This is a genomic window from Streptomyces sp. bgisy159, from assembly GCF_057707805.1.
The window spans coordinates 1-57228 of the sequence record NZ_JBYIQX010000009.1 but is presented as its reverse complement, the minus strand read 5'-3'; the positions used below and the strand labels follow the sequence as shown (position 1 = coordinate 57228).

48 protein-coding genes and 2 pseudogenes (1 of these 50 only partly in view) are annotated in these 57228 nt (G+C 72.3%); 21 read left to right on the top strand and 29 right to left on the bottom strand.

What is annotated here, in order from left to right:
• A protein-coding gene (locus tag AC3ET3_RS11760; RefSeq protein WP_435612071.1) for an LPXTG cell wall anchor domain-containing protein crosses the window boundary here: on the top strand, positions 1–30 show its final stretch. It extends 714 nt beyond the left edge of the window; 30 of the gene's 744 nt are visible here — the last part of the coding sequence; the start codon falls outside the window, past its left edge; it ends in the stop codon at positions 28–30.
• 87 nt (positions 31–117) lie between these two features.
• Here the strand turns inward: AC3ET3_RS11760 and ppc are convergent, their stop codons facing one another.
• Complete coding sequence (ppc, locus tag AC3ET3_RS11755; protein WP_435612070.1) at positions 118–2850, bottom strand: phosphoenolpyruvate carboxylase; 2733 nt, start codon at positions 2848–2850, stop codon at positions 118–120.
• A 289-nt stretch (positions 2851–3139) separates the two neighbouring features.
• Here ppc and AC3ET3_RS11750 point away from each other — a divergent pair, with 289 nt between their 5' ends.
• Complete coding sequence (locus AC3ET3_RS11750; protein WP_432135514.1) at positions 3140–4150, top strand: acyl-CoA desaturase; 1011 nt, start codon at positions 3140–3142, stop codon at positions 4148–4150.
• Positions 4147–4824 carry a TetR/AcrR family transcriptional regulator gene (locus AC3ET3_RS11745; protein ID WP_432135515.1) on the top strand — a complete coding sequence of 226 codons (678 nt, stop codon included), beginning with the start codon at positions 4147–4149 and terminating at the stop codon, positions 4822–4824. The genes AC3ET3_RS11750 and AC3ET3_RS11745 overlap by 4 nt, the downstream gene beginning before the upstream one ends.
• A 66-nt stretch (positions 4825–4890) precedes the next feature.
• On the opposite strand, the gene AC3ET3_RS11740 is transcribed toward AC3ET3_RS11745, so the two are convergent.
• From AC3ET3_RS11740 to AC3ET3_RS11730, 3 genes are all read right to left on the bottom strand, one after another.
• A complete protein-coding gene (locus AC3ET3_RS11740) occupies positions 4891–5064 on the bottom strand; it encodes a CsbD family protein (protein ID WP_435612069.1) in 174 nt (57 codons plus the stop codon).
• 99 nt (positions 5065–5163) lie between these two features.
• Positions 5164–5535 (bottom strand): VOC family protein, encoded by a 372-nt coding sequence (locus AC3ET3_RS11735; protein WP_435612068.1) that lies wholly within the window; start codon positions 5533–5535, stop codon positions 5164–5166.
• Positions 5532–6353 (bottom strand): trans-aconitate 2-methyltransferase, encoded by an 822-nt coding sequence (locus AC3ET3_RS11730; RefSeq protein WP_432135518.1) that lies wholly within the window; start codon positions 6351–6353, stop codon positions 5532–5534. The genes AC3ET3_RS11735 and AC3ET3_RS11730 overlap by 4 nt, the downstream gene beginning before the upstream one ends.
• 86 nt (positions 6354–6439) lie before the next feature.
• On the opposite strand from AC3ET3_RS11730, the gene tamR reads away from it, so the two are divergent.
• Positions 6440–6937 carry a MarR family transcriptional regulator TamR gene (gene tamR, locus AC3ET3_RS11725; protein WP_432135519.1) on the top strand — a complete coding sequence of 166 codons (498 nt, stop codon included), beginning with the start codon at positions 6440–6442 and terminating at the stop codon, positions 6935–6937.
• Between the two features lie 130 nt (positions 6938–7067).
• Here tamR and AC3ET3_RS11720 read toward each other — a convergent pair whose 3' ends face one another.
• Positions 7068–7841, bottom strand: coding sequence for a LuxR C-terminal-related transcriptional regulator (locus tag AC3ET3_RS11720; RefSeq protein WP_432135520.1), 774 nt, complete (start codon positions 7839–7841; stop codon positions 7068–7070).
• A gap of 265 nt (positions 7842–8106) precedes the next feature.
• Here AC3ET3_RS11720 and AC3ET3_RS11715 point away from each other — a divergent pair.
• A pseudogene (locus AC3ET3_RS11715) lies at positions 8107–8553 on the top strand (GNAT family N-acetyltransferase); the annotation flags it as partial.
• A 22-nt stretch (positions 8554–8575) separates the two neighbouring features.
• On the opposite strand, the gene galK reads toward AC3ET3_RS11715, so the two are convergent.
• Genes galK through galT form a run of 3 tightly spaced genes read right to left on the bottom strand, consistent with a single transcriptional unit; the run spans position 8576 to position 11747 of the window.
• A complete protein-coding gene (gene galK / locus AC3ET3_RS11710; RefSeq protein ID WP_432135521.1) occupies positions 8576–9727 on the bottom strand; it encodes a galactokinase in 1152 nt (383 codons plus the stop codon).
• Positions 9727–10689, bottom strand: coding sequence for a UDP-glucose 4-epimerase GalE (galE, locus tag AC3ET3_RS11705; protein WP_435612067.1), 963 nt, complete (start codon positions 10687–10689; stop codon positions 9727–9729). Before galE ends, galK begins: the two co-directional genes overlap by 1 nt.
• Positions 10689–11747: a galactose-1-phosphate uridylyltransferase gene (gene galT / locus AC3ET3_RS11700; RefSeq protein WP_432135523.1), complete on the bottom strand. Its 1059-nt coding sequence runs from the start codon at positions 11745–11747 to the stop codon at positions 10689–10691. Before galT ends, galE begins: the two co-directional genes overlap by 1 nt.
• Before the next feature lie 122 nt (positions 11748–11869).
• On the opposite strand from galT, the gene AC3ET3_RS11695 reads away from it, so the two are divergent.
• Together AC3ET3_RS11695 and AC3ET3_RS11690 are read left to right on the top strand one after the other, a co-directional pair.
• Positions 11870–13558 carry a sodium:solute symporter family protein gene (locus AC3ET3_RS11695; RefSeq protein WP_432135524.1) on the top strand — a complete coding sequence of 563 codons (1689 nt, stop codon included), beginning with the start codon at positions 11870–11872 and terminating at the stop codon, positions 13556–13558.
• 193 nt (positions 13559–13751) lie between these two features.
• Positions 13752–14123 carry a hypothetical protein gene (locus AC3ET3_RS11690; RefSeq protein ID WP_432156940.1) on the top strand — a complete coding sequence of 124 codons (372 nt, stop codon included), beginning with the start codon at positions 13752–13754 and terminating at the stop codon, positions 14121–14123.
• Between the two features lie 266 nt (positions 14124–14389).
• On the opposite strand, the gene AC3ET3_RS11685 is transcribed toward AC3ET3_RS11690, so the two are convergent.
• The 10 genes from AC3ET3_RS11685 to rsmI form a co-directional block, all read right to left on the bottom strand.
• On the bottom strand, positions 14390–15085 hold the full coding sequence (locus tag AC3ET3_RS11685) for a helix-turn-helix transcriptional regulator (RefSeq protein ID WP_432135526.1): 696 nt from the start codon (positions 15083–15085) through the stop codon (positions 14390–14392).
• A gap of 302 nt (positions 15086–15387) precedes the next feature.
• Positions 15388–17355 carry an outer membrane protein assembly factor BamB family protein gene (locus tag AC3ET3_RS11680; RefSeq protein WP_432135527.1) on the bottom strand — a complete coding sequence of 656 codons (1968 nt, stop codon included), beginning with the start codon at positions 17353–17355 and terminating at the stop codon, positions 15388–15390.
• Between the two features lie 129 nt (positions 17356–17484).
• Positions 17485–19353: an outer membrane protein assembly factor BamB family protein gene (locus AC3ET3_RS11675; protein ID WP_432135528.1), complete on the bottom strand. Its 1869-nt coding sequence runs from the start codon at positions 19351–19353 to the stop codon at positions 17485–17487.
• A gap of 528 nt (positions 19354–19881) precedes the next feature.
• The gene (locus AC3ET3_RS11670) at positions 19882–21693 is read right to left on the bottom strand and encodes an ABC-F family ATP-binding cassette domain-containing protein (RefSeq protein WP_435612066.1); all 1812 of its coding nucleotides are present in this window, start codon (positions 21691–21693) and stop codon (positions 19882–19884) included.
• 128 nt (positions 21694–21821) lie between these two features.
• Entirely contained in the window at positions 21822–22715 is an 894-nt protein-coding gene (locus tag AC3ET3_RS11665; RefSeq protein ID WP_435612065.1) for a 4-(cytidine 5'-diphospho)-2-C-methyl-D-erythritol kinase, read from the bottom strand.
• Entirely contained in the window at positions 22712–23581 is an 870-nt protein-coding gene (gene rsmA, locus AC3ET3_RS11660; RefSeq protein ID WP_435612064.1) for a 16S rRNA (adenine(1518)-N(6)/adenine(1519)-N(6))-dimethyltransferase RsmA, read from the bottom strand. Before rsmA ends, AC3ET3_RS11665 begins: the two co-directional genes overlap by 4 nt.
• Before the next feature lie 148 nt (positions 23582–23729).
• Entirely contained in the window at positions 23730–25208 is a 1479-nt protein-coding gene (locus AC3ET3_RS11655) for a resuscitation-promoting factor (protein ID WP_432156973.1), read from the bottom strand.
• Positions 25209–25533: 325 nt separating this feature from the next.
• On the bottom strand, positions 25534–26412 hold the full coding sequence (locus tag AC3ET3_RS11650; protein WP_432135533.1) for a TatD family hydrolase: 879 nt from the start codon (positions 26410–26412) through the stop codon (positions 25534–25536).
• Positions 26413–26500: 88 nt separating this feature from the next.
• Positions 26501–26914 carry a hypothetical protein gene (locus tag AC3ET3_RS11645; protein WP_432135534.1) on the bottom strand — a complete coding sequence of 138 codons (414 nt, stop codon included), beginning with the start codon at positions 26912–26914 and terminating at the stop codon, positions 26501–26503.
• A gap of 378 nt (positions 26915–27292) precedes the next feature.
• A complete protein-coding gene (rsmI, locus tag AC3ET3_RS11640; protein WP_432135535.1) occupies positions 27293–28162 on the bottom strand; it encodes a 16S rRNA (cytidine(1402)-2'-O)-methyltransferase in 870 nt (289 codons plus the stop codon).
• A 62-nt stretch (positions 28163–28224) separates the two neighbouring features.
• Between rsmI and AC3ET3_RS11635 the strand changes: the two genes are divergently transcribed.
• The 3 genes from AC3ET3_RS11635 to AC3ET3_RS11625 all read left to right on the top strand — a co-directional run bounded on the left by AC3ET3_RS11635 (position 28225) and on the right by AC3ET3_RS11625 (position 33654).
• A complete protein-coding gene (locus AC3ET3_RS11635) occupies positions 28225–29982 on the top strand; it encodes a dolichyl-phosphate-mannose--protein mannosyltransferase (RefSeq protein WP_435612063.1) in 1758 nt (585 codons plus the stop codon).
• A 182-nt stretch (positions 29983–30164) separates the two neighbouring features.
• The gene (locus tag AC3ET3_RS11630) at positions 30165–31796 is read left to right on the top strand and encodes a penicillin-binding transpeptidase domain-containing protein (protein WP_435612062.1); all 1632 of its coding nucleotides are present in this window, start codon (positions 30165–30167) and stop codon (positions 31794–31796) included.
• A gap of 184 nt (positions 31797–31980) precedes the next feature.
• On the top strand, positions 31981–33654 hold the full coding sequence (locus AC3ET3_RS11625) for a penicillin-binding transpeptidase domain-containing protein (protein WP_435612061.1): 1674 nt from the start codon (positions 31981–31983) through the stop codon (positions 33652–33654).
• Positions 33655–33771: 117 nt separating this feature from the next.
• Here AC3ET3_RS11625 and AC3ET3_RS11620 read toward each other — a convergent pair whose 3' ends face one another.
• Positions 33772–34122: an SsgA family sporulation/cell division regulator gene (locus tag AC3ET3_RS11620; RefSeq protein WP_432135539.1), complete on the bottom strand. Its 351-nt coding sequence runs from the start codon at positions 34120–34122 to the stop codon at positions 33772–33774.
• Positions 34123–34263: 141 nt separating this feature from the next.
• On the opposite strand from AC3ET3_RS11620, the gene AC3ET3_RS11615 reads away from it, so the two are divergent.
• The 4 genes from AC3ET3_RS11615 to AC3ET3_RS11600 all read left to right on the top strand — a co-directional run bounded on the left by AC3ET3_RS11615 (position 34264) and on the right by AC3ET3_RS11600 (position 38176).
• Positions 34264–35340 carry an energy-coupling factor ABC transporter permease gene (locus AC3ET3_RS11615; protein WP_432156945.1) on the top strand — a complete coding sequence of 359 codons (1077 nt, stop codon included), beginning with the start codon at positions 34264–34266 and terminating at the stop codon, positions 35338–35340.
• Between the two features lies 1 nt (position 35341).
• On the top strand, positions 35342–36103 hold the full coding sequence (gene cbiQ, locus AC3ET3_RS11610; RefSeq protein ID WP_432135541.1) for a cobalt ECF transporter T component CbiQ: 762 nt from the start codon (positions 35342–35344) through the stop codon (positions 36101–36103).
• On the top strand, positions 36091–36888 hold the full coding sequence (locus tag AC3ET3_RS11605) for an energy-coupling factor ABC transporter ATP-binding protein (protein WP_432135542.1): 798 nt from the start codon (positions 36091–36093) through the stop codon (positions 36886–36888). Before cbiQ ends, AC3ET3_RS11605 begins: the two co-directional genes overlap by 13 nt.
• A gap of 121 nt (positions 36889–37009) precedes the next feature.
• Positions 37010–38176, top strand: coding sequence for a serine hydrolase domain-containing protein (locus AC3ET3_RS11600; protein ID WP_435612060.1), 1167 nt, complete (start codon positions 37010–37012; stop codon positions 38174–38176).
• A 291-nt stretch (positions 38177–38467) separates the two neighbouring features.
• On the opposite strand, the gene AC3ET3_RS11595 is transcribed toward AC3ET3_RS11600, so the two are convergent.
• On the bottom strand, positions 38468–38743 hold the full coding sequence (locus AC3ET3_RS11595) for a DUF1876 domain-containing protein (protein ID WP_432135544.1): 276 nt from the start codon (positions 38741–38743) through the stop codon (positions 38468–38470).
• 112 nt (positions 38744–38855) lie between these two features.
• Here AC3ET3_RS11595 and AC3ET3_RS11590 point away from each other — a divergent pair, with 112 nt between their 5' ends.
• Both AC3ET3_RS11590 and AC3ET3_RS11585 read left to right on the top strand, forming a co-directional pair.
• Entirely contained in the window at positions 38856–39869 is a 1014-nt protein-coding gene (locus AC3ET3_RS11590) for a permease (RefSeq protein ID WP_435612059.1), read from the top strand.
• Entirely contained in the window at positions 39866–40696 is an 831-nt protein-coding gene (locus AC3ET3_RS11585; protein WP_435612058.1) for a TIGR03943 family putative permease subunit, read from the top strand. Before AC3ET3_RS11590 ends, AC3ET3_RS11585 begins: the two co-directional genes overlap by 4 nt.
• Positions 40697–40742: 46 nt before the next feature.
• On the opposite strand, the gene AC3ET3_RS11580 is transcribed toward AC3ET3_RS11585, so the two are convergent.
• The 4 genes from AC3ET3_RS11580 to AC3ET3_RS11565 all read right to left on the bottom strand — a co-directional run bounded on the left by AC3ET3_RS11580 (position 40743) and on the right by AC3ET3_RS11565 (position 45385).
• Positions 40743–41588, bottom strand: coding sequence for an EamA family transporter (locus tag AC3ET3_RS11580; protein ID WP_435612057.1), 846 nt, complete (start codon positions 41586–41588; stop codon positions 40743–40745).
• Positions 41585–42076, bottom strand: coding sequence for a YbaK/EbsC family protein (locus tag AC3ET3_RS11575; RefSeq protein WP_432156948.1), 492 nt, complete (start codon positions 42074–42076; stop codon positions 41585–41587). Before AC3ET3_RS11575 ends, AC3ET3_RS11580 begins: the two co-directional genes overlap by 4 nt.
• Positions 42077–42452: 376 nt before the next feature.
• Entirely contained in the window at positions 42453–44669 is a 2217-nt protein-coding gene (locus tag AC3ET3_RS11570) for an MMPL family transporter (RefSeq protein ID WP_432135549.1), read from the bottom strand.
• 116 nt (positions 44670–44785) lie between these two features.
• Positions 44786–45385 carry a TetR/AcrR family transcriptional regulator gene (locus AC3ET3_RS11565; protein WP_432135550.1) on the bottom strand — a complete coding sequence of 200 codons (600 nt, stop codon included), beginning with the start codon at positions 45383–45385 and terminating at the stop codon, positions 44786–44788.
• A gap of 189 nt (positions 45386–45574) precedes the next feature.
• Between AC3ET3_RS11565 and AC3ET3_RS11560 the strand changes: the two genes are divergently transcribed.
• Positions 45575–49162 (top strand): S41 family peptidase, encoded by a 3588-nt coding sequence (locus AC3ET3_RS11560; RefSeq protein WP_435612056.1) that lies wholly within the window; start codon positions 45575–45577, stop codon positions 49160–49162.
• A gap of 339 nt (positions 49163–49501) precedes the next feature.
• Here AC3ET3_RS11560 and AC3ET3_RS11555 read toward each other — a convergent pair whose 3' ends face one another.
• The 4 genes and pseudogenes from AC3ET3_RS11555 to AC3ET3_RS11540 all read right to left on the bottom strand — a co-directional run.
• A complete protein-coding gene (locus AC3ET3_RS11555) occupies positions 49502–49753 on the bottom strand; it encodes a hypothetical protein (protein ID WP_435612055.1) in 252 nt (83 codons plus the stop codon).
• A gap of 175 nt (positions 49754–49928) precedes the next feature.
• Positions 49929–50816: an SDR family oxidoreductase gene (locus tag AC3ET3_RS11550; RefSeq protein ID WP_432156952.1), complete on the bottom strand. Its 888-nt coding sequence runs from the start codon at positions 50814–50816 to the stop codon at positions 49929–49931.
• Positions 50813–51763, bottom strand: coding sequence for an alpha/beta fold hydrolase (locus AC3ET3_RS11545; protein WP_432156953.1), 951 nt, complete (start codon positions 51761–51763; stop codon positions 50813–50815). The genes AC3ET3_RS11550 and AC3ET3_RS11545 overlap by 4 nt, the downstream gene beginning before the upstream one ends.
• Before the next feature lie 329 nt (positions 51764–52092).
• Positions 52093–53637, bottom strand: a pseudogene (locus AC3ET3_RS11540) (flavin-containing monooxygenase); the annotation flags it as partial.
• Between the two features lie 132 nt (positions 53638–53769).
• On the opposite strand from AC3ET3_RS11540, the gene AC3ET3_RS11535 reads away from it, so the two are divergent.
• Positions 53770–54414, top strand: a complete 645-nt coding sequence (locus AC3ET3_RS11535) for a MerR family transcriptional regulator (protein WP_432156954.1) — start codon at positions 53770–53772, stop codon at positions 54412–54414.
• Between the two features lie 82 nt (positions 54415–54496).
• The gene (locus AC3ET3_RS11530; RefSeq protein ID WP_432156955.1) at positions 54497–54811 is read left to right on the top strand and encodes a hypothetical protein; all 315 of its coding nucleotides are present in this window, start codon (positions 54497–54499) and stop codon (positions 54809–54811) included.
• Positions 54812–54984: 173 nt separating this feature from the next.
• Here AC3ET3_RS11530 and AC3ET3_RS11525 read toward each other — a convergent pair whose 3' ends face one another.
• Positions 54985–55788, bottom strand: a complete 804-nt coding sequence (locus AC3ET3_RS11525; protein WP_435612054.1) for an exodeoxyribonuclease III — start codon at positions 55786–55788, stop codon at positions 54985–54987.
• 80 nt (positions 55789–55868) lie between these two features.
• Here AC3ET3_RS11525 and AC3ET3_RS11520 point away from each other — a divergent pair, with 80 nt between their 5' ends.
• Together AC3ET3_RS11520 and AC3ET3_RS11515 are read left to right on the top strand one after the other, a co-directional pair.
• Complete coding sequence (locus tag AC3ET3_RS11520) at positions 55869–56345, top strand: GNAT family N-acetyltransferase (RefSeq protein WP_432135558.1); 477 nt, start codon at positions 55869–55871, stop codon at positions 56343–56345.
• Between the two features lie 136 nt (positions 56346–56481).
• Positions 56482–57111, top strand: coding sequence for a DUF6875 domain-containing protein (locus AC3ET3_RS11515; RefSeq protein WP_435612053.1), 630 nt, complete (start codon positions 56482–56484; stop codon positions 57109–57111).
• The last annotated feature ends 117 nt before the right edge of the window (positions 57112–57228 follow it).

The following is a 57228-nucleotide window of genomic DNA, read 5'->3' as shown; positions in this document are numbered from 1 at the left end:
TTCCGCCGCCGCAAGGCCCAGCAGGGCTGACGCGGCCGCCGTGCAGGCGTGAAAGAGGGGGGTGCCCCCGAGTCCGTACGGGCTCGGGGGCGCCCCCCTTTTTTCTGCCGGGCGGGATCAGCCGGTGTTGCGCAGGCCCGCCGCGACGCCGTTGACGGTCAGCAGGAGCGCCCGGGAGAGCAGCGGGTCGGGTTCCGTGCCGGCGGCCACCGCGTCGCGCTGGCGCTTGAGCAGGGTCACCTGGAGGTAGGAGATCGGGTCCAGGTAGGCGTCGCGGATGGCGAACGTCTGCTTCAGCACGGGCTGGCGGTCCAGGAGGCCCTGCTCGCCGGTGATCTTCAGTACCTCGGCAACGGTGAGCTCGTGTTCGGCCCGGATGGTGTCGAAGACGTGCTTGAGCTCGTCGGGGACGAGGGTGTCGACGTAGTGCTGGGCGATGCGCAGGTCGGTCTTGGCGAGGGTCATCTCGACGTTGGAGACGAAGTTGCGGAAGAAGTGCCACTGCTCGTGCATCTCTTCCAGCACGGCGTCGAGACCGGCCTCGCGCAGCGCCTTCAGGCCGGAGCCGACGCCGAACCAGCCGGGGACGATCTGCCGGGACTGGGTCCAGCCGAACACCCACGGGATGGCGCGCAGGCCGTCGAGCGAGACGCCGGAGCCGGGGCGGCGGGAGGGTCGGGAGCCGAGGTGCAGGTCGGCGAGCTGGTCGACGGGGGTGGAGGCGAGGAAGTAGGTCGGCAGGTCGGGGTCCTCGACCAGGCGGCGGTAGGCGGCGTGGGCGGCGTCGGAGACGACGTCCATGGCCGCGTCCCAGCGGGCGAGTGCCTCGTCGGACTGGCGGGGCGCGGTGTGCAGGGCGGAGGCCTGCAGCGTGGCCGCGACCGTCAACTCCAGGTTCTCCCGGGCGAGTGACGGGATGAGGTACTTGTCGGAGATCACCTCACCCTGTTCGGTGACCTTGATCTCGCCCTCCAGGGTGCCCCAGGGCTGGGCGAGGATGGCGTCGTGGGAGGGGCCGCCGCCGCGGCCGACGGTGCCGCCGCGGCCGTGGAACAGGCGCAGGCGCACCCCGTAGCGGTGGGCGACGTCCCGCAGCCGGCGCTGGGCGCGGTGGATCTCCCACTGGCTGGTGGTGATGCCGCCGAACTTGGAGGAGTCGGAGTAGCCGAGCATGACCTCCTGGACGTCGCCGCGCAGCGCCACGAGGCGGCGGTACGACGGGTCGGAGAGCATGTCCTCCAGGATCGTGTCGGCGGCCTTGAGTTCGTCGGTGGTCTCCAGGAGGGGCACGATGCCGATCTTGGCCCAGCCGGCGTGGAGGTCGATCAGGCCGGCCTCGCGGGCGAGGACGACCGCGGCGAACACGTCGTCCGCGCCCTGACACATCGAAATGATGTACGACTCGATGACCTCGGGGCCGAAGACCTCCAGCGCGCGCCGGACGGTCTGGAAGACGCCGAGGGTCTTCTCGCCGGCCGCGTCCACGGGGGCCGGGCTGGGGGCGAGGGGTCTGCGGGAGCGCAGTTCCTTGGCGAGCAGCCGGGCGCGGTAGTCGCGCGGCATGTCGGCGTAGCGCCAGGACTCCTCGCCGAGGCGGTCGAAGAGCTGGCCGAGGGCGTGGTGGTGGGCGTCGGCGTGCTCGCGGACGTCCATGGTGGCCAGCTGCAGGCCGAACGCGGACAGGGTGCGGATGGTGCGGTTCATGCGGCCCTCGGCGATGAGGCCGCCGCGGTGGGCCCTGAGGGAGGTCTGGATCAGGGTGAGGTCGTGGAGCAGCTCGGTGGTGCCGAGGTAGTCGCGGCCCGGCTCGTGCGGGGTGCCCTTGGCGAGGCGCTGCTTGGTGTTCTCCAGCTTCTGCCGGACGCAGGTGGCCTTGAGCCGGTAGGGCTCCTCGGCGTTGAGCCGCTTGTAGCGGGGGCTGATGCCGGGGAGGTTGTCGAGGTCGGCCCGCAGCGACTCCAGCAGCTCCTCGGTGGCGCCGGTGTAGCGGATGGAGTTGGACAGGAAGCCGCGCAGCTCGTCGATCATCTCCAGGGCGTCGTTGATGCCGTGCTCGTGCTGGAGGATGAGGACGTCCCAGGTCACCTGGGGGGTGACGTTGGGGTTGCCGTCGCGGTCGCCGCCGATCCAGGTGCCGAAGGTGAGCGGGCGGGCGTCGTCGGGGAGGGTGAAGCCGACGCGTTCCAGCTCGGCGGTGAGGTCCTCCAGGACGTCGCCGACGGCGTTCGCGTGCAGTTCGTCGAGGTAGTAGATGGCGTTGCGGGCCTCGTCGGCGGGCTCGGGGCGGACGACGCGCAGTTCGTCGGTCTGCCACACGAGGTCGATGTTCTCGGCCAGCCGGGTGTCGTGGCGGCGCCGGTCGGAGTCGATGACCGGGGTCTCCAGGAGGGCGGCGATGCGGCGGAGCTTGTTGAGGACCGAGCGGCGGGCGGCCTCGGTGGGGTGCGCGGTGAAGACGGGGCGCACGTTGAGGTGGCGGACGGTCTCGCGGACGTGCTCGGTGTCGGCGTCCTTGAGCCGGTCGGCCGTACGGGAGAGGAGGCCGCCCTCGGCGGCGCGGCGGGCGCGCAGCTCGCGGCCGCGGTGGACCTGCTCGGTGACGTTGGCGAGGTGGAAGTAGGTGGAGAAGGCGCGGACCAGCTTGGCCGCGGTCTCCAGTTCGGTGCCGCGCAGCAGCTCGGCGGCGGCGTCGCCGTCCTCGCGGGTGAGGCGGCGGACCTTCTCGACCAGTTCCAGGAGCTCGGGACCCTCCTGCCGGACGAGGGTCTCCCCCAGGAGGTCACCCAGTCGGCGGATGTCGGCGCGCAGCTCTGCACTGGTCGTCATGGTCTGGTCGTCGGCACTGCTCACAGGTGCGGCTCCTTGCAGTGTTGAAGCTCATCTGGGAGGGGACCCGGACGGTGACCTCGCGGCGGGCGCCGCATTACGGGCAGGACATCCGGGAAGGAAACAGAGCGGACCGCGCTGTCCGACCGACACCAGGATAGGTGGCGGCTCGGACGCGCGGTCGGACGGGCTCTTGCCGCGGGGCAACGCACTGCGATACTTACGATGCCGTAGGTTACGGAACCGTAGGAAGTACGGGCGGTTCCGCCCGTTCGGCACCTGTCTCTACCCTCGAACCCCACAGGGGACGCCCATGACCACGAGTTCCGATGTGATCGATGACGCCCCGGAGGCGGCCGACGGCTCTCCAGCGGCTCCCGCCACGCTCGGCGGTGAGCAGAAGCGTTCGATCGAGCAGATCGCCCTTCTGCTCTTCATCACCGTTCCGTTCCTCGCGCTGCTGGCCGCCGTGCCGCTGGCGTGGGGCTGGGGGGTGAGCTGGCTGGACCTCGGCCTGCTGGTCTTCTTCTACTACCTCGGCTGCCACGGCATCACGATCGGTTTCCACCGCTACTTCACCCACGGTTCGTTCAAGGCCAAGCGGCCCCTGCGGATCGCGCTGGCGATCATGGGGTCGATGGCGGTGGAGGGACCCCTGGTGCGCTGGGTGGCCGACCACCGCAGGCACCACAAGTTCTCCGACGCGGAGGGCGACCCGCACTCGCCGTGGAAGTACGGCGAGACCATCCCGGCCCTGCTGAAGGGGCTGTGGTGGGCGCACATCGCCTGGATGTTCGACGAGGAGCAGACGCCGCAGGACAAGTTCGCGCCGGATCTGGTCAAGGACGGCGCGATCCGGGCCGTCTCCCGCCAGTTCGTGCTGTGGACGGCGGTGTCGCTGCTGCTGCCGCCGCTGATCGGCGGGCTGGTGACGATGTCCTGGTGGGGCGCGTTCACCGCGTTCTTCTGGGGTTCGATGGTGCGCGTGGCGCTGCTGCACCACGTCACCTGGTCGATCAACTCGATCTGTCACGCGGTCGGCAAGCGGCCGTTCAAGTCGCGGGACCGTTCGGGCAACGTGTGGTGGCTGGCCGTGCTGTCGTGCGGCGAGTCCTGGCACAACCTGCACCACGCCGACCCGACGTCCGCGCGCCACGGTGTGGAGCGGGGCCAGCTGGACTCCTCGGCGCGGCTGATCCGCTGGTTCGAGCGGCTGGGCTGGGCGTACGACGTGCGCTGGCCGTCACGCTCGCGTATCGATTCGCGCCGGACCGGCGGTGAGGACGGCTCCCGGCGCGGGAAGGTCGGCGCCGAAGCGGCATGATGGACGCCGTGGCGACCGATCCCAGCAGCACCCCGAGCAACGAGAAGCCGCGGCGTGCGCGCCGTACCCGGATGACCGGTGCGGAGCGGCGCCAGCAGCTGCTGGAGATCGGGCGCACCCTCTTCGCGGCGAAGGGTTTCGAGGGCACGTCGGTGGAGGAGATCGCGGCGAAGGCCGGGGTGTCCAAGCCGGTGGTGTACGAGCACTTCGGCGGCAAGGAGGGCCTGTACGCGGTCGTCGTGGACCGCGAGATGCGGCGGCTGCTGGACATGGTGACCGGTTCACTGACCGCCGGCCACCCGCGTGAGCTGCTCGAACAGGCGGCGTTCGCGCTGCTGGACTACATCGAGGAGTACACGGACGGGTTCCGCATCCTGGTGCGTGACTCGCCGATCCCCCAGTCGACGGGCTCCTTCGCCTCGCTGATCTCCGACATCGCCACCCAGGTGGAGGACATCCTCGGCAAGGAGTTCAAGAGCCGCGGCTTCGACCCGAAGCTGGCACCGCTGTACGCGCAGGCGCTGGTCGGGATGGTGGCGCTGACCGGACAGTGGTGGCTGGACGTGCGCCGGCCGAAGAAGGCGGAGGTGGCGGCGCATCTGGTGAACCTGGCGTGGCACGGGCTGGACGGGCTGGAGCCCAAGCCGCGTCTGATAGGACACCGCAAGAGCTGATCGAACACCGATCATGCGGCTGACACGGGCCCGGGAGGGCGCCGTGCCAGCCGGAGGGCAGCCGGTTCAGTGCCTGCCTGCGTCCTTGGCCTTCTCCTTGGCCTGGCGGGCGTCGCCCTTGACCTGCTCGGCGCGGCCCTTCGCCTCCATGGACTCGTTGCCCATGGCCCGTCCGGCCGCTTCCTTGACCCTGCCCTTGGCCTGTTCCTTCTTCGCCTTGGCCTTCTGTTCGTGCGCCATGGTGCTCACTCCCTGTGTTCTGCCGTTGCGCCGTCCCGCCGTCCTGCCCCGTCGGCGGCCCCCGTCGCACACCGCGGCGGGTGCCCGCTCCGGGGACGTTCATACGCCGGTGCCGTCCGGTTCCAGGAACTCCAGGCGGTTGCCGACCGGGTCCCAGGAGTAGAAGCGGCGGTGGCCGGGCAGGTTGTCGTCCCACTCGACCGTCGCTCCCCCGCCTTGCAGCCGGGCCGCGTAGGCGGCGATGCCGGTGACCCGCAGCCCCGGGTGGGCCTTCTTCGCGGGCCGGAAGTCGGCCTCGACGCCGAGGTGCAGCTGGACCGGGCCGGCCTGGAACCAGCAGCCGCCGCGGGCGGCGAGCACCGGGGGCTTGGGGATCTCCGTCATGCCGAGGACACCGGTGTAGTAGGCGCGCAGCTGGTCCTCCGAGCCGGGCGGGGCGGCGAGCTGGACGTGGTCGACGGCGCTGATCATGATCGGTTCTCCTGCGGGGCAGCGGTCTTGTGGGCCACCGCGAAGACGCGGCGGAACGGGAAGGGGGTGCCGTTCGGGCCGGCCGGGTAGGCCGCGCGCAGGGCGGCACGGTAGTCGGCGAGGAAGGCATCGCGGGCGGGCGGATCGTCGGCGAGAGCGGCGAGAACGGGCCGCAGTCCGGTGCCCCGCACCCAGTCCAGCACCGGGTCGTCACCGGGCAGCAGGTGGACGTACGTCGTCTCCCACGCGTCCACCGAGCAGCCCAGGCCGGTCAGGGCGGCCAGATAGGCCGCGGGGTCCAGGACGGCGTCGTCGTGACGCAGGACTTCGGCGACGCCGTACCGGCGGGCGAGGTCGCGCATCAGGCGGTGGCTCGGGGCGTCGAAGTTGCCGGGGACCTGGAAGGCGAGGGTGCCGCCGGGGGCGAGCGCCTCGATCCAGGCGGGGAAGCGTCCGGTGTGCCCGGGCACCCACTGCAGGGTGGCGTTGCTGACGATCAGGTCGTACGGCCGGTCGGGCACCCAGGTGCGGACGTCGGCGCGGGTGAACTCCAGGCGGCCGCCGCCGGTGGTGGGACCGGCATGTTCGACGTGGGCCCGGTCGAGCATCTCCGCGGAGTTGTCGTGACCGGTGATGTGCGCGGCGGGCCAGCGGACGGCGAGGAGTGCCGTGACGTTGCCGGGACCGCAGCCGAGGTCGGCGATGCGGGGCGGGGCACCGGGCAGGTCGGGGACCCGGGCGAGGAGGTCGGTGAAGGGGCGGGCACGGTGGCCGGCGTGACGGAGGTACTGGGCCGGGTCCCAGGCGGGTGTGGTCATGGGAGCAGCCTCACCCCGATTTAGCTTGATGTCAAGAGACTCGACATCAAGAGACTTCACGTCGACACAACCACTACACTGATCGCATGGAGGACGAGGTCGATCGGCTGGTCGCGGCGTGGCGCCGAGAGCGCCCGGACCTCGACGTGGAACCGCTGGAGGTGCTCAGCCGGGTGAGCCGGCTGGCCCGGCACCTCGACCGTGCGCGCCGCCTGGCGTTCTCCGAACACCAGCTGGAGCCGTGGGAGTTCGACGTCCTGACCGCGCTGCGGCGCGCCGGAGCGCCGTACCAGCTCTCCCCGGGCCAGCTGCTGACCCAGACGCTGGTCACGTCGGGCACGATGACGAACCGTATCGACCGGCTCGCCAAGAAGGGCCTGGTGGAGCGGCTGCCGGACCCGAGCGACCGGCGCGGGGTGCTGGTGCGGCTCACGGCGGAGGGCCGCGACCGCGCCGACCAGGCGCTGGCCGGCCTGCTGGACCAGGAGCGCGCCATCCTGGCCGAGCTGTCCCACGCCCAGCGCGCCGACCTGGCCGCGCTGCTGCGCCAGCTGACCGCCCCGTTCGACAACATCCCGGGCTAGGGCGGGCCCGTCCGGCGGATGTCCGTGGCACCGCGGCCCGTGGCCCCGTGGCCCCTCCGACGGAATCCGCCGCGTCGCCCGGCACCGCACTCTCACCGCACCGCGCGCGAGCCGTGCCACGCCGGGACGGTCAGGCGCTGTGGGTCTCCTTCTGCCGGAGCCGTCCGGCGGGTTCCAGGTCGACCGGCCCCACGCCCGCCCGGCGGGCCAGGGCGACGGCGGCGAGGGTGGAGTGGACGCCCAGCTTGCCGAGGACGTTCTGCATGTGGGTGCGGACGGTGTGCGGGGAGAGGAACAGCCGCTCGGCGACGGCCTTGCGGCCGAGGCCCGCGACCATGCAGCGCAGCACCTCCCGCTCGCGCGGGGTGAGGGACTCCACCAGCCGCTCGCTCTCCGTGCGGTGCTTGCGGGCGGCGGTGAGTTCGCGCAGCACGCCGGTGAGCAGCGCCGGCGGCAGGTGGGTCTCCTCGCGCAGCACCCCCCGGACGACGGTGAGCAGCCGCGACAGCGAGCAGTCCTTGGCCACCCAGCCGGACGCCCCCGCCTGCAGGGCGAGCGCCGCGCGCCGCGGATCGTCCCTCTCGGCGAGCACCACGAGCCGGACGTGGGGATGCGCGGCGCGCACCCCGGCGACGAGGGAGATCCCGTCGACCAGCCCGTCCTCGGCGGCCTCCCGCACGGCCACGGCGGGCCGCGGTCCCGGCACCTGGCCGCCCAGGTCGGCGTCGACCAGCACCACGTCGAACCGGCGCGCCTCGGCGGCCGCGCGCTCCAGGCTGCGCAGCGCGGCCGGGCCGCTGCCGGCGGCGCAGACCTCGACGTCGGGCTCGGCGGCCAGCGCGGCGGCGAGCGACTCGGCGAAGATACGGTGGTCGTCGACGACCAGGACTCGGATGCGAACCACGTAACCCCCTTCCCCGAGCTCCATCACGGAGCAGGGGATACCCAAGGTCCGGTGAGCGGGGACGACGACGGGCGCGGATACGGCGCCCGGGGACGGCGCGCGCCGCACGGCCGCCGCCGTACCGCAGTCGCCACCCCCGGCGCGGGCGCCGTATCCGACTGTCTCGCCCCCTGATCGGCACCGGCCCCCACCGGTGCTGTTCACAGGGTAGGGCCGCGGGCTCACGGGGGAAGGGGATTTGCAGAACTGGCCGTCCCGCGCGTTTATGGTGAGGCGCATGTTTCGTCTTGAGACAGAAGTCGACAGAGCCAGGCGTGATCTGCTGCGCTCCCGGCTCCGCGACACCAACACGGCGGCCTCCCCCGTCCTGCGTGCCCTGCGCGGCACCCCGACGGAACGGGAGGCCCCGCTGCACGTGTGGGTCCTGGACGAGACGGACGACCTGATCGGCGGTCTGGTGGGACACACCTGGACCACCTGGCTGCACGTCACCTACCTCTGGGTCGCCGACCGCCACCGCGGCCACGGCCTCGGCACCCGCCTGCTCACCGAGGCCGAGAACGTCGCCGCCGCCCGCGGCTGCCACCGGGCCCGCCTGGAGACCTGGGACTTCCAGGCCCCCGGCTTCTACACCCGTCTGGGCTACGAGGTGGTCTGCGTCATCGAGGACTACCCGCCGGGGCTGACGGAGTACACGCTGACGAAACGTCTTCAGCCGCGCCCGGCGGGGCCGTTCAGGCCAGCCGCCGGGCCCCCGGGGCCGGGACGGCCTCGAAGACGCGCGGGGCCGTGAAGCCGGCGTGGGCGAACGCCTCTTCGACCGCCTTGGTGAGGGTGTCGACGTCGGACGCCTCCGCCAGGACGATGGCCGAGCCGCCGAATCCGCCGCCGGTCATGCGGGCGCCGAGGGCGCCGGTCTTCAGGGCGGTGTCGACGACGAGGTCCAGCTCGGGGCAGGAGATGCGGAAGTCGTCGCGCAGCGAGGCGTGACCCTCGACGAGGACCGGACCGATGGCGCGGGTCTCGCCGGACTCCAGCAGGGAGACGATCCGCTCGACCCGTTCGTCCTCCGTGACCACGTGGCGCACCAGCCGGCGCACCTCGTCGTCGCCGAGGCGGGCGAGCGCCGAGTCCAGGTCGGCGTACGGGATGTCGCGCAGAGCGTCCACGCCGAGCAGGGCGGCGCCCTTCTCGCAGCCCGCGCGCCGCCTGCCGTACTCGCCCTCGCTGTGGGAGTGCTCGACCCGGGTGTCGACGACCAGCAGCCGCAGGCCCTCGGCGGCGAGGTCGAAGGGGATCTGCCGCTGGGACAGGTCGCGGGTGTCGAGGAAGAGCGCGTGGCCCTCCAGACAGCACGCCGAGGCGGTCTGGTCCATGATGCCGACCGGGGCGCCGACGTAGACGTTCTCCGCGCGCTGGCACAGCCGGGCCAGCTGCCAGCCCTTCAGGCCGAGGCCGAACAGGTCGTCCAGGGCGAGCGCCACCACGACCTCCAGCGCCGCCGACGAGGACAGTCCGGCGCCGGCCGGGACGGTCGACGCCAGGTGGATGTCGGCGCCGGTCACCGGGTGGCCCGCCTCGCGCAGCGCCCACACCACGCCCGCCGGGTACGCGGTCCAGTTCCGGTCCGACTCGGGGGCCAGGTCGTCCGCGTGCAGCTCGACGACACCGCCCTCGACGTCCGCGGAGTGCAGGCGCAGCCGCCCGTCCGTGCGCCGGGAGACGGCGGCGATCGCGGTGTGCGGCAGCGCGAAGGGCATCACGAAGCCGTCGTTGTAGTCGGTGTGCTCACCGATGAGGTTGACGCGTCCGGGCGCCGCCCAGACGCCCTCGGGCTCGGCCCCGTACAGCTCGACGAAGGCGTCCCGTACCTGCTGTGCCCCCACTACTGCTCCCTTGCGATGTGCTGCGCGAACTCCCAGGCGTCCGCGACGATACCGGCGAGATCCGCGCGGGACGGCTGCCAGCCCAGCTTCTCGCGGGCGGCTTCGGCGGAGGCCACCAGCACCGCCGGGTCGCCGCCGCGCCGGGGCGCGACCACCTCGGGGATCGGGTGGCCGGTGACCGTGCGGACGGTCTCGATGACCTCGCGCACGGAGAAGCCGTTGCCGTTGCCGAGGTTGCAGATCAGGTGCTCGCCCGGCCGCGCCGCCCGCAGCGCCAGCAGGTGGGCCTCGGCCAGGTCCGCGACGTGGATGTAGTCGCGCACACAGGTGCCGTCGGGGGTCGGGTAGTCGTCGCCGTAGACCGAGATGGCCTCGCGGCGGCCCTGGGCGACCTGGAGAACCAGCGGGATGAGGTGCGACTCGGGGTCGTGCCGTTCGCCCTGCGCCCCGTAGGCGCCGGCGACGTTGAAGTAGCGCAGGGAGACCGCGCCGAGGCCGTGGGCCTTCGCCTCACCGGTGATCATGTGGTCGACGGCGAGCTTGGAGGCGCCGTACGGGTTGGTCGGGGAGGTCGGCGCCGTCTCGACGATCGGGATCCGCTTGGGTTCGCCGTAGGTGGCCGCGGTGGAGGAGAACACGAGCGTGCGCACGCCCGACTCGCGCATGGCGGCGAGCAGGGCCATGGTGCCGCCGACGTTGTTGTCCCAGTACTTCTCGGGCTTCACGACCGACTCGCCGACCTGGGAGAAGGCGGCGAAGTGCAGGACGCCGTCGAAGGACGGGTCGAGCCATTTGGCGGCGTCGCGGATGTCGCCCTCGATGAAGGTGGCACCGGCGGGCACGCCCTCGCGGAAGCCGGTGGAGAGGTTGTCCAGGACGACGGCCTCGTGGCCCGCCTCCAGCAGATGCTGGGCCACGACGCTGCCGACATATCCGGCGCCGCCCGTCACCAGGTACTTCATCAACTCGCTACCTCTCGCAATCGCTCGGCCGCGGTTTCCGGCCGGATGTCGTTGATGAACACGCTCATGCCGGATTCGGAACCCGCGAGGAACTTCAGCTTGCCGGAAGTGCGGCGGACGGTGAAAAGCTCCAGATGCAGCGCGAAGTCGTCGCGGTTGACGCCCTCGAAGTGCTCCAGTTTGCCGAACGGCGCCTGGTGCCAGGCGGCGATGTACGGCGTCGGCGGTTCCCCCTCACCGAAGATACGGTCGAAGCGCCGCAAGAGTTCCAGGTAGACCCTGGGGAATTCGGCGCGCGCCGCCTCGTCGAGCCCCAGCAGGTCGGGCACGCGGCGCTTGGGGTACAGGTGGACCTCGTACGGCCAGTGCGCGGCGTACGGCACGAAGGCCACCCAGTGATCACCCTCCAGGACGACTCGTTCGTCCGCGAGTTCCCGCTTCACGACGGCGTCGAAGAGGTTCTCCCCGCCCGTGGCGTCCTTGTGCGCCGCCAGTTGGCTCAGCATCAAGGCGGTGCGGGGCGTGGTGAAGGGGTACGCGTAGATCTGCCCGTGCGGGTGACCCAAGGTCACGCCGATCTCGGCACCACGGTTCTCGAAGCAGAACACCTGTTCCACGGAGGGCAGATGCGACAGTTCGGAGGTCCGGTCGGTCCACGCGTCCAGGACCAGCCGCGCCTGCTCCTCGTCGAGGCCGGCGAAGGACGCGCTGTGGTCGGAGGTGAAGCACACCACCTCGCAGCGGCCGGAGTCGCCGGCCAGCGAGGGGAAACGGTTCTCGAAGACCACGACGTCGTACGAGGAGTCCGGGATCTCGCTCAGCCGCCCGCCCTGCGAGGGGCACAGCGGACACTCGTCCGCGGGCGGGTGGTAGGTGCGGCCCTGCCGGTGCGAGGCGATGGCAACCGCGTCGCCGAGCAGCGGGTCGTGGCGCACCTCGGCCGTGGTGACCGTGCGCTCCAGCGGGCGGCGGTCGACCGCGTCGCGCACCGTGTCGTCCCGCAGGTCGTAGTAGATGAGTTCTCGATCGTCGGCCAAGCGGGTCGAGGTTTTTTTCACCGCGACTCTCCATCCGTACACCAGGCAATGCTTCAAACAGAACCGAACACATCAAACCACATTCTCCCCCAAGGGCAACCATCACAATCGCACAAAGCACACCACCAGTAGGTGAGGTCTGGATGCACACCCCCTCAGCGACGGTTCCTCTCGCGGCCGAGCTGCGTCTCCCCACCAACGCACTCGACTACACGATCCTCGGCATCTACTTCGTCGTCGTCCTGGGCATCGGCTTCGCCGCCCGCAGATCGGTGAAGACCAGCCTCGACTTCTTCCTCTCCGGCCGTTCCCTGCCCGCCTGGATCACCGGTCTCGCCTTCATCTCGGCCAACCTGGCCGCCACCGAGATCCTCGGCATGGCCGCCAACAGCGCCCAGTACGGCGCGTACACCGTGCACTGGTACTGGATCGGTGCCATCCCGGCCATGGTCTTCCTCGGCCTGGTGATGATGCCCTTCTACTACGGCAGCAAGGTCCGCTCGGTGCCGGAGTTCCTGCTGCTGCGCTTCGACCGGGGCGCCCACCTGCTCAGCTCCCTGCTCTTCGCGTTCGCCGCGATCCTCATCGCCGGGGTGAACCTGTACGCCCTGGCCATCGTCGTGGAGGCGCTGCTCGGCTGGCCGCAGTGGGTGGCCATCGTGGTCGCCGGCTTCTTCGTCCTCGCGTACATCACGCTCGGCGGCCTGTCCTCGGCCATCTACAACGAGGTCCTGCAGTTCTTCGTGATCCTCGCGGCCCTCATCCCCATCGTCGCGCTCAGCCTGAAGCGGGTCGGCGGCTGGGGCGGCCTGACCGACCGGCTGACCGCGGAGCACGGCGACAACTTCGTCAGCGCCTGGGGCGGCACCGGCATCGGCAGCACCAACCCGCTCGGCGCCAACTGGCTGACGATCGTGCTCGGACTCGGCTTCGTGCTCTCCTTCGGCTACTGGACGACCAACTTCGCCGAGGTGCAGCGCGCCCTGTCGGCGAAGAACCTCTCGGCGGCCCAGCGCACCCCGCTCATCGCCGCCTACCCGAAGATCTTCATCGTCTTCCTGGTGATGATCCCCGGGCTGGTGGCCGCCGCCCTGATCCCCGGCTTCGGTACCGCCGACTCCGGCTACCAGTACAACGACGCGATCCCGTACCTCATGTCCCGGCTGTTGCCCAACGGTGTGCTCGGCATCGCCGTGACCGGCCTGCTGGCCGCCTTCATGGCGGGTATGGCGGCCAACGTGTCCTCCTTCAACACGGTGTTCACCAACGACATCTGGTCGCGCTACGTGGTCGTCGGCCGGGAGGACGGCTACTACGTGCGGTTCGGCCGGCTGATCACCGCGCTCGGCGTCCTCGCGTCCATCGGCACGGCCTTCCTGGCCTCGTCGTTCTCTAACATCATGAGCTACCTGCAGACGCTGTTCAGTTTCTTCAACGTGCCGATGTTCGTCGTCTTCATCATCGGCATGTTCTGGAGGCGGGCGTCCATGAAGTCGGGCTTCTGGGGGCTGCTGGCCGGCACCACGGCCGCGATGGTCAACTACTTCGTCCTCTACAAGCAGGACGTCATCTCCATCCCCACCGACCAGGGCGCCAACTTCGTGTCGGCCATCGCGGGCTTCGTCGCCGGCGCCGTGGTGATGGTGGCGGTGTCGCTGTTCACCGCCCCGAAGCCGGCCAAGGAACTCCAGGGGCTGGTCTACGGCACGCGCTCCCCCGGCATGGCCGAGCCGCCCGCCGAGGGCGACGACGCCTGGTACCGCCGGCCCGCGCTGCTCGGCTGGGGCGCGGTGATCCTGGCGGCCGCCTGCTACATCCCGTTCTCGTTCTGACGCCGACTGCGGCCTGGCCGCACCGGCCGCACCGGCCAGACGGCCAGACCAGCCACAACGGCCACAACGGCCACAACGGCCACAACGATGAAACGGACACACAGGCAGGAAAGCGAGCAGACGAGAAAACCGCGAAAACGGCGGTAAGAGCGGGAACAGCGGGAAGACAAGGCAGAGAAGAGGGACCACAGACATGACCGAACCCCGACACCCCCGCGGCCACTACTCCGACGACGACGTCCAACGCGAGGTCACCGACCTGGAGGGCAAGTCGGCGACCGCCGCCAGCATCTTCGACCTGCGGCGGATCATCGGCGGCCTGTTCGTCCTCTACGGCCTGATCGTGACCATCACCGGCCTCACGGACGACGACGCGGCCATCGACAAGGCCCAGGGCGTCAACATCAACCTCTGGACCGGCCTGGGCATGCTGGCTCTGGGCCTCTTCTTCCTGATCTGGCTCAAACTCCGCCCGACGGCTCCGCCCGCCCCGCCGCTGCCGGGCGAAGGTGAGGGAGAAGGAGAAGGTGAGGGCGAAGGAGGCCGGGGGGCGCCATTGGAGTAGGGGGCTCGCCCGGCCGGCGTGCGCCCGTCGTCGGCGCGGGGGGCGTGCGTCCGTCGCCGGGGGCGCGGGGGGCGTGCGTCCACGGTCGGCGGCGCGAGGGCGTGCGTCCGCCATCGGGGGCGCGGCGGGGGGCGTGCGTCCGATGTCCGCGCGGGTGCGGCGTGCGTGCGTCGCCGTCGGCCGCGAGGGCGGGTGCGGCGTGCCTTCGACCTCAGGGGGCGCGTTCCCCGGGCGTACGCCGGGTGCGCGGGGGATGCGCCCCGAGCTCACGGTTCCCGTTGCTGCGGTACGCGCGGGTAGGGCCCCGCGCGATCCAGGAGGCCCGTCCTGGCGGCCAGGGCAGCCGCCTCCAGGCGGGAACCGACGCCGAGCTTCATCAGGACACGCTGGACATGGGTGCGCGCGGTGGACGGGGCGATGCCCATCCCGGCGGCGATCAGCCGCGTGTCCTCACCGTCGGCCACCCGTACCAGTACCTCGACCTCGCGCGGGGTGAGCATCTGCAACAGCCGCTGCCCCTCGTCGTCGGGCTGGGCAGCGGGGTTGAGCAGTTCCGCGAAGGCACCCTGCAGAAGCTGCGGCGCCACGGCCGCCTCGCCCGCCCGCGCCTTCATGATCGCCCGCTCGACGCCCTCTATGCGCTCGTCGTGCCGCACGTACCCGGAGGCCCCCGCGGCGAACGCCGCCGCGATGCCGCGCGGGCTCGGCACCGGCCCCAGCACCAGCACCGCCACCTGCGGCCGCTCCCGCTTGATCCGCAGCACCGGATCAAAGACCCCCGGCTCGGCCGGTGTCGCCGTCCCCAGCAGACACACCTCCGGTGCCCGGGTGATCACCAGGTCCGCCGCGCCTGCGGCGGGCGCGGCGGCGGCGAGCACCCGGTGCCCCCGCAGCTTCAGCGCCGAGGCCAGTGCCTCCGCGAGCAACCGGTGGTCGTCGACCACCATGAGCCGCACTCCCATCGAGCAACCCCCCAGTCCCCCCATGGATGCCCACTACGGACACGGACACACAAGGGCGCGGGCTGCCCCCCAGGCACCCCGCCCTTTCATGACCCCGGAAGCTACACGCTTGTTCGACGTCGCGCTTCCCCTACTGGTGAGAACTGCCCCGGATCGACGGACTTTTTGGCATTCTTCGCATTCGCGGCCGAAACAACCACTTGAATCGGCCGCTTGAGGCATCTGTCTGAACGGTTGCCGATCACCGCAGATGCTCGGCAACCGCTCTGACAGTCACGTTCGCGATCGGCCGCAGTCGAGGATCAGCCGCTGCGGCCGAAGGCGAGTGCCAGGTACTTCTTGTCGCCCTCGCGCAGCGGCGCGTCCGCGTACACCTCGGCCAGGTACAGGCGACCGTCGGCGTACAGCACCTCGTCGTACTCGGGGGAGAAGTCCGACTCCATGTCCCGCACCGCCTCGGTGTCCGGGTTCTGCATCAGCGTGGTCGTCTTGAACGAGCCGCCGTCGATGCTGACCACCCGGCCGCCCTTGTCGTACGGCGGCTCCAGGTACGCGATCACGTTGCCGCCGTCCATCCGCAGCGGCGTGATGGTCCAGCCGTCGCCCGAGTCGGCCCGCTGGCCGGTCTGCTTGCCGGTGGCCAGGTCGAAGGCGATGACCTCGTTGCTGCGGCCGTGGTCGCCAGAGGAGTCGTGCTCCTCGGTCGGCAGGTACAGCCGGTCGCCGCCCACGGCGATACCGGTGCAGTCCTCGACCCGGCTGATGCTGTCGCAGTCGGCCGCGAACTGGTCGCCCGGTGCCGAGATCCGGGTGCGCAGCTGACCGGTCCTGTTGTCGATGGAGAAGAAGTCCGAGATGCCGCTGCCGTCACCGGCGCTGTCACCGACGTCGGCGGCCACGACCAGCGGGTCGGTCGAGACCACACTCGCGTACTCGATGTCCTGGGTCATCTTGTACTCGGACTGCACCTGCCCGGAGGCCGGGTCGATGGTCTGGATGTGCAGCTGGCGCGCGTCGTAGCTGCCGCACTTGCGCACCGCGACCAGCTTGGCGCCGCCGCCGTAGCCGGCGTCGTAGCAGGTGTCGGACGTCTTCGGCTGCCACAGCACCTTGCCGGAGGCGATGTCGAAGGCGGCGCCGCCGTCGGTGCTGCCGACCGCGACAGTGTTGGCGCTGACCGTCACATTGTCGAAGTTGATCGGGTAGTCGCCGGAGTTGACCGTCTTGTTCCACAGCTTCTTGCCCGCGGCGAGGTCGAGCGCCGCGACCTGGCTGCAGCCGGCCGAACGGTTCTTCGCGGGCATCGACGGCTCGTAGACGATCGCCGTCCTGAAGTCCTTGGTGATGTGCGGGGTGGCCTCGCACACCGGGCCGGGCAGCTTGATCGTCCACAGCTTGGCGCCGGTGTCGCGGTCGTAGGCGACGACCTCGGCGACCCCGCTCTTGACGTACGCCTTGTCGGTCAGCCAGGAGCCGTCCACGGCGATGGTGTCGTCCTTGCCGACGGCCGGCATCGGCAGCTGGAAGAGGACCTTGGACGCCGGGTCGGACGGCACCTTCTCGGAGCCCGAGGTGCCCGCGCTGCCCGACGTGCCGCCGTCGCCCTTGCCGTTGTCGCCGCCCGTGCCACCGGAGCTCTGGTTCTTCTTTCCGTCGTCGCCGGTGGACGAGGAGTACCAGATGCCGCCGCCGATGATCAACGCGATGGCGACGACCGCCGCCACGATGATGTACAGCGGCGCCCTGGAACTGCCGCCGCCCCCTGGGGCGGACCCGGCCGGCGGCTGAGCCTGGAAGGGGACGGTCGGCTGACCCGGCTGACCCGGCTGACCCGGATAGCCGTAGCCCGGCTGGGGGGACGGCGTGGGGTGGGCGCCGGGCGAAACCGGGTAGCCGTAGCCGGGCTGGGCGGCCGGGTAGCCGTAGCCGTGGCCGGGCTGGGCGGCGTACGGGCCGCTCGGGGCGGGCGGCTGCTGCGGGAACGGGGAGTACGGATCCGGCTGCTGCGGGGGCCGGCCCTGCTGGCCTTGCTGGGGCTGGCTCTGTGCGGGGTGGGGTGGCTGGGGTGCTTGGGATGGCTGGGGTGCCTGGGGGTAGCCGTAGCCCGGGTCGGGGGCCTTGGTGAGGTCAGGAGCGCCCGGGGCGGCGGGGGCCGACGGGGGCATCGGGGGCGCCGGAGGAGTCTGCGGCGGGTTCTGCGGGGGCTGGTCCTCGGGCGTGCCGGGGCCGGAGCCCTGCGGAGGCTGGTGGGGCGGCGGGGACGTGGTCATCGTGTGGGTACCTCGGAAGGGTGCTGAGCCAGGAGCTCGTACGAACGGTGCGTCGACGGACGGCGGCGGTACGGGGCGAGCGGACGCGGTACGGGGCGACCCGGCTCGGCCGCCCCGGTTCGCCCCGGCTCACTTGCCGTAGGCGAGCATCAGCTTCTCCTTCTCGTCGTCGTCGCCGTCCAGCGAGCCGGTGGAGATGTAGAACCGTCCGTCGGCCCAGTCGAGGTCCCGGCGGAAGAAGTCCCGCTCGATCTCGCTCGTGCTCTCGGGGAGTTGCAGCAGCTTGGCGGGCGTGTGGCCACTCCCGGCGATCGGAACCGACACCACCTGGCCTGGCGCTTCGTAGGTCGCCTCCACGTACGACACGAGGTTGCCGCCCTCGACCTTCAGCGGCAGCATCGTCGCGTCCCCCGGGGAGTCCACCCGCCACTTCTCCTTGCCGTTGGCGAGGTCGATCGCGACGACCTCGTTCGGGCCGGTGGTCGCCTTGGTCGGCAGGTACAGGGTGCCGGCGTCGGCCACCGCGCCCGTGCAACCCGTCAGGTCGCGCTGCAGGAAGGACCCCCAGCCGCCGCAGTCGGGCGCGAACTGCTCGTTGACACCGACCTGCGAGCGGATCGTGCCGTTGGGGTTCAGGGTGGAGATGTTCCAGCTGTTCTTCTCGTCGTTGGTGCTGAGGACGACCAGCGGGTCGACGGAGAAGGTGTGCTGGACCTCCCACCCCTTGTCGATCTTCCAGGTCCACTTGACCTTGCCGCTGGCCGGGTCGAGCTCCTGCATCTCGTCGTGTTCGGTGGCCTTGGTCGCATCACAGGACGACACGACGATCAGCCGGCTGCCCCCCGCGAACCCGTCCGGGAAGCACGCCGAGCCGTACCTCTTCTTGTCGTACAACTTCTTCCCGGTGCGCACGTCGTACGCCGTCCCGGACTGGGAACGGCCCACCATCAGCGTGTTGCCGGTCACGGAGAGGGAGATGCTGCTGGTGCTGTCGAACAGCGCGCCGTCCGCCACCTCGGCGGTCCAGCCCTTGGCACCGGTGTTGAGATCGACCTGCTGGAGCTTGTTGCACTCGGCACGACTGCTGGTGCCGCTCATGTAGGCGATGACGATCTTGTCGTCGGCTGTCTTCTGCGGGGTGACCGCGCAGATCTCCTGCGGGAAGGTGAGGGTTTCCCAGGTCGGCTTGCCGTCAGCGACGTTGTAGCCGACGAGCTCCTTGTAGGCCGCCTTGACCGCGGTCTTGTCCGTGACCCACATGCCGGGGGCCTCGGCGCCGGAACCCGGCGCGTCGGGGGCCTCCTTGTACCAGAGCACCCGGGCCTCACCGGCCTTGCGGCCGTCGTTGAAGTTCTCCGGGTCGCCGCCGTCGCCGCTGCCGTCGCCGGGGTTGACCGGCAGGTCGGAAGCGGAGGGCTTGCCGTCGTCGCTCTTCTCGGCGACGGGCTTCTTGCCGTCGTCATCGCCGCCGCGCGTCACCGCGAACACCGTGCCGCCGACCAGGACCAGGCCCACCACGGCCGCCGCGACGACCAGCGCCGGCCGGCCCTTGAAGGGGTTGCGCGAGCCGCCGGGCGCGCTCCCCGGCGCACCGGGCATCCCAGGCGCCCCCGGTCCGCCGGGGTACTGGGCTGCCTGCGGGTATCCGTAGCCGGGCTGCTGCCCGTACGGCCCCGGCTGCTGGGGCGGGCCGTAGGGGCCGGCCTGCTGGGGGGCGGCATAGGGGCCGGGCGCGGGAGGTGTGGGCGGCGCGTTGTAGGGGCCGGGCGCCGGCGGGGTGCCGTACGGGCCGGCGGGCGCGGGGCCTCCGGGCGCCGGCGCGCCCGGCTGCTGCGGGTAGCCGTAGCCGGCGGCGGGGCCGGGGCCGGGCGGGGGCTGGGGTGCCTGAGGGGGCTGGGCCGGCGGCTCGGGCGGCCCGAAGCCCGGCGCTCGGGGCGGTTGGTCCTGTGGTGCTCCGAAACCGTCCTGGTGCGGCGGCTGGTCGGGCGGCTGAGTCATCAGCGTCTTCCCCCTCGTTCACTGATTTTTAGCCACGCCCTGAGGTTCGCAAAGGACCCAGAGTCGTTTTCAGACAGTTCTCAGACGGCTCTTTCTATCACCCGTGAGCGGGCGGGGACGGGACTGCGTCCGCCCCTGTACCCAAGGGAGAACCGGGCCGTGATGCCCTCGTTACGCGCCTCCACGCCCTCTTCACACGGCGCACGCGCCGCCCACCGCGCGCGGGCGTGGCCGGGGAAGTGCGGTGGTGCGCACGGCCCTTCACGCCGTTGCGCGAAGAGCTGTGCGCGCCGCTTGGCGCGCGTGTACCCGTGCCCGTTGCGCGGCACAGGCGCTCACGCCGTTGCGCACGCGACCGAACGCGCGGTGGCGTACGGGGCTGTTTGCGCGGTCGGGTGCGTAGGGTCGCCGGCGTGGTTGCGCGTACGGGCACCGCGCGGGTACGGCGGGGGCGTGCGCGGGTGCGTCAGCGGTGGTGCGCACGCGGGCGTGGGGTGAGGTCGTACACGCCCGCGCGGCCCGCGATCCTCAGGCGTCCTCGGCCAGTTCCAGCCAGCGCATCTCCAGCTCCTCGCGCTCCCCCGCCAACTCACGCAACTCGGCGTCGAGTCGCGCGACCTTCTCGAAGTCGGTGGCGTTCTCGGCGATCTGCGCGTGCAGCTTGGACTCCTTGTCGGAGACGCGGTCCAACTGGCGCTCGATCTTCTGGAGTTCCTTCTTGGCGGCGCGCTGGTCGGCGGCGCTCTTCTCGGGGCGCTCGGTCGCGGGCTTGACGGCGGCGGGAGCGGTCGCCGCCGCCGCTTCCTCCATGCGTTGCCGGCGCTCCAGGTACTCGTCGATCCCGCGCGGCAGCATCCGCAGCGTGCCGTCGCCGAGAAGGGCGTGGACCCGGTCGGTGGTGCGCTCGACGAAGAACCGGTCGTGCGAAATCACGATCATCGAGCCGGGCCAGCCGTCGAGGAGGTCCTCCAGCTGGGTGAGGGTCTCGATGTCGAGGTCGTTGGTGGGCTCGTCGAGGAAGAGCACGTTGGGCTCGTCCATCAGCAGTCGCAGCAGTTGCAGCCGCCGGCGCTCACCGCCGGAGAGGTCACCCACCGGCGTCCACTGCTTCTCCTTGGTGAAGCCGAAGGTCTCGCACAGCTGACCGGCGGTCATCTCGCGCCCCTTGCCGAGGTCGACGCGCTCCCGCACCCGCTGAACGGCTTCCAGGACCCGCCATGTGGGGTCGAGTTCGGCGACCTCCTGGGAGAGGTAGGCGAGCTTGACGGTCCTGCCGACGACGACGCGCCCGGCGGCGGGCTGCACCTCGCCCTCGGTGCGCGCCGCCTCCGCCATGGCGCGCAGCAGGGAGGTCTTGCCGGCGCCGTTCACGCCGACCAGGCCGATGCGGTCGCCGGGGCCGAGGTGCCAGGTCACGTGCTTGAGCAGCACCTTCGGTCCGGCCTGGACGGTGATGTCCTCCAGGTCGAAGACGGTCCGGCCGAGCCGGGAGGACGCGAACTTCATCAGCTCACTGCTGTCCCGGGGCGGCGGCACGTCCTTGATGAGCTCGTTGGCGGCCTCCACCCGGAAGCGCGGCTTGGACGTGCGCGCGGGAGCGCCGCGGCGCAGCCAGGCCAGTTCCTTGCGGACCAGGTTCTGCCGCTTGGCCTCCTCGGTCGCGGCGATCCGCTCACGCTCGGCGCGCGCGAAGACGTAGTCGGAGTAGCCGCCCTCGTATTCGTGGACGTGACCGCGCTGGACGTCCCACATGCGCGTGCAGACCTGGTCGAGGAACCACCGGTCGTGGGTGACGCACACCAGCGCCGAGCGCCGTGCCCGCAGGTGCTGGGCGAGCCAGGAGATGCCCTCGACGTCGAGGTGGTTGGTCGGCTCGTCGAGGATGATGAGGTCCTGGTCCTCGATGAGCAGCTTGGCGAGCGCGATCCGGCGCCGCTCACCGCCGGACAGCGGTCCGATGACGGTGTCCAGCCCCTTGGGGAACCCGGGCAGGTCGAGCCCGCCGAACAGCCCCGTCAGCACGTCGCGGATCTTGGCGTTGCCCGCCCACTCGTGGTCGGCCAGGTCGCGGATGACCTCGTGGCGCACGGTCACCGCCGGGTCGAGGGAGTCGTGCTGCGTGAGCACGCCCAGCCGCACTCCGCCGGAGTGCGTGACCCGCCCGGAGTCGGCCTCCTCCAGTTTCGCGAGCATCCGGATCAGTGTCGTCTTGCCGTCGCCGTTGCGGCCGACGACCCCGATCCGGTCCCCTTCGGACACGCCGAGCGACACGCCGTCCAGGAGCGCACGGGTGCCGTACACCTTGCTGACGTTCTCGACATTGACCAGGTTGACGGCCATTTCACTCCTGCGCAGGGGGATCGATCAGCCTTCAAGCGTAGGCCCTTGGGGTGGCGGGCGGTGCGCGAGGGTGCGGTCACTCTGCGTAAGGGTGTGGGCCGTGCGCCGACGGACTCCGGGCCCGGCGGTCAGCCGACCGTGGCCCCCTGGGCGGGTCCCGTCGCCGTGCGTACGCTGCGGCAGGTGCCGGACACGTGCAGTGCCGCGGCGACCTGGGTCGCCGAATCGGCGTCGCGGGTGAGGAAGGCGGTCGTGGGGCCCGATCCCGACACGAGCGCCGCGAGCGCCCCGGCCGCGCGGCCCGCGGCGAGGGTGTCGGCGAGTTCGGGGAAGAGGGAGAGCGCGGCGGGCTGGAGGTCGTTGGTGACGGTGGCCGCCAGGGCGTCCGGGTCGCCCTTGGCCAAGGCGTCGATGAGGGGCTGGGAGGCGACGGGCTCGGGGATGTCGGTGTCCTCGCCGAGCCGGTCGAACTCGCGGAAGACGGCCGGCGTCGACAGCCCGCGCTGGGCGAACGCGAAGACCCAGTGGAAGGTGCCGCCCACGTCCAGCGCGGTCAGTTTCTCGCCTCGGCCGGTGCCGAGCGCGGCCCCGCCGACGAGGCTGAACGGCACGTCGCTGCCGAGTTCGGCGCAGATGTCGAGGAGTTCGTCACGGGACGCGCGTGTGCCCCACAGCGCGTCGCAGGCGAGGAGCGCGCCCGCGCCGTCCGCGCTGCCGCCCGCCATGCCGCCGGCGACGGGGATGTCCTTGGCGATGTGGATGTGCACGTCGGGTGCGCGGCCGTACCGTTCGGCGAGTGCGAGGGCCGCTCGCGCGGCGAGGTTCGTCCGGTCCAGGGGGACCTTGTCGGCGTCCGGGCCGGCGCACGTGACGCGCAGGGTGTCGGCCGGGGTGACGGTGACCTCGTCGTAGAGGCCGACCGCGAGGAAGACGTTCGCCAGGTCGTGGAAGCCGTCCGCGCGGGCGGCGCCCACGGCGAGTTGGACATTGACCTTGGCTGGCACGCGCACGGTGACGGTCACTCGGTCTCCTTGTGTTCCGCGATCCTCGCGAACTCCTCCACGGTGAGGGCTTCCCCGCGTGCCTGCGGGGACACCCCGGCGGCGACCAGCGCCGCCTCGGCGGCGGCCGCGGAACCCGCCCATCCGGCGAGCGCGGCCCGCAGCGTCTTGCGCCGCTGGGCGAACGCCGCGTCGATGACGGCGAACACCTCCTGCTTGGACGCCGTGGTCTTGAGCGGCTCCCTGCGGCGGACCAGGGACACCAGTCCGCTGTCCACGTTCGGGGCGGGCCAGAAGACGTTGCGGCCGATGGCACCGGCACGCTTGACCTCGGCGTACCAGTTGGCCTTCACCGAGGGCACGCCGTAGACCTTGGAGCCGGGGGCGGCGGCGAGGCGGTCGGCGACCTCCGCCTGCACCATCACCAGGGTGCGCTCGATACCGGGGAAGGTGTCGAGCATGTGCAGCAGGACCGGTACGGCCACGTTGTAGGGCAGGTTGGCGACCAGGGCGGTCGGTGCGGGGCCGGGCAGCTCCGTGACGTGCATGGCGTCGGAGTGCACGAGCGCGAAGCGGTCGGCCCTGTGCGGCATCCGCGCGGCGACCGTGGCGGGCAGCGCGGCGGCCAGTACGTCGTCGATCTCGACGGCGGTGACCCGGTCGGCGACCTCCAGCAGGGCGAGCGTGAGGGAGCCGAGCCCCGGCCCGACCTCGACGACCACGTCGTCGGGCCGGACCTCCGCGGTCCGGACGATCCGGCGGACCGTGTTCGCGTCGATCACGAAGTTCTGACCGCGCTGCTTGGTGGGACGCACGCCGAGGGCCGCCGCCAGTTCGCGGACGTCGGCGGGGCCCAGGAGGGCGTCGTGGGTGGGGCTGGTGCTCACGGGACAAGACTACGGGGGCCGACCGACAGTTCCGGACGCCGCCGAGGCCGGCCGGACGCAGGCGGGTGTCAGCGCATGTGTTCCGGGCCGCTACGGGAGCCGCCGGGACCTTCCGGCGGCTCCCGCAGGGTGCCGGGCCAGAAGGGCCTCAGCCGTGCAGGCGCTGCCCGCAGTGCGGCCAGGGGCTCGCGCCGCGCCGGATGTAGAGCTTCTTCGCGCGGTACGTCTGCTCGGCCGCCGGGGCGTCCTGCGGTCGTCCGCTGCCGCCCAGGCTGTGCCAGGTGTGGGTGTCGAGCTGGTAGAGCCCGCCGTGCGCGCCCGACGCGTCGACCGCGTCGGGCCGTCCGCCCGACTCGCAGGCGGCCAGGCCCCGCCAGTCGAGGTGGTCGGCGTCATGTACGGATGGCGGGTGCGGCCTGGTGCCCACCTTCACCACCCGCGCGCGCGGTGCGCGCACCACCTCGGTCTTCACCCGCCGGGGCTTCTGCCGGACACCGTTGACGGTGCGCACCGCGTAGGTCTCCCTTCTGAGCCCCGGCTGTCCGGCCCGCTCGACGACCTCCGTTCCCTTGAACAGCGACGGGTCCTCGATGCGCCGTACCTCGAAGGGGATCGGCTCTTCCCGCACCTCCTTGCTGCCGGTGATCCGCAGTACGGTCACCGTCTGCCCGTCGCGGGGGAAGCTGCCGGGCGCGACCGACGTGGTGTCCTGGCCGCGCAGGATGATTCCGGCCTCCTCGACCGCCTCGCGGACCGTCGCCGCGTTGGTGCGCACCGTGCGGGCGCGGCCGTCCGCCATGATCGTCAGGGAACGCTCGGTCCGGACGTCCAGCGCGAGGCCCTCGCGTCCGATCCGCCGGGAGCGCGACGTCGACAGGTACGCGCCCGCCGTGCGCACACCGAGCTGTTCGAGCGCCGCCTCCACGGTGTGCGCCGTCGTCCACAGCTCGCGCCGGTGTCCGTCGAGGGTGAGGCGCACGGGGCGTCCGTAGTGGACGGCGACCTCGTCCCCGTTGCTGAGGTCGGCGCCGGGGGCGGGCGCCACCACGTCGTGCGCCCCCACCTTCACGTCTTCCTGCGCCAGCAGTTCGGTGACGTCGTCCGCGAAGGTGTGCAGTGTGCGCGGCTTGCCGTCGACGGTCAGCTCGATCGCCTTGTCCTCGGCGACGAAGGCGGTGGTGCCGCCGGCGAGGAAGGCGACCACCAGCGCCTGCGGAAGCAGGCGGCGCACGGTCGAGTCAGGGCGCTCCGCGTAGCGTGCCTTGCGCCGTCGCGCGGCCCGCCGCCCCGTACTGGCGGGCGCGCTGCCCTGCGGTGCGCCGCCGGTCACCGCCCGCCCCGCGGCCCCCGGTCCGCCCGGAGCCACAACCGTCTCCGCGCGCCGGACGTGCGCGGCGCCCGCCTGCACCCCTTCCCCCCATGCGCCCCCGGTGCCCCCGGCGTCCCTGGCGCCCCCGGCGTCCCCCGGATGCTCCGGGCCCCCGACGGGCGCCTCGTCCGCCACTTGGCGTGGCAGCGCCGAGCCGGCGGACTCGGGCGACCCGTGCGCCGGGTGCGTGCCGTAGGGGGCGTACGCCGCGAACGCCTCGTAAGCCGGCCGGTAGGTGTCCTCGTACGCCCCGCGCATCCCGTAGGTGCCGGGCGCACCGCCGTCGTCGTACGCGCCCTGCAGTCCCTGCCGGCCCTGTAGCCCCTGCCCGACCGTCTGCGCGCTGTGCAGGTCGACGTAGGTCTCGGCGCCGCCGTAGGGCTCGTACTCCGGGTGGTGGGCGTAGTACGCGCTGCGCGCGTGGGAGGGGTTGCTCACGCCGACACGCTCCAGGGGTCCGCGGGGTCCAGAGGTCGGTCCGGATCGGGCCCCCAGAACCTAGCGGCTCGACGGTCACTCTCCAAAGCGGCACGGCTACGCACTGTTGTGCAGGGACGGCCGGCGGGCGGCGGGCGGCGGTGCGTCAGTAGGCGAACGCCCGGGCGGTGTTGGCTCCGAGGGCGGCCGCGAGGGTGTCCTCGTCGAGGCCGCGCACGGCGGCCATGGCGCGCACGGTGACGGGGACGAGATACGGGGCGTTGGGCCGCCCGCGGTGGGGGGCGGGGGTGAGGAAGGGGGCGTCGGTCTCCACCAGGAGAAGCTCCAGGGGGGCCACGGCGACGGCGTCGCGCAGGTGCTGCGCGTTCTTGAAGGTGACGTTCCCGGCGAAGGACATGAAATAGCCGGCGCGGGCGCAGATCTCGGCCATGTCGGCGTCGCCGGAGTAGCAGTGGAAGACGGTGCGTTCGGGTGCGCCTTCCTCCTTGAGGATGCGCAGGACGTCGGCGTGGGCGTCGCGGTCGTGGATGACGAGCGCCTTGCCGTGCCGCTTGGCGATCTCGATGTGGGCGCGGAATGACGCCTCCTGCGCCTCCTTGCCCTCCGGGCCGGTGCGGAAGTAGTCCAGGCCGGTCTCGCCGACGCCCTTCACCTGGGGGAGCGCGGCCAGGCTGTCGATCTCGGCGAGCGCCTCGTCGAGCGCCTTCGCGCCCCCCGGTTCCCGTGCGCCCTGCCGGGACCAGCCGTCGGGGTCGCCGTGGACGATGCGCGGCGCCTCGTTGGGGTGCAGGGCGACTGCCGCGTGGACGGCGGCGTGGGCGGCCGCCGTCTCGGCCGCCCATCGCGAGCCGCGCACGTCGCAGCCCACCTGCACCACGGTCGTCACCCCCACCGACGCCGCCTTCGCCAGGCTCTCCTCGACCGTCCCGGACTGCATGTCGAGGTGGGTGTGGGAATCGGCGACCGGCACCCGCAGCGGCTCCGGGAGCGGTGGGGCCGCGTTCTTGTCGGCGTTCGAAGGCATGTCCCGATCCTACGGAAGGTGCCCGCGCGGCCTGCGGGGACGGGGTCCGCGACCGTCCCAGGGCCGGGACGCCGTCATGCGGGTCCCGCTAGCTGGCCCGGCGCTGGAAGGGGTGCAGGAGATCGGACAGATGCCAGTGGTGACGTTCCTTCGAATCGGCCGCGGCGGCCTCCGGCACCTCGGGCACCTCGACCGGACCGGCCGGGGGCACCCGGTGCGACCGGTGCTTGACGCCGCGCACCGACGCGACCTGGCCCGCGCGCATGATGCGTACGACGTCGCCGTCGCAGTTCCCGCACGCCGGCCGGCTCAGCGGGGACGGCACGATGCGGCCGTTCGCCACGTACAGCACGAACTCGTGGTCGTCGGCGTCCATGTGGTGCTCTATCTCGTACGACTGCTCCCAGCCGTAGCCGCAGCGCATGCACGCGAAGGAATAGGACTCGTGGACGACGGCCGTCGCGCCGCTGCGCAGGTCCGTCCGGTCTGCGATCTCGCTCATGCCAGCTCCTCTTGTCCGCTGGACGAGGGACGGTGCGTCCCTGCGTTCCAGTGGACGCCCTCAGCGGCGTGAACGCAGCAGGTCTGTCGACTGTTGGACCCGATTTGGGTGTTCCTTGCCCCAAGGGCACGAGCGGCTGTCAGGCCGCTTTGCCTTCCACGCCGCCCCTTTGCCCCGGCATGGGGCGCAAGGCGCCCGAGAGGGGCGCGCAGACCTCCTTCAGCGCCGTCCGGCGCTCCCTGGCGCCGCGGGGTGCGCCTTCGGGCCGGCTCCGCGCCGTCACCTCGCGGCGCCTCCGTCACGCCGGGCGCCCAGCGCGCCGCGCTTCCGACCCGCCGCGCACCCTTCACCCCGCCGCGTGCTTGGCCGCCCCGCCCCTCACCCCGCCGCGTGCTTCGCCGCCACCACCGCGTCGAACACCTCGCGCTTCGGCAGACCGGCGTCCGCCGCCACCGCGGCGATCGCCTCCTTGCGGCGCTCACCCGCCTCCTCACGCGCGCGTACCCGGCGGACGAGCTCCTGCGCGTCGAGGTGCTCCGGGCCGCGCTCGGGAGCACCGGAGACGACGACGGTGATCTCACCGCGCACGCCCTCGGCCGCCCACTCGGCGAGTTCGCCGAGCGGGCCGCGCCGTACTTCCTCGTAGGTCTTGGTCAGCTCGCGACAGACGGCGGCCGGGCGGTCGGCGCCGAAGACCTCGGCCATGGCCGCGAGGGTGTCGTCCAGCCGGTGCGGGGCCTCGAAGTACACGAGGGTCCGGCGCTCGCCGGCGACCTCACGCAGCCGTGAGAGCCGCTCACCCGCCTTCCGCGGCAGGAACCCCTCGAAGCAGAACCGGTCGACGGGCAGCCCGGACAGCGCGAGCGCGGTCAGGACGGCGGACGGACCCGGAACCGCGGTCACCCGGACGTCGCGCTCCACGGCGGCGGCGACCAGCCGGTAGCCGGGATCGGAGACCGACGGCATGCCGGCGTCGGTGACGAGCAGCACGCGCGCGCCGCCGATCAGTTCCTCGACGAGTTCGGGGGTGCGGGCGGCCTCGTTGCCCTCGAAGTAGGAGACCACGCGCCCCTTGGGCGTCACTCCCAGGGCCTGGGTGAGGCGGCGCAGGCGCCGGGTGTCCTCCGCGGCGACGACGTCGGCGCCCGCCAGCTCCTCGGCGAGCCGGGGCGGGGCGTCGGCGACGTCCCCGATGGGCGTGCCGGCGAGGATGAGGATTCCGGGCGTGCTTGCGGGCGTAACTGTCACGTTTCCATCCTCGCAGGGGCGAGGCACGGGACTCACACAGACGGGTTCCCTACGATGGCGCGGTGACCAGTACCGCGTCCTCCTTGGATTCCACGGACCACCGGCAGGGCCGGGCGCCCGACGACCGGCGGCCGACGTGGCAGCAGCGGCTGCGCCGTTTCGGGCCCCCCGCGCGGCGTCTCCCGGTGGCCGACGCGCGGGAGCGGCTGGTACCGCCGTACGCGGAGCCCAGTCCGCGGCTGTGGCACACCCTGGGGGTGCCCCCGGCGCTGGCCGACCGGTTCACGCGCTGGTCGGGCTGGGGCGGCCCGCTGCTGGTCACGCTGATGGCGGGCGTCATCCGGTTCTGGAACCTGGGCAGCCCCGAGAAGGTGATATTCGACGAGACGTACTACGCCAAGGACGCCTGGGCGCTGGTCCACCGCGGGTTCGAGGTCAACTGGGACAAGAACGCCAACGATGCCGTCCTCAGCAGCGGCGGGCACATCGCCATCCCGTCGGACGCGTCCTATGTCGTACATCCGCCGGTCGGCAAGTACGTCATCGGGCTGGGTGAGCTGATCTTCGGTTTCGACCCGTTCGGCTGGCGGTTCATGACGGCGCTGCTCGGCACGCTGTCGGTGCTGATGCTGTGCCGCATCGGACGCCGGCTGTTCCGGTCGACGTTCCTGGGATGTCTGGCCGGTGGGCTAATGGCGGTCGACGGCCTGCACTTCGTGATGAGCCGCACCTCGCTGCTCGACGGTGTGCTGATGTTCTTCGTGCTCGCCGCGTTCGGCTGCCTGATCCTCGATCGCGACCACGCGCGCGTGAAGCTCGCCGCCGCGCTGCGATCCGGCACGGACGGCCGGTACCGCCCGGACCCCGCCGTCGGCGACTTCCTGCGGCTGGGGTGGCGGCCGTGGCGCTGGGCGGCGGGCGTGATGTTCGGCCTGGCGATCGGCACCAAGTGGAACGCCCTGTTCATCATGGCGGCGTTCTGCGTGATGGCGCTCGCGTGGGACGTCGGTTCGCGCAAGGTGGCCGGCGCGCGCCACCCGTACCTGGCCGTCCTCAAGTACGACCTCGGCTTCGCCTTCCTGGCGACGGTCCCGGTCGCGCTCGCCACCTACGTCGTGTCGTGGACGGGCTGGATCCTCTCCCCCGCGGACGGCTCGGGCGGCTACTACCGCAACTGGGCGGCGACGGACGGCAAGGGCGGCTCCTGGGCGTGGTTGTTCCCCGACTGGTGGCGCAGCCTGTGGCACTACGAGCACGAGGTGTACGAGTTCCACACCCATCTGACCTCGCCGCACACGTACCAGTCGAACCCGTGGAGCTGGCTCGTCCTGGGCCGCCCGGTGTCGTACTTCTACGAGTCGCCCGCGCCGGGTGTCGACGGCTGTCCGGCGGACGCGGGCGATAAGTGCGCGCGCGAGGTGCTGGCGCTGGGCACGCCGCTGCTGTGGTGGGCGGCCTGCTTCGCGCTGCTGTACGTGCTGTGGCGCTGGGCGTTCCGCCGTGACTGGCGCGCGGGTGCCATCGCGGGCGCCGTGGTGGCGGGCTACCTGCCGTGGTTCATGTACCAGGAGCGCACGATCTTCCTGTTCTACGCCGTGGTCTTCGTGCCGTTCCTGTGCCTGGCGGTGGCCATGATGATCGGGGCGATCGTCGGGGCGCCGGGGTCGAGCGACACCCGGCGCGTGGCCGGGGCGACGGGGACGGGCGTCCTGGTGCTCCTGATCACGTGGAACTTCATCTTCTTCTGGCCCCTCTACACCGGGACGGCGATCCCCATCGACGATTGGCGTTCACGTATGTGGCTGGACACGTGGGTCTGATTCAGCTGGTTGATCCCCGTTCCGGACACGCCCCCGGTCTCCGTCGGACAACTTCCCGGTAACTGTGTCCTTCGCGCCCCCGCCGTCCGCATACAGTGCGAGACGCGCCCCTCTTCCTGAACGCGTTCAGAAACGCCGGACGGGGGGCGCCGACCACGGGGACGAAGGGGGAAGGACCACAGATGCGCAAGGGAGCCAAGGCGGCCGTCATCGGATCGGTGTTCGCCGTCATGGTCGGCGGCGCGGGATACGGCACGTACAACGTGGTGTCCGCGCTCAGCGACTCCGGCGGCGGCTCGGGCGCGAACGGGCCGGCGCCACTGAAGAGCGGGCCGCCCAGCGGCGAGGAGGTGAAGGAGACCACCTCGCGGTTCTTCGCGGCCTGGGAGAAGGGCGAGTCGGTGGTGGCCGCCTCGCTCACCGACAACGCTGCCAAGGCCGAGCCGCTGCTCACCTCGTACGCCCAGGAAGCGCACATCACCGGACTGAAGATCACACCGGGCGCGGCGAGCGGTACGACCGTGCCTTTCACCGTCAACGCGACGGTGTCCTACGACGGCAAGTCGAAACCGCTCGCCTACGAGAGCCGGCTGACGATCGTGCGCGGGGTCACCACGGGGAAGGCACTGGTCGACTGGCGGCCGTCCGTGGTCCATCCGCAGCTGACGGGCATGGACGACACCCTCGCCACCGGCGAGTCCTCGGCCCCGCCGATCGAGGCGGTGGACCGCGACGGCAAGGTCCTCACGAAGGCCAAGTACCCCTCCCTGGGCCCGATCCTGGACGCACTGCGCCAGAAGTACGGCGACGCGGCGGGCGGCGAGCCGGGGGTCGAGCTCGTGGTCAAGCACGGCACCGCGGGCGCGGCGGACACCCCGCTGCTCACTCTCGCCGAGGGCCGGCCGGGCAGGCTGCGGACCACTCTGAAAGCGGGAGTGCAGGCGGCGGCGGAGAAGGCCGTGCTGCGGTACGGCCAGTCGTCCGTGGTGGCCGTCCAGCCCAGCACCGGGGATGTGCTCGCGGTCGCCAATCACCGCAACGACGCCTTCAACGCCGCGTTCCAGGGGCAGGTCGCCCCCGGCTCCACCATGAAGATCATCACTGCGGCCACGCTCATCGACAACGGCATCACCACGGCCGACGGGCCGGCGCCGTGCACCCCGGACGCGATGTGGGAGGGCCAGACCTTCCACAACTACAAGGAGATGACCGATCCCGGCGCGACGCTGGCCCAGAGCTTCGCGCGCTCCTGCAACACGGCCTTCATCAAGTACACGGACGACCTGAAGGCCGACTCGCTGACCACGGAGGCCGTGGAGCGCTTCGGGCTGGGCCGGAACAACTGGAAGACCGGCGTCCAGTCCCATGACGGCTCGGTGCCGGCCGTCAGCGGGCCCGACATGGCCGCGGCCCTGATCGGCCAGGGTCAGCTGCTGATGAACCCGCTGAACATGGCCTCCGTCACGGCGACCGCCATGACGGGGACGTTCCGCCAGCCGGTCATCGTGCCGCAGAGCCTCGACGGCCGGGAACTGGCACGCGCGCGTGGGCTGTCGGACAGCACGGTGCGACAGCTGCGCGCCATGATGCACCGCACCGCGACCAGCGGCACCGCGGCCGGTGTCATGGCGGGCCTGGGAAGCGACATCGGCGCCAAGACCGGCACCGCCGAGGTGGCGGGGCAGGCCAAGTCCAACAGCTGGTTCACCGGTTACCGCCACGACGTCGCGGCCGCCGCGATGGTCCAGGACGCCGGCCACGGCAGTGACGCGGCCGGGCCGATCGTCGCCGCCGTCCTGCGTGCGGGCGGCTGAACCACGCGCGCGGGCCGTTGCGCGCCCTCACGGTCACAACCCCGCTACGGGAGAGGTGGTTGAGGTCACAGTGGCATCACCCGCCCGGGAGGGGACCCTAGGCTGGTCGCCGTCGTTGGGGTGGGCGGGGGCAACGAGGGCATCGGGGCGTGGGGGCCCCGCGGGATCCGGAGGATCGTAGGACGTGGGCAAGAGAAGACGCGTCGCCGAGCGACGAGGCAAGCGGCCCGCCGTGCTCGGCGGAATGGTCACCGTGGTCGTCGGCGGTGCCGCGTTCGGCGTCTACGCGCTGTACGGCGGTGGCGCCGCGGCCGAGGACCGTACGGCCACGACGGCCGCCGACCACGAGACTCCGCAGGTCAGGACCGGGCCGCTGACGGCGGCGGAGGTCACCGGCACCGCCAACGCCCTCCTCACTTCCTGGCAGCAGGGGCAGATCGCCCGCGCGGCCGCCGTCACCGACGACGCGGCGGCCGCCACCGCGCTGCTCACCGGCTACGCCGAGGACGCCCACATCACCGGCGTCACCCTCACCCCGGGCACCCCCGCCGGCGGCAGGGTGCCCTTCGCCGTGAAGGCCACGGTGACGTACAAGGACGTCACCAAGCCGCTGGCCTACGACAGTGCGCTGACCGTCGTCCGGCGAGCCGCGGACGGCAAGCCGGTCGTCGACTGGCATGCCTCCGTGGTCCATCCTGAGCTGGCCGACGGCGACACCCTGGTGACCGGCGAGTCGGGCACGCCGCCGGTCAAGGCGGTCGACCGCGAGGGCGGCGAACTGAGCGCCGCCGAGTACCCGTCGCTCGGCACGGTCCTGGACGGTCTGCGCGAGAAGTACGGCAAGAAGGCGGGCGGCACCGCAGGCGTCGAACTGCGTGCCGTACGCGGCGAGGCGTCCAAAAGGAAGAAGGTCTCCGACAAGACGCTGCTGGAGCTCAGCAAGGGCAAGCCCGGCACCGTACGGACGACGCTGAGCCCCACCCTCCAGGCAGCCGCCGAGCGGCAGGTCGCGAGCCGCCCCCGCGCCTCCGTCGTCGTCACGCGCGCGTCGACGGGCGAGATCCTCGCCGTCGCCAACAGCGGCAGCTTCAACGTCGCCTTCCAGGGCTCGCTCGCCCCGGGCTCCACGATGAAGATCGTCACGTCGTCGCTTCTCATCGAGAAGGGGCTGGCGTCCGCGGACAAGGTGCACCCCTGCCCGAAGTACTTCACGTACGGGGGCTGGAAGTTCCAGAACGACGACAAGTTCCACATCAACGGCGGCACCTTCAAGGCGAGCTTCGCGCGGTCCTGCAACACCGCCTTCATCAGTCAGGCTCCCCGGCTCGACAACGACAGCCTCACCAGGCAGGCACAGCAGGTGTTCGGCCTGGGGATGAACAACTGGTCGGTCGGCGTGCCCACCTTCGACGGGTCGGTGCCGGTCCAGTCGGCGGCCCCGATGGCGGCCTCGCTGATCGGGCAGGGCGGGGTGCGGATGAACCCGCTGAACATGGCGTCGGTCGCCGCGACGGTCAAATCGGGCACCTTCCACCAGCCCTACCTGGTCTCCTCCGAGGTCGACGGCCGCACCCTGGCGACGGCCTCGCGCGCCATGTCCGCCGGCACGCTGTCCCAGTTGCGGGAGATGATGAACTACACGGCCGCGTACGGCACCGCCGCCCAGGCGATGTCGGGCCTCGGCCCGGACTTCGGCGCCAAGACGGGCTCGGCCGAGGTCGACGGCCAGGAGAAGCCCAACGGCTGGTTCACCGCCTACCGCGGCGATCTCGCGGCCGCGGGCGTCGTCCAGGCGGGCGGCCACGGCGGCGACACGGCGGGGCCGATCGTGGCGGCGCTGCTGCGCATGGGCGGCTGACGCTCCCCCTGCGCCGGCTCGCCGCACCTCACGACCGGCGCACGACGCTGCTCGTGCGCCCCCGGCGGCCGCCAGGGGCGCGGGGCGGGGGCGCGGGGCGCGGGGCGCGGGGCGCACCTAGTGCAGGACAGGTTCCGTGGTGTACGTGCGGCGCAGGAAGCGGAGGAGCGTCTTCGACTCGAACTGCACCACCGAGCAGCCCTGGGCTGAGTGGAACTCGACCACGGCCTGCACGCGACCGCAGGGCCACACCCGCACCTGACCGCTCTCCGCGGGGGCACGCAGGCCCTGCTCGAGCAGTGAGCGGGAGAAGATCCACTCGTGGGTGCCGGGGAGCCCGACACGTATCGTGCGCGGGTCGTCGTCCGGGTCGTATCTGAGGACGACGGGGACGGCCGTCCGTTCCTCCTCGATCAGGTCCCCGTCCGTGACGATACGGGCTCGTGCGTACTGTTCGACTACGGACATCGGACGGCCCCTTACGTTCAGTGACCTAAGTGGAAGCCGCGCATCCACTTCCCTTTAACTGTCCCATATCTCCCGAATTATGCCTTCCGGCGAGCACCTCGCTCTTGCAAGAGGTTTGCAACAAGCCTCTATCATCGAACGGTGCACGTACCCGACGGATTCATCAACGCCCCGACCTCCGCGGTGACCGGTGTCGTCGCCGCGGGAGCGATCGCCGTGAGCCTGCGCGGCGCGCGCCGGGAACTCGACGAACGGACCGCGCCGCTGGCCGGTCTGGTGGCGGCGTTCATCTTCGCCGTCCAGATGCTCAACTTCCCCGTCGCCGCGGGCACCAGCGGACATCTGCTCGGCGGCGCGCTCGCCGCGATACTCGTGGGGCCCTGCACGGGGATCCTGTGCGTGTCCGTGGTCCTCCTTATGCAGGGCATCCTCTTCGCCGACGGCGGGCTGACCGCGCTCGGTGTGAACATCACCGACATGGCGATCGTCACGACCGTCGTGTCCTACGCCGTCTTCCGCCTCCTGGTGAAGGTGCTGCCGCGCAAACGTCGCTCGGTCACCGTGGCCTCCTTCGCGGCCGCCCTGGTGTCCGTGCCGGCCGCGGCGATCGCCTTCACCTCGCTGTACGCGATCGGTGGGACCGCCGACGTGTCGATCGGCAAGGTCGCCACCGCGATGGTCGGCGTCCATGTGCTGATCGGACTGGGCGAAGCCGCCATCACCGCGCTGACCGTGAGCGCCGTGATCGCCGTGCGCCCGGATCTCGTGCACGGCGCGCGCGGCCTGCAGCAGCGCCTGAAGCTGCGCGTGAACGGCGCCCTCGTGGACGCGCCCGCTCCTGAAGGGGCGCGCGAGGCGCCTGCGGCGCCCCTCGCGGCGCGCACCTCGCGGCGCGCGCTCTGGGTGACGGGTCTGGTGACCTCCCTCGTCCTCGCCGGCTTCGTCAGCTACTACGCCTCCTCCAGCCCGGACGGCCTGGAGAAGGTCGCCGCCGACCAGGGCATCGACCAGAAGGCCGAAGAGCACGCGAACGCCGACTCGCCGCTCGCCGACTACGGTGTCAAGGACGTCGACGACGCCCGCCTGTCCGGTGGGCTGGCAGGCGTCATCGGCGTCGGGACGACCGTCGTCGCCGGGAGCGCGGTGTTCTGGGCCGTGCGCCGGCGTCGCGCGCAGGACGGCGCGTCGCCCGGGGCCACGCCGGTGGAGAACGTCTGACATGGGCGCCGGGCACGCGCACAAGCTCTATCGGCACGGGCACTCCCGGGTCCACGCCCTCCCGCCGCACACCAAGCTCGCCGCCGCCTTCGCCTTCGTGGTCGTCGTGGTCTCGACGCCGCGGGAGGCGATGTGGGCGTTCGGTCTGTACGCCGGGTTGCTGGCGTTCGTCGCGTACCACGCGCGCGTACCGGCCGGCTTTCTGCTCAAGCGGCTGCTGATCGAGGTGCCGTTCGTGGCGTTCGCCGTGCTGATGCCGTTCGTGGCGGAGGGCGAGCGGGTGGAGGTGCTGGGGGCGTCGCTCAGTGTGAGTGGTCTGTGGGGGGCGTGGAACGTGCTCGCCAAAGGCACCCTGGGCGTCGCCGCCTCGGTGCTGCTGGCCGCCACCACCGAACTGCGCGAACTGCTGCTCGGCCTGCAGCGCCTGAAGCTGCCACCGCTGCTGGTGCAGATCGCCTCCTTCATGATCCGTTACGGGGACGTCATCACCGACGAGATGCGGCGCATGCGGATCGCGCGCGAGTCACGCGGTTTCGAAGCCCGGGGCGTACGGCACTGGGGGGTGCTCGCCAAGTCGGCGGGCGCCCTGTTCATCCGCTCCTACGAGCGCGGGGAACGGGTCCACCTGGCGATGATCAGCCGAGGGTACGCCGGATCCATGCCGGTGATCGACGAGGTGACCGCGTCGCGCGCCCAGTGGTCGCACGCCCTGGCCCTCCCGTTCGCGGCACTCGTCGTCTGTCTGCTGGGATGGACCCTGTGACTGCCGTGACGCCCGTCCCCGAGACGCCCGCCGCCGACACGCCCTCGCTGGACGTGGCCGGACTCGCCTTCGCCTACCCGGACGGCCACCAGGCGCTGTTCGGCGTCGACTTCTCCCTCGCGCGCGGGGAGCGCGTCGCGCTGCTCGGCCCGAACGGCGCCGGGAAGACGACCCTCGTGCTGCATCTGAACGGCATCCTCACCGGCGGCGCCGGCACGGTGAAGGTCGCCGGCCTGCCCGTCGGCAAGCGGCACCTGGCCGAGATCCGGCGCAGGGTCGGCATCGTCTTCCAGGACCCCGACGACCAGTTGTTCATGCCGACCGTGCGCGAGGACGTGGCGTTCGGGCCGGCGGCGGCCGGGATCAAGGGCACGGAGCTGGAGGAGCGCGTGGACCGGGCGCTGGCCCGGGTCGGCATGGACGGCTTCAAAGACCGTCCGCCGCACCACCTTTCCTTCGGCCAGCGCCGCCGGGTCGCGGTGGCGACCGTCCTCGCGATGGAACCGGAGATCCTCGTCCTGGACGAGCCGTCGTCCAACCTGGACCCGGCCTCACGCCGCGAACTCGCCGACATCCTGCGCGCCCTGGACGTCACCGTGCTGATGGTCACGCACGACCTGCCGTACGCCCTGGAGCTGTGCCCCCGTTCCCTCGTCCTCAGCGACGGCGTGATCGCCGCCGACGGGCCGACAGCCGACCTGCTCGCGGACGACGAGCTGATGCGGGCCCACCGGCTGGAGCTCCCGTTCGGCTTCGACCCGCGCTCGGTGTCCGCGCGCGGCTGACCCGCCGACCTGTGCGGCAACGTCGGCGTAACGATCGTTCCCTCCCCGCGGCACGAAGGAATCGCAGGCCCGGGCGGGGCGTTGCCCAGGAGTCGAAGGCGAGCCGAAAGGACGTACGGGCGTGGATGTGCACGGCACGGTGACCGGGGGTTTCGAGCCGGTCAGGGAGGCGTTCGTCCGCAACTTCGAGGCGCTCGGGGAGCGCGGAGCGGCGGTGACCGTCTACCGCGACGGGCACAAGGTGGTCGACCTGTGGGGCGGCGCACGAGACGTGGACGGCACCGTGCCCTGGGAGTCGCGCACGGCGCAGATCGTGCGCTCGGCGACCAAGGGTGTCGCCGCCGCCGTCCTTCTGCTGCTGCACCAGCGCGGTGAGCTGGACCTGGACGCGCCGGTGGGGGCGTACTGGCCGGAGTACAAGACGGCGGGCAAGGAGCGCACGCCGGTGCGCGATCTGCTCGCGCACCGGGCCGGTGTTCCCGCGCTGGACCGGCCTCTCACGCCTGCCGAGGCCGCCGACCCGGACCTGGGCGCGGCGGCCGTCGCCGCGCAGGCGCCCGCCTGGGAGCCGGGGAGCGCGCACGGCTATCACGCACAGACGTACAGCTGGCTCACCGGTGAGGTGGTGCGACGGGTGACCGGGCGGTCGATCGGCGCGTGGATCGCCGACGAGATCGCCGGACCGGTCGGCGCCGACCTCTGGCTCGGACTGCCGTCGGCGCTCGCCCACCGGGTGGGGCGCGTGGGGCAGGTGGACACGCCGGCGCACGCCGGTGCGCTGCGTACCCGTCCCAAGCGTTCCGTCGCCGACGCCTACGCCGACCCCGCTTCCCTCACCCGCCGCGCCTTCGCCGCCATCACACCGCTGCCCGACGAGAACGGCCCCGCCTACCGGGCGGCGGTCCTGCCCGCCTCCAACGGCATCGCGACCGCGGACGGTCTCGCCCGGTTCTACGCGGCGCTGATCGGCGAGGTGGACGGCGGGAGGCGGCTGTTCGCGCCGGAAACGGTCGAACTGGCTCGCGGTGAGCGGTCGGTCGGGGCGGACCGGGTCCTGGTCGTGAACACACGGTTCGGCCTCGGGTACATGCTGCACGGTGCCGCGTCCCCACTGCTGTCCCCGGCCTCCTTCGGGCATCCAGGACGCGGCGGGGCGCTGGGCCTGGCCGATCCCGACTCGGGCATCGCCTTCGGGTACGTCACCAATGGCTTCCGCACCAGCGTGACGGCGGATCCGCGGGCGCAGGCGCTTCTGCGCGCGCTGCGCACAGCGCTCACGGCGGCCTGACGCACAGCGCCCAGAGTGGGACGCACCACGGCGCGTACGTCACGCGCGGGGCGTGCTCGGCGCACGCACGCCCCCGCCGCGCCGCGCACGCCACCGACCGCACGCCGTCGACCGCACGCGACCGCCGCACGTACGCAGCCCGCAGCGCGCCGCACGCAGTCCCGCGGGCGCCGGGCTCGCTTGCCCGTCCACCGGGCGGGCGGCATTCGCCGCGCGCCGTGAAGCCCACAGCGCGCGCCGCGCGCCCGGGCATCCGCCCGCCCAGGCAGCCGCGCGACGGTTTCCCCGCCCTCACACGTTGATCGGGTGCGACGTCCGCCCGGACGCGTCGTCGATCTCCCGGTGCGCCTTCGTCAGCAGTTGCATGGCGATCTCGTTGAGCGCGCGGGCGCCGGCTATCTCCTCGCCGACTCGGGGCTGATTGGTGTCGGAGTGGTGGCGGCTGGCGTGTCCGTGGGCACGGACCTCGGTGCCGTCGGGCAGCCGTACCAGCGCCACCGCGGTCGTGCGGTGTTCGTCCTCCTTGAACTCGAGCTCGACGTGCCACCCCACTGCGGTGTGCATCATGACGATCACCTCCGGAACTTCTGATTCCAGGGTGCGCCTCCGAACGGGCGGACGCACACACGAACCACGCGCGTCCCACCCGCCGGCCACGGCCCGCTATGTTGATCCGACCATGTACGAGACAGAGGTGGCCCCGAACGACCTCGGCACCCCCGCCACCCCACCGCGCGCGTGGCCCCGACGCTGGCCGTTGCTGCTGCTGGCGGCGGCCGTGCTTCCGGGGGCTCTGCTCGTGGTCGCGGGACGTGGCCTGGAAGAGCCGGCGGTGCGGGCGTGGCAGACGGTGGCGCTGGCGGTGACCGTGCAGGCGCTGCCGTTCCTGCTGCTGGGGACGGCGCTGTCGGGGGCGATCAACGCGTTCGTGCCGACTTCGGTGTTCCACCGGATGCTGCCGAAGCGGCCCGCGCTGGCCGTGCCGGTGGCCGGGGTGGCGGGGGTGGTCCTGCCGGGGTGCGAGTGCGCCTCGGTGCCGGTCGCGAAGAGTCTGATCGGGCGCGGGGTCACGCCGGCCGCCGCGTTCGCGTTCCTGCTCTCCGCGCCCGCGGTGAACCCGATCGTGCTGACGGCCACCGCGGTTGCCTTCCCCGGGAACCCCGAGATGGTGCTGGCCCGGCTGCTCGCCTCCCTGGCCGCCGCCTTCGTCATGGGCTGGCTCTGGCTGTGGCGCGGCCGGTCCGAGTGGCTGCGGCCGACGGTGCGGCACACCGGTCACCGGCCCGGAGGAAGCCGGTGGCGGGAGTTCCGGGACGGTTTCCGGCACGACTTCCTGCACGCGGGCGGCTTCCTGGTCGTCGGGGCGATGGCGGCGGCGACCTTCAACGTGGCCGTGCCGCGCTCCGTTCTCGACACCTTCGCCGGGTCGCCCTGGCTGTCGGTGCTGTTCCTGGCGGCGCTGGCGGTGCTCCTCGCGGTGTGCTCGGAGGCGGACGCGTTCCTCGCGGCGTCGCTGTCCGGTTTCTCGCCGGTCGCGCGGCTGGCGTTCATGGTGGTCGGGCCGATGGTCGATCTGAAGCTGATCGCGCTGCAGGCGGGCACGTTCGGGCGGGCGTTCGCGGTCCGGTTCTCCGCCGCGACGGCCGTCGTGGCCGTCGTGTGCAGCGTGGTCGTGGGAGGGGTCCTGCTGTGAAACGCCCCGTGCAGGCGCTCCTGCTCGTCCTCAGTGGCCTCGGCCTGCTGCATGTGACCGTGCTCTCCGACGTGTATCTGCGCTACGTGAAGGAGGGCATGCACCCGCTGCTGGTGGCCTCCGGACTCGTCCTGCTGCTCCTGGGCTCGGCGGAGGGCTGGTCGGCGTACCGGAGCTGGGCCCTCTGCACCTCGGACAGCCCTGGCGACCACGGCAACCACGACGACCACGACAGCGAGGACACCGCCGGGGACGACGACCGCGACGCCGGCGGAGGCCACGGCGCCGGGAGCCGGCAAGGCCACGGGCACGACCACTCCCGCCCGCCCCGCGCCGCCTGGCTCCTCTTCCTCCCCGCGCTCAGCCTTCTGCTCTACGCTCCGCCCGCCCTCGGCGCGTACACCGCGGCCCGGGAGGCGCCGAAGCCGCTCGGGGTGCAGAAGGAGTTCGACCCGCTGCCCGCGACGTCCCCGCTGCCCATCACCCTCGGCGACTTCACGCGCCGCGTGCGCCAGGACGAGGAGCGGGCCGTCGAGGGACGAACGGTGCTGATGGCCGGGTTCGTGACGCCGGACGGCGACGGGTGGTACCTGACCCGGCTGATCCTCAACTGCTGTGCCGCGGACGCACAGTCGGTGCGGGTGCGGATGTACGGGGTGCCCGCGCCCAAGGCCGACACATGGGTGGCGGTGACGGGCACCTGGCACCACGCGGGAACGCTGGGCACCGACTCGGCGGAGGTCGCGCTGGACGCCCGCACGGTGCGGGAGATCGCCAAGCCGTCCAACGGCTACACGGACGCCGTCCCGCTCCTCCCCGCCCCCTGACCGACCGCTTGCGCCGTCCGCCGCGTACGGTGTCCCGCCCACGGCGTCAGCCCGCGTGCAGCATCAGCCCGATGCCCACGACGAGCAGCCCCGCGGCGGCGATCCGCGGCGCGCCGAAGCGCTCTTTGAAGAAGACCGCGCCGATGGCAGCGCCGACCAGGATGGACGATTCGCGCAGCGCCGCGATCGGGGCGAGCGCGGCGCGCGTCTGCGCCCACAGAACCAGCGCGTACGCCCCTACGGACAGCGCGGCGCCAAGGAGCCCGAGCCGGGCGTACGGCCGCAGGCGCGCGCCGGTCCGGCCACGCCGGCGCAGCCATGCGTACGCCGGGAGCAGGCCGCCCTGGACGGCCATCAGCCAGGCGATGTAGCCGAGGGAGGAGCCGGAGGCGCGGACGCCGAGGCCGTCCACGACGGTGTACGCGGCGATGGCCAGGCCGGTGGCGAGCGCGGCTGTGACGGCGGCCCAGTCGGGCCGGTGCCCGCGCAGGCCCCACAGCGCGACCCCGGTCAGGCCGGCGCAGGACAGGGCGATGCCGGCGGCGGCCCAGCCGTCCGGGACCTCGTGCGCGAGGAGCGCGGCGAGGACGGTGACGACGAGGGGTGCGGAGCCCCGGGCGATCGGGTAGGCCTGGCCGAAATCGCCGAGCCGGAAGGAGCGCATGAGCAGCGCGTAGTACGCCATGTGGAGCGCTGCCGAACCGAACAGATACGGCCAGGCGCCGGCCGCCGGGAACGCCGTGAAGGGCGCCATCGCGAGGCCGATGATCATGCCGCCGCCCGAGATGAGCGTGAAGCCGACGAGTTTGTCGGGGATACGGTGGGCCACCGCGTTCCAGCTGGCGTGGGCGACCGCGGCGAGCAGGACGGCCGAGGTGACCCGTGGTGTCACGCGGTGCGCTCGCGAACGTCGACGACGGTGGCGCCCGCGTGCCGGACCAAGGCCGCCGGTGCCATGGGGAAGACGGCGTGCGGGGTGCCGGCGGCCGCCCAGACGACCTCGTGGCCGAGCAGCGCGCGGTCGGCGAGCACCCGGGTCCGCGTGCGGTGCCCGAAGGGCGGTACGCCGCCGATGGCGTACCCGGTGGTCTCGCGTACGACGGCGGCGTCGGCCCGGGTGACCGCGTCGGCGCCGAGTTCCTTGCGCACGAGTTCCACGTCCACCCGGGACGCGCCGTCCATGAGGACGAGAACGGGCTCGCCGTCGGCGGCGAAGATCAGCGATTTGCAGATCTGGCTCAGTACGCAGCCGATCGCGGCGGCAGCCTCGGCGGCGGTCCGGGTGCCGGCTGGAAAGCGGCGCACTCGCGCCGCCACCTCCCCCAGCTCCAGGGCGTGCAGGGCTTCAACGAATCGTGGGTGGGCTCCGGGCGACGTCATGGCCGCACGCTAGCGGGGGGCGCATGAGCCGGGCGAGCGGGTTTCGGGGCAGACGGGTTCTGGCACGGGCGGGTTCGGGGGCGTACGCGCGAGCGGGCGCGCCGGGGGCGCGTGGGTGTGCCGGCGGAAAGGGCGCACGTCAGGCTGCGCGCGGCACGCGCCGCGCACGCCTGCGCGTGAACCGCCCACACGCCCACCGGCTCTCTCCCCAGCGCGCACGCCCCGCGTGCACCCCCGCTCGCACGCCCCGCTCGCCTTACGCGGGGGCGGCTCAGGAGGACGGCTGTGGCTCAGGTGCACCAGGCAGGAGACGACGAAGCCGGTGAGGGCACCCCGTCCCCACGGAGCCCTCACCGGCCGTCTCTGGGTGGCGCGGTCAGGCGCGGACCAGTTCCTTGTCGTCGTCCTGCGCGCGGTCGGCCGCCGTGCGCAGCCCCTCGCCCTCGACGTCGACGTTGGGCAGGACGCGGTCCAGCCACTTGGGCAGCCACCAGGCGCGCTTGCCCAGGAGGGCGAGCACGGCCGGGACGACGGCCATGCGGACGATGAACGCGTCGAAGAAGACGGCGATCGCGAGGCCGAAGCCGATCATCTTCACCATCGACTCGGACGAGCCGATGAAGCCCGAGAAGACCGCGATCATGATCACCGCAGCGGCGGTGACGACCCGCGCGCCGTGCCGGAAGCCGGTGACCACGGCCTGGCCGGGCGTCTCCCCGTGGACGTGGGCCTCACGCATCCGCGTGACGAGGAATACCTCGTAGTCCATGGCGAGTCCGAAGACGACGCCCACCATGAAGATCGGCATCATCGACATCACCGGACCGGTCTCCTCCACGCCCATCAGGCCCGCGAGCCAGCCCCACTGGAAGACGGCCACCACCGCGCCCAGCGCCGCCATCACGGAGAGCAGGAAGCCGAGCGCCGCCTTCAGCGGGACCAGGATCGAGCGGAAGACCACGATCAGGAGGAGGAAGGCGAGGCCGACGACGAGGACGAGGTACGGGACCAGCGCGTCGTTGAGCTTCTGCGAGACGTCGATGTTCATCGCCGTCGCGCCGGTGACGAGCACCTCGGCGTCGGTGTCGGCCTTGATCCGTGCGCCCTGGTCACGGATGGAGTGGACCAGTTCCTCGGTCGTCACGGAGGACGGCTTGGAGTCGGGGACGACGGTGATGGTGGCGGTGTCGCCCGCCTTGTTCGGAGCCGGCGCGGTCACGTTCACCACGTTGTCGAGGCCCTTGATCGTGTCGCCGACCTGCTGGAACACGGCCTGGGGGTCGTCCTTGCCCTGGGCGTCGACGACGACCATGAGCGGTCCGTTGAAGCCGGGCCCGAAGCCCTCCGAGAGCAGGTCGTAGGCGCGGCGCTGGGTGGTCGAGGTCGGCTGGGAGCCGTCGTCGGGCAGGCCGAGCTCCAGCGAGGCCGCGGGGATCGCCGCCGCACCGAGACCGAGGATGCCGAGGAGCAGGACGGTCACCGGGCGCCGTACGACGAAGCTCGCCCAGCGGGTGCCCATGTTCGGCTTGGCGTCCTGGCCCGCCTTCTTCTCGCGGCCGCCGCCGAGCAGCTTGCTCTTGGTGCCGGCGGGCATCACCTTGCGGCCGGCGTAGCCGAGCAGCGCCGGGATCATCGTCAGGGCGATGAGGACCGCGATGGCGACGGTACCCGCGGCTGCGATACCCATCTTCGTCAGCATGGGGATGTTGACGACGGACAGGCCGACCAGGGCGATGACGACGGTCAGGCCCGCGAAGACGACCGCCGAGCCGGCCGTGCCGACGGCGCGCCCGACGGCTTCCTCACGCTCGCGTCCCTGCGCGAGTTCGGCACGGTAGCGGGAGACGATGAACAGGGCGTAGTCGATGCCCACCGCGAGGCCGATCATCGACGCGAGGGTGGAGGTGGTGGAGCCGAGGTCCAGGGTGCTGGCCAGGGCGGTGATCGAGGAGACGCCGATGCCCACGCCGATGAGCGCGGTGAGCAGGGGCAGACCGGCCGCGAGCAGCGAGCCGAAGGTGATCACCAGGACGACCGCGGCGACCGCGATGCCGATGATCTCCGTACTGCCCGTCTCGGGTGTGGCCTGGAGGGCGTCACCGCCGATCTCCACGGTCAGGCCGGCGTCCCGGGCCTGCTGGGCGGCGTCCTTCAGCGCGTCGCGCGAGGAGTCCTCCAGCTCCATGCCGGAGACGTCGTACTTCACGGACGCGTACGCGATCGTGCCGTCGTCGCTGACGGCGTTGCCGGTGTAGGGGTCGGCGACGGAGGCGACCTCGGAGCCGTCGGACAGCTCCTTGACCGTCTTCTCGACGGTGGCCTTGTTGTCGGCGTCCGTCATCTTCTCGCCGGCCGGCGCCTTGAACACGACCCGCGCGGTGGCGCCGTCGGCGCTCATCCCGGGGAAGCGCTCCTCCAGCAGGTCGAAGGCCTTCTGGGCCTCGGTGCCGGGGATCGAGAAGGAGGTGTTGCCGGCCGTGGGCGCGCTGGCGGCGCCGACGCCCGCGAGGGTCAGCAGCGCCACCCATATGAGGGCGACGAAGTGCCGTCGCCGGAAGGCGAACCGGCCGAGGCGATAGAGGAACGTGGCCACAAGGGCTCCCGGTCAGGTCGTGGTTTCTCTTCAGGGCAGGGGTGATCAGGCCTTGGGGCAGGACTGATCGGCCCGACGACGTGAGCGGTCGCGTCAGGTGCGGTGAGTGGGTGGTGTCAGGCCGTACGAATGCCGAGGGCGGGGAGGACCACGGCGTCGAGGTACGACCGGATGTACGCCTGGGTGGGCGGCTGGTCGTCGAGCAGCGCCCGGGTGGCCCAGCCGCCGACCATCATGGGCAGCAGGAACTCCAGCGCGGGACAGTCGGGGGCGACCTCGCCCCGGTCGACGGCCCTCCGGACCACCTGCCGGAACCCGGACATCTCCGGCTCGACGAGCTGCTCCCGGAACGCTCTGCGCAGGTCGGGGTTGTTGTGCATCGCCATGGCGACGCCCCGCATCAGCGCCGAGTTCTGCTCCATGGTGCAGTCGTCCTCCAGCGCCACCAGGGCGTGCAGGTCGCTGCGGAGCGAGCCGGTGTCGATCTCCTTGAACTTGGCCGGGACGCTGTGCCGGATGGCCCGGACGACCAGCTCGGCCTTGCCGCCCCACTGGCGGTAGAGCGTGGCCTTGCTGGACCGGGTGCGGGCGGCGACGGCGTCCATGGTCAGGGCGTCGTAGCCGACCTCGCGGAGCAGGTCGACCACGGCGGCGTACAGTTCGCCCTCGCGTTCGGGGGTGAGCCGGCTGCGGCGTGCTGTCGCGACATCGGTCATCCCACTCACCCCTCTCCTCCGCCAAGTCCGCATGGTTGGAAGGTTCCTCAAGGTCCCTACGAGACGAAGATACCCCCAGCGCCAACGAAACGAAACGGTTTCGTACGTGCGCTGGGTCACGTCCGTGAGGGCCGCATAAGGTCCGTCCCACGAGTTGCCCGGCCCACCCTGCCGGAAAAGCATGGGGAGGTGAGCTATCTGCGCCTGCCGCACCTCAGCGGCGACCTGCTGTGCTTCGTGGCCGAGGACGACCTCTGGCTGGCCCCGCTCGACGGACCCGGCCGGGCCTGGCGGCTCACCGTGGACCGCACCAAGCTCGGCCACCCGCGCTTCTCCCCCGACGGCCGCACCATCGCGTACACGAGCTGGCGCAGCCTCGTCCCGGAGATCCATCTGGTGCCGGTGGACGGAGGGGAGGCCCGGCAGCTGACGTACTGGGGAAGTTCCGACACGCGCGTGTGCGGCTGGACCCCGGCCGAGGGCGACGACGGCCGCGGTGACGGTGGGAGCGGCGGGGACGGGGGGAGCGGCGGGGACGGGGGCGATCGGGGCGATGGAGGCGATCGGAGTGACGGTGGCCACCGGGGTGACGGTGGCGATCGCGGTGACGGCGGCGATCAGGGTGGCGGGCACAGCGACATCCTCGCCGTCGCCTCCCACGGGGAGCCCTTCTCGTACTTCACGTGGGCCTACAAGGTGGGCACCGGGGGCGAGCCGGGCCGCAAACTGCCCTGGGGGCCGGTCAGCGACATCCAGGTCGCCGATCTCGCGGGCGAACGCCGCACCCTGCTGCTCACCGGCACTCCACCGCACGAACCCGCCGCCTGGAAGCGCTACCGGGGCGGTGCCACCGGCCGGCTCTGGCTGCACGGGCAGCGGCTCCTGCCCGACCTCGGCGGGCACGTCGAGTGCCCGCTGTTCGTCGGCGACCGCATCGCCTTCCTCTCCGACCACGAGGGCGTCGGGAACCTCTACTCCTGCGCCCACGACGGCACCGACCTGCGCCGCCACACCGACCACGACGCCTTCTACGCCCGGCACGCCGCCGGCGACGGCACCCGGGTGGTCTACCAGTGCGCCGGTGACCTTTGGATCGTCGACGACCTCGCCGCCGACTCCAAGCCCCGCCGGCTCGACGTCCGGCTGGGCGGGCCCCGCGCGGGGCGGCGGCCGTACCGGATCCCGGCCGCGCAGCACGTGGACGGGCTGTCGGTGGACGAGACGGGGCGGGCCAGCGCCGTCGTCGTCCGCGGCAGCCTGTACTGGCTGACCCACCGGGACGGACCGGCCCGCACCATCACCGACCCGCCCGGCGTGCGGGTACGGCTCCCCGAGATGCTCGGCTCCAGCGGGCAGGTCGCGTACATCACCGACGCGGAGGGCGAGGACGCCGTCGAGGTGGCCCACCTGCCGCGGGCCACCGGCGGCCGGGCGCCGCGCCGGCTGGCCTCCGGGAAGCTGGGGCGGGTGCTGGAGATGGTGTGCGACCCGGACGGGGAGAGACTGGCGATCGCCTCGCACGACGGACGTCTGCTGCTCATCACGGTGAACGACGAGACGGGAGTGACCGGGGAGGCCCTCGGGGAAGGGGACGTCGGGGAAGGGGACGTCGCAGGAGAGGACGTCATGGGAGAGGCGGGGGTCACGGGGGAGGCGGCGGACGCCACCGGAGCGGCGGACGTCACGGGGAAGGCGGCGGCGCCGGGGGTGGACGGGCTGCCGACGGGGTGCGAGGGCGAGGTCGTCGAGCTGATCCGGTCCGACAACGGGCCCGTGCGCGACCTCGCGTTCTCCCCGGACGGCGCCTGGCTGACGTGGTCGCACCCGGGGATCGGTCGATCTCTGCGGCAGATCAAGATGGCCCGGATCTCCGGGGCGGCGGAAGGCGACGGCCCGTTCGTCGTGGACGTCACCAACGGCCGCTTCGAGGACGAGAACCCCGTGTTCACCCGGGACGGCCGCTATCTGGCGTTCCTGTCCTGGCGCGGCTTCGACCCGGTGTACGACGTGCACACCGGGGACCTGTCCTTCCCGCTCGGCTGCCGGCCCTACCTGGTGCCGCTGTCGTCCGCGACGCCCTCGCCCTTCGCGCTGAACCCGGAGGGCCGGCCGGCCGCCGGGGGGCTGGACCCGCTCGCGGACCGGGGCGCCGACGGCGCGGTCACCGTCGAGGCGGAGGGGCTGGAGAGCCGGGTGACACCGTTCCCGGTGAGTGCCTCGAAGTACTCGGCGCTGTACCCGGTGGCCGGCGGCGGACTGGTCTGGCTGCGCTGGCCGATCTCCGGGGCGCTCGGCGAGACCTTCGCCAACCCGGACGACACCAGTGGACGGCCCACCCTGGAGCACTTCAGCCTCACCAAGGCCAAGAAGTCCGAACTCGTCGGCGATCTGGACTGGTTCGCGGTGAGCGGGGACGGCACCCGGCTGGTCGTCGTCGACGAGGGCGAGCTGCGCGCCGTACCGGCGACCGAGGCCGGCGACGGGGACACCACCGTCTGGATCGACCTGCGGCGCATCCTGCACGAGGTGGACCCGGGCGCGGAGTGGCGCCAGTCCTACGCGGAGGCCGGGCGGCTGATCCGGGCGTACTTCTGGGAGCCGGGCATGTGCGGGATCGACTGGGACGCCGTACTGGAGCAGTACCGGCCGCTGGTCGAACGGGTGGCCTCCCCGGACGAGTTCGCCGATCTGCTGCGCGAAGTGCTGGGCGAACTGGGGACCTCGCACGCCTACGTCAGCGCCGCGCGGCGCAACGAGGGCCCGGCCCACTACCAGCGGTGGCAGGGCCTGCTCGGTGCCAACCTCGTCCGCCGCGACGGACGCTGGATGGTCAAGCGGATCCTGGCCGGCGACTCCTCCGACTCCCGGGCACGGTCCCCGCTGGCCGGCACCGGTATCCGCGAGGGCGCCGTCCTCACCCATGTGGACGGCCGTCCGGTGGACCCGGTCAGCGGACCGTACCCGCTGCTGGCGGGCGCGGGCGGTACGACGGTGGAGCTCACGTTCACCCCGGCGGAGGGCACCGGCCCGGCTCGCCGGGTCGCGGTCGTGCCGCTGATCGACGAACGTCCGCTGCGCTACCAGGACTGGGTCGCCAAACGCCGTGAAGTGGTCCGCCAGTTGAGCGGAGGCCGGTGCGGCTACCTGCACATCCCGGACATGGGCGGCTCGGGGTGGGCGCAGTTCAACCGGGACCTGCGCATGGAGGTGTCCCGGCCTGCGCTGATCGTCGACGTGCGCGGCAACGCGGGCGGCCACATCAGCGAGCTGGTCGTGGAGAAGCTGACCCGCACCATCCTGGGCTGGGACCTCACCCGCAACGCCCAGCCGATCTCCTACGCCTCGAACGCCCCGCGCGGTCCCGTGGTGGCCCTGGCGGACGAGGCGACCTCGTCCGACGGTGACATGATCACGGCCGCCTTCAAGCTGCTGAAGCTGGGGCCGGTCGTGGGGCAGCGGACGTGGGGCGGTGTCGTCGGCATGACCGGGCGGCACCGGCTCGGCGACGGCACGGTGATCACGGTGCCGATGAACGCCGCCTGGTTCGACACCTACGGCTGGTCCGTCGAGAACCACGGCGTGGCTCCCGATCTGGAGGCCCTGCGCACCCCGCTGGACTGGGCCGAGGGCCGCCACGCCCAACTCGACGACGCCGTGCGCCTCGCCCTCGACCTGCTGGAGACCAGCCCGCCCGCCACGCCGCCCGACTACGGCGGCGTACCGGACCGGTCCCGGCCGGCCTTGCCGCCCCGGGGGAGGCGGGGGGTGGGTTCTTAGCGGGTGGCTTTTTCGTAGCGGGTGGGTTCGTAGCAGGGGTCACAGCAGGGTTCACAGCAGGGGGTGGGCGTGCGGGCTGCCTGGGGGCTCGTGGTCGTCCGAGGGTCCGTCCGCGATCGGCCTGAGGGTCCGCGGTCGGCCTGAGGGTGGTCCTTGGTCGGCGTGAGGGTCCTTGGTCGCCCGGGGAGTTGCCGGCCTGAGGGCCGGCTCTCGGCCTGGGGCTCCTCGCCGAGCTGTGGGGGTGGACGCAGGACGAGGGGCGCCCTCCCGTCGGGGGCGCCCCTCGCCATGGTGTGCGCCGCGGTTCAGCCGTGGCGCGGCAGGCCGGCGAACTTCACGTCAGACATCGTAGTCCTGGTCGAAGCGGTCCTGCTCCTCGCGCTCGCGCGACTCGCGCGGCTCGCGGGTCTCGCGCGGCTCGCGGGGCTCACGGGTCTCGCGCGGCTCGCGCGGCTCACGGCCTCGCGTCATGTCCTCGTCCTCGGGGCGACGGCCACGGCGGTGGGTCTGCTCCTTGGCGTCGCTCATCTTGTCCTTGGCCTGCTGCTGCCACTGCTCGGCCTGGTCCTGGAACTTGTCCTTCATACCCATGTGGGTTCACTCCAGTGGGGGTGAGGGGGATGGGCCCCTTGTCGGGGCCTCGACCAGATTCACATGGGCGGTTACGCAACGCATGTCGATCATTCACGCACCGTAGTCGTCCCCGGTGGCGGGCGGCTCGCCGTCCACGGCGCGGGAGACGGCGCGCGGCCTCGCGACGCGCCCCTCAGGGAGTGCGGCGCGCGGCGCGCGCCTCCTCGTCGGCCTCCCCTCCGGCCCCGACCAGGCCGGTGCGCATGCCGTCCAGTCGGGGCGCGAAGCGCCTCATCTCGCGCTGTCCGACGGTCGCGATGAGCCCGGGCAGACCGCCCCGCACCCCCTGCATCCCCCGCAGCCACCACTGCCCGTACACATGGGCGGAACGCCGCTCTATCCCGGCGACGATCCGGTCGACGGCCGGACCCAGCGGATACGTCTTGTTGGCCGGCCACGGCAGCCGCTGCCTCAACTCCCGCATGACGTCGTCCTGGTCGGCTCCGCGGACCATGTCGGTGTCGGTCCAGGAGAGGTAGCCCACGCCGACCTTCACGCCCTGGTGGCCGACCTCGGCGCGCAGGCTGTGCGCGTACGCCTCCACACCCGACTTGGACGCGCAGTACGCCGACATCATCGGTGCGGGCGTGATCGCCGCGAGGGAGGCGATCTGCAGCAGGTAGCCGCGGCTCTCGCGCAGGACCGGCAGGAAGGCGCGCGCGGTGACCGCGGAGCCGATGAGGTTCACCTCGATCACCCGGCGCCAGGCGTCCGGGTCCGAGTCGGCGAAGGGGCCGCCGGCGGCCACGCCCGCGTTGGCGACGACGATGTCGACCTTGCCGAACCGCTCCTTGACCTCCCGCGCCACCCGGGCCATCGCCTCGTGGTCGGTGACGTCGGCGCGCCAGTGGTCGCTGTCGCTGTGCAGCCGTTCGGAGACCTGCTTGAGCGCGTCCGGCTCCAGGCCGACCAACGCGACCTGCGCGCCGCGCGCGGAGAGCTTGCGGGCCAGCAACTCCCCCACGCCCCGCGCCGCCCCGGTCACCACGGCGACCTGCCCCTCCAGGCTGACCCTGCTCATGCACCCTCCTTGACCTGTGTGTCGGCCGTGCGGTCCGCGTCCGCGGTGACGTACGTGGCGACGAGTTCCCGGATCTGCCGGGTCACCTTTTCGGGCGCCTCGACGGGGGTCATGTGCCCCAGCCCGGGCAACTCCGTGAGCCCTGTGCACTGCGGCAGCTCGGCGGCGAGCCGGCGGGCGTGCACCGGGGGCGTCAACCGGTCCGCCGTGCCGACCAGGACGGCCGTCGGTACGGCCAGCTCGCGCACCCCGTGGTCGAGGTCCAGTCCGGCGAGCACCTGCGACCACGCGTGGCGCACCCGGCGCGGACAGGCGTGCACGATCCGCGCGCACGCCTCCACCATGTCGGGCGCCGAACCGGCGCCCATCGTCCCGAACCTCAGGACGGCGCGCGCCAGGGGCGTGACCGGGCCGAGGGGGGCGCGCGAGCCGAGTACGCGCCGGGTCAGCCACGTCCTGGGCCGTCCCGGCCCGAGCGGGAGCAGCGTCGACTCCGCCACCAGCCGCGCACTCCCCGTACTGCACAGCAGCACCGCCGCCACCCGCGCCCGGAACGCCGGCCGCGGCGCCGCCGCCATCACGGTCATCCCGCCCATCGAGTGCCCGGCGACCACCGCCTTCTCGCCCGGCTCCAGCGTCGCCGACAGCACCGCCTCCAGGTCGTCCGCCAGCGCTTCGGTGGTGCAGGCCGCGCTCGCGGGGCTCCGGCCGTGGCCTCGCTGGTCGTAGGCGATCACCCGGTGGTCGGCGGCCAGCGCCCGTATCTGCGCCGCCCAGAACGCGGTCGAGCAGGTCCAGCCGTGCGCCAGGACGACGGGGGGCGCGTCCTGCGGCCCGTGCACCTCGACATGCAGCCGGGCGCCGTCGGCCGATGCGACGGTCAGGTCGCGGCGGGCGGCGGGCGGGGCGTAAGGTCCGGACACCACGTGCGGTGGACGGGGGCTCACGGGGCGACCTCCGTGTCGAGGGGAGCGCGCTCCTGTGTGCGGGCCTGCGCGCCGTCGTGGACGTCGGTGCGTGCGCCGTTGCGCGCGTCGCCGTTGCGCGCGTCGCCGGTCCGGGCCGCGCTGGGTGCGCCGTCGTGCGCGCCGGTCCGCACGTCGCTCTGCGCGGGGGTGCGGGCGCTGTTGCGCGCGGCGCGCGAGCCACCGGAGGGGGCGTCCGAGTCGATACGGGCGCCGGCGCGCACCGCCTCGCCCGCGCCACCGCCCCCACCGGTCCCCCCGGCGGGTTCATCGGCTTCCGCGCCGGCGGCCGTCTCAGGGCTCACGCCCCCGCGCGACGCGACGGCGCCCGCCCCGGCGCGCACTCCCGCGTCCCCGCCGTCCCCCGCGCTTCCCCGCTCCGGCGCTCTCACGACCTGGTACTCCGCGAGGTCCACCCGCCGCGTCGCCCGGCGGAACTCGCTCGTCGTACCGGGCCAGATGGTGGTGTTGCGGCCGCTCGCGTCGAGGTACCAGCTGGTGCAGCCGCCGGTGTTCCAGACCGTGCGCCGCATCCGTTCCTGCACGTGCCGGTTCCAGGCGCCCACGGCGCTCGGGCGGGCGTCGAGGGCGGCGCGGCCGCCGAGGACGTCGAGTTGGCGGAGGTAGTCGGCCATGTAGTTCAGCTGGGACTCGATCATGAGGATCATGGAGGAGTTCCCGAGGCCGGTGTTGGGGCCGATGATGGTCATCCAGTTGGGGAAGCCGGCCGCGGAGGCGCCGCGCAGGGCCTGCATGCCGTCCTTCCAGGTGTCGGCGAGGGTCTGCCCGTCGGCGCCCACCACCCGTTCCGCGATCGGCATGTCGGTGACGTGGAAGCCGGTGCCGAAGATGATGGCGTCGACCTCGGTCTCGGTGCCGTCGGCGGCGACGACGGTGGACCCGCGGATCTCGCTGAGCCCGCCGTCGACGACGTCGACATTCGGCTGGGCGAGCGCCGGGTAGTACTCGCTGGACAGCAGGATCCGCTTGCAGCCGATGCGGTAGTCGGGGGTGAGCCTGGCGCGCAGGGCGGGGTCCTTGATGGCGCGGGCGATGTTGCGCTTGGCCAGCTGTTCGACGAAGCCGAGCTCGTCGGGATGCTTGGTGAAGGCCTGGACCTGCAGCTCGCGGATGCCCCACAGCAGGCCGCGCCGCAGCCGGGCGGTGGCGGGCAGCGCCCGGTGCAGGGAGCGTTCGAAGCCGGTGATGGCACGGTCCATGCGCGGCATCACCCAGGCAGGCGTGCGCTGAAGGAGCGTCAGGCGCCCGACGACGGGCTGGATGGCGGGCACGATCTGGATGGCGGAGGCGCCGGTGCCGACCATGGCGACGCGCTTGCCGGTGAGGTCGTAGTCGTGGTCCCAGCGGGCGGAGTGGAAGACCTTGCCGGGGAAGGAGTCGAGCCCGGGTATCTCGGGGATCTTGGGGTCGGACAGCGGTCCGGTGGCGGAGACGACGACGTCGGCGGAGAGGTCGCCGCTCGCCGTCTCGATGTCCCAGCACAGCCGTTCGGCGTTCCAGGTCATCCGGTGGACCTCGGAGTCGAAGCGGATGTGGCGCCGCAGCCCGAAGGTGTCGGTGACGTGTTCCAGGTAGGCGCGGATGTGGCGCTGCCCGGAGAAGGTGCGCGGCCAGTCGGGGTTGGGCGCGAAGGAGAACGAGTAGAGGTGGGAGGGCACGTCGCAGGCGCACCCCGGGTAGCTGTTGTCGCGCCAGGTGCCGCCGACGCCGCCGGCCCGTTCCAGGACGACGAAGTCGGTGATCCCCTCACGGCGCAGCCGCACGGCGGCTCCGAGCCCGCCGAATCCGGACCCGATCACCGCCACCCGCACATGCTCGTGTTCGTGCTCGGCCATCCCGAAGCCTCCACGCGTCGCATCGGACTCTGCCAGTGAACACTGGCGCAATGGGGAGAGTAGAGGAGCTCCGTACTCATGGGTAGGGGGCGGCGCGGGAAAGTTACCGACGGTACGAACTAGGGTGCGGGCGTGGCAGACAAGCGTGAGTACCGCATGGAGGAACTGGCCCGGCAGGCCGGCGTCACGGTGCGCACCGTGCGCTTCTACCGGGAACGGGGCCTCCTCCCGCCGCCGCGCCGCGAGGGCCGCATCGCCTGGTACGACGACCACCACCTGGCCCGGCTGCGGACGATCGCGGCGCTGCTGGAGCGCGGCCACACCCTGAGCGGTATCGCGGAGCTCGCGGAGGCGTTCGACAACGGCCGGGACGTCGCCGACCTGCTGGGGGTCGGCCCCCCGAGCGAGGAGGAGCCGGTCCGTCTCACTCCGGAGGAACTCGCCGCCCGCTTCGAGGGCGAGGTGACGCCGGAGAACCTCGCGGCCGCGATGGAGCTGGGCTATCTCGGCTCCGACGGCGACACGATCGTGCACATCAGCCGCCGCCTGCTGGACGTCTCCGCCGCCCTGGTCCGGGAGGGCATCCCGCTGTCGGAGGTACTGGCCGCGGCGGCGCGGGTACGGGAGCACGCCGACGCGCTCGCCGACCTCTTCGCCGACCTGGTGCTGCACCACGCCCCCGGCCAGGACGTCCACCGCCTGCGCCCGCTGGCCCGCAGCGTCGTGGAGGCGGAACTCTCCCTCGCCCTGGACCGCAGGCTGCACCGGCCGGCGTAGCCGACCCTCGGGGCACCGGTGGGCGGGCCGGGGCGTACAGTGGCCGGACCGTACGACGGGACGGCGGCAGGAGGGGGACGAGATGGCCGGGTCGACGAGACGGCGCGGGATGCGCGCGCTGTTCACCGCCGCGTGCGCGCTGGCGCTGTTCGCCGCGGGGTGCTGGTTCGTGAGCGACCTGACCGGCACGGACCTGCCGACCGAGCGCCCCGCCTGGGACCTGGGCGGCAGCGGCCCCTGGGTCGCCTCCTACGCCCGGGGGGCGGCCGTCGGCTCGTGGGGAGCGGCGCGGGTATGCCTCGCCGTCGCGCTTCTGCTGCTGGCCCTGGAGGCCGGGTCGCAGCTCCTGGCCGCCCTGCGCGGCTTCGCCGCCCGCTTCAGCCGCCAGGCGTCCTGAGGCCGCCGGACCCGCCCCGAAGCCGCCACGCCTGACCCGAGGCCGTCGGACCCGGCCCGAAGCGACCACACTTGACCCGAAGCGACCACGCCTGCGAAGCCGCCAGGCGCGACCGAGGCCGCCGGACCTCACCCGAGGCCGCCACACCCGCCCTTCCGGCGGCGCCGCCGGGCTCAGCCGTCGTAGACCACCGTCACCGGCGCGTGGTCCGACCAGCGCTCGGCGTGGGTGGCCGCGCGCTCCACGTACCCCTTGACCGCCCGGGCGGCGAGACCCGCCGTGGCGACGTGGTAGTCGATCCGCCAGCCGGTGTCGTTGTCGAAGGCCCGGCCGCGGTACGACCACCAGCTGTACGGTCCCTCCACACCGGGATGCAGGGCACGGACCACGTCGACGTAGCCGCCGTCCTGCGCGGTGAGCACCCGGGTGAGCCACTCGCGCTCCTCCGGCAGGAACCCGGAGTTCTTGACGTTGCCGCGCCAGTTCTTCAGGTCGGCCTGCTGGTGGGCGATGTTCCAGTCGCCGCAGACCAGGACCTCGCGCCCGTCGGCGGCGGCCCGCTCGCGCAGTTCCTTGAGGTACGCCAGGAACTCTCCAATGAAGCGGATCTTCTCGTCCTGCCGCTCGGTGCCGACCTCACCGGAGGGCAGGTAGAGCGAGGCGACCGTCAGCCCCGGCAGGTCGGCCTCGACGTACCGGCCGCTGCCGTCGAACTCGGCGGAGCCGAAGCCGATCCGGACGGCGTCGGGCTCGCGCCGGGTGTAGAGGGAGACACCGGCGCGGCCCTTGGCGGCGGCGGGCGCGTGGACCACGTGCCAGCCCTCCGGGTCCCGCACGGTCTCGGGGAGCTGCCCGGGCTCGGCGCGCACCTCCTGCAGGCACAGCACATCGGCGGAGGTCCCGGCGAGCCACTCCACGAAGCCCTTCTTCGCGGCGGCGCGCAGGCCATTGACGTTCACACTGGTCACGGTCAGCACGCGGGCACGATACCGGCACACTGGACAGCGTCCAGAAATGGCCACCCTACAGAGAGCTGCATAGAAGTACAGTGACCAGCATGAATATACGTCGCGTCGCCTTCGACCACCCCCACGCCGTCCAGCTCAACGACGAGGTCCAGGCCGAGTACCACGAGCGCTACGGCGACGGCGGCGACGCCACACACCTGCGGCCGGCGGACTTCGAGCCGCCGAGCGGCGTGTACCTCGTCGCGTACGACGAGGAGGACCGCCCGGTGGCCACCGGCGGATGGCGCAGCCAGGACCGCAACGGCGAGGGCAACGAGGACGGCGACGCCGAGCTGAAGCGCATGTTCGTGATCAAGGAGATGCGCGGTCGCGGGCTGGCCCGGCGCATCCTGGCCGCGCTGGAGGAGGACGCCCGCACGGCCGGCCGCCGTCGCATGGTCCTGGAGACCGGCACCGAGCAGCCCGAGGCCATCGCCCTGTACGTCTCCAGCGGGTACGAGCCGTGCACCAAGTTCGGCTACTACCGCTTCCACGAGGCGAGCCGCTGCTACGCCAAGCCGCTCTGAACCGGCGGCGGGCGCGCCTCGGCCCGGCTCGCCTCCCGGAACGAAAAGCGGACGATGCCTCCCGGATAGGGGCCCGGCCTAGCGTGATGGATCGAGCAATCACCATCAACGTGATCAACATGCGAAATGAGACGACATGTCAAGTGACGCGATGACCGAGGCCCGTGACTGGATCGCGGCGTACACGCCCCGGCCGCATCCCGAACTCGGGCGCAGCGGTGTGGTGTGCCCGTACATGGTGAAGGCGCTGCGCCGCCGCTATGTGGACATGGTCGAGTTCGACGCCAACCGGGGCGACGAGGCGCTGGCGGCGCTGGCCCGTGAGCGGCTGGCGGACCTGCGGCGGCGCGCGGAGGAGGCCGGCAAGGACCGGATCTACCTGGTGAACATGATCGTGCCGGTGGGGCTGCCGTCCGACGAGGCCAAGGCCATGGTGGGGCGGGTGCACAACGCGCTGAAACCGGAGTGGGTGGAGGCGGGCTACATGCTGGGCGACTTCTGGCCCGACCACGAGACGATCGGCCTGCACAACGACGACTTCCGGCCGTTCACCAGCCCGTTGCCGCTGCTCGGCATGCGGCACATCGTGCCCGCGGACCTGTTCTTCTTCGTCAAGCACGAGCGCGATCCCGAGCAGCGGCTCTGGTGCCTGCGGATGTTCCGCAAGAACTTCGCCCCCGAGCTGAACGAGTACTGGACCGGGGTCCTGGAGGACGCCGAGGCGGACGTCACGCGGGAACTGGGCGCGGTCCCGCTCGCCGGCTGAGCCGGCCCACCCGGATGGGCCGGGTTCACCCGGGTGGGCCGGGTTCACCACCCCCAACTGTCCCCACCACCGCCTGCACCACCACCCCCACCACCGTCCGCATCAACCGGTCGGTGT

Excerpts from the sequence above, each read along its gene's own strand:
- AC3ET3_RS11750 (WP_432135514.1), top strand. The coding sequence starts at position 3,140 with ATGACCACGAGTTCCGATGTGATCGATGACGCCCCGGAGGCGGCCGAC.
- AC3ET3_RS11745 (WP_432135515.1), top strand. The coding sequence starts at position 4,147 with ATGATGGACGCCGTGGCGACCGATCCCAGCAGCACCCCGAGCAACGAG.
- AC3ET3_RS11740 (WP_435612069.1), bottom strand. The coding sequence starts at position 5,064 with ATGGCGCACGAACAGAAGGCCAAGGCGAAGAAGGAACAGGCCAAGGGC.
- AC3ET3_RS11735 (WP_435612068.1), bottom strand. The coding sequence starts at position 5,535 with ATGATCAGCGCCGTCGACCACGTCCAGCTCGCCGCCCCGCCCGGCTCG.
- AC3ET3_RS11730 (WP_432135518.1), bottom strand. The coding sequence starts at position 6,353 with ATGACCACACCCGCCTGGGACCCGGCCCAGTACCTCCGTCACGCCGGC.
- tamR (WP_432135519.1), top strand. The coding sequence starts at position 6,440 with ATGGAGGACGAGGTCGATCGGCTGGTCGCGGCGTGGCGCCGAGAGCGC.
- galE (WP_435612067.1), bottom strand. The coding sequence starts at position 10,689 with ATGAAGTACCTGGTGACGGGCGGCGCCGGATATGTCGGCAGCGTCGTG.
- AC3ET3_RS11695 (WP_432135524.1), top strand. The coding sequence starts at position 11,870 with ATGCACACCCCCTCAGCGACGGTTCCTCTCGCGGCCGAGCTGCGTCTC.
- AC3ET3_RS11690 (WP_432156940.1), top strand. The coding sequence starts at position 13,752 with ATGACCGAACCCCGACACCCCCGCGGCCACTACTCCGACGACGACGTC.
- AC3ET3_RS11685 (WP_432135526.1), bottom strand. The coding sequence starts at position 15,085 with ATGGGAGTGCGGCTCATGGTGGTCGACGACCACCGGTTGCTCGCGGAG.
- AC3ET3_RS11680 (WP_432135527.1), bottom strand. The coding sequence starts at position 17,355 with ATGACCACGTCCCCGCCGCCCCACCAGCCTCCGCAGGGCTCCGGCCCC.
- AC3ET3_RS11675 (WP_432135528.1), bottom strand. The coding sequence starts at position 19,353 with ATGACTCAGCCGCCCGACCAGCCGCCGCACCAGGACGGTTTCGGAGCA.
- AC3ET3_RS11670 (WP_435612066.1), bottom strand. The coding sequence starts at position 21,693 with ATGGCCGTCAACCTGGTCAATGTCGAGAACGTCAGCAAGGTGTACGGC.
- AC3ET3_RS11655 (WP_432156973.1), bottom strand. The coding sequence starts at position 25,208 with ATGCGCGGGGCGTACGAGGACACCTACCGGCCGGCTTACGAGGCGTTC.
- AC3ET3_RS11650 (WP_432135533.1), bottom strand. The coding sequence starts at position 26,412 with ATGCCTTCGAACGCCGACAAGAACGCGGCCCCACCGCTCCCGGAGCCG.
- AC3ET3_RS11645 (WP_432135534.1), bottom strand. The coding sequence starts at position 26,914 with ATGAGCGAGATCGCAGACCGGACGGACCTGCGCAGCGGCGCGACGGCC.
- AC3ET3_RS11630 (WP_435612062.1), top strand. The coding sequence starts at position 30,165 with ATGCGCAAGGGAGCCAAGGCGGCCGTCATCGGATCGGTGTTCGCCGTC.
- AC3ET3_RS11620 (WP_432135539.1), bottom strand. The coding sequence starts at position 34,122 with ATGTCCGTAGTCGAACAGTACGCACGAGCCCGTATCGTCACGGACGGG.
- cbiQ (WP_432135541.1), top strand. The coding sequence starts at position 35,342 with ATGGGCGCCGGGCACGCGCACAAGCTCTATCGGCACGGGCACTCCCGG.
- AC3ET3_RS11605 (WP_432135542.1), top strand. The coding sequence starts at position 36,091 with ATGGACCCTGTGACTGCCGTGACGCCCGTCCCCGAGACGCCCGCCGCC.
- AC3ET3_RS11595 (WP_432135544.1), bottom strand. The coding sequence starts at position 38,743 with ATGATGCACACCGCAGTGGGGTGGCACGTCGAGCTCGAGTTCAAGGAG.
- AC3ET3_RS11590 (WP_435612059.1), top strand. The coding sequence starts at position 38,856 with ATGTACGAGACAGAGGTGGCCCCGAACGACCTCGGCACCCCCGCCACC.
- AC3ET3_RS11575 (WP_432156948.1), bottom strand. The coding sequence starts at position 42,076 with ATGACGTCGCCCGGAGCCCACCCACGATTCGTTGAAGCCCTGCACGCC.
- AC3ET3_RS11565 (WP_432135550.1), bottom strand. The coding sequence starts at position 45,385 with ATGACCGATGTCGCGACAGCACGCCGCAGCCGGCTCACCCCCGAACGC.
- AC3ET3_RS11555 (WP_435612055.1), bottom strand. The coding sequence starts at position 49,753 with ATGGGTATGAAGGACAAGTTCCAGGACCAGGCCGAGCAGTGGCAGCAG.
- AC3ET3_RS11550 (WP_432156952.1), bottom strand. The coding sequence starts at position 50,816 with ATGAGCAGGGTCAGCCTGGAGGGGCAGGTCGCCGTGGTGACCGGGGCG.
- AC3ET3_RS11530 (WP_432156955.1), top strand. The coding sequence starts at position 54,497 with ATGGCCGGGTCGACGAGACGGCGCGGGATGCGCGCGCTGTTCACCGCC.
- AC3ET3_RS11520 (WP_432135558.1), top strand. The coding sequence starts at position 55,869 with ATGAATATACGTCGCGTCGCCTTCGACCACCCCCACGCCGTCCAGCTC.
- AC3ET3_RS11515 (WP_435612053.1), top strand. The coding sequence starts at position 56,482 with ATGTCAAGTGACGCGATGACCGAGGCCCGTGACTGGATCGCGGCGTAC.